This window comes from Brevibacterium litoralis, assembly GCF_040212315.1.
GTDB classification, from domain to species: domain Bacteria; phylum Actinomycetota; class Actinomycetes; order Actinomycetales; family Brevibacteriaceae; genus Brevibacterium; species Brevibacterium litoralis.
On record NZ_JBDIUY010000004.1, the window covers coordinates 1 to 56,990 of the forward strand.

Consider the following 56,990-nt stretch of genomic DNA (forward strand, 5'->3'; position numbering starts at 1 on the left):
ATCGTCTCGCCCCTGTACGGCGAGGTGTGCCGGTACTACCCCAGTTGCTCGAAGTACGCACTCGACGCCTTCGAGGTCACCGGGGCGGTGCGCGGCGCCGCGCTCACCGTCTGGCGGTTGCTGCGCTGCAATCCTTTCTCACCGGGCGGGGTCGACCACGTCCCCGGCTCGGTGATGGCCAGGCGTTCCGAAGCACTGCGGGCCCACCGTGGCGCGTGAGGCCGGGGCCCGCCGGGCTGGCAGAATGGACTCACAACACATCACGACCGATCGGACCCGTGTGCGGGACCGATCGACGAGGAGAAACTGAATGGGCTTCATCGACACGATTCTCATGCCACTGCAGTGGGTGGTGGCATGGATCCTGGCGATCTTCCACAACGTCTTCAGCACGCTCGGCATGGATCCGGCCGGCGGCTGGACCTGGGTGCTCGCGATCGCCGGACTCACCGTCGTGGTCCGTGCCGTGCTCATCCCGCTGACGGTCTACCAGATCAAGTCGCAGCGGAAGATGCAGCTGATCCAGCCGGAGATCCAGCGTCTCCAGGCGAAGTACAAGGGCAAGACCGACCAGTTCTCCCGTCAGGCCATGGCCGAGGAACAGCAGGCCCTGTTCAAGAAGGCGGGCACCAACCCCTTCGCATCCTGCCTGCCCCTGCTCGTGCAGATGCCCATCTTCTTCTCCCTGTACCGGGTGATCTTCCACCTGCCGACGATCGCCGAGGGGACCCAGGCGCCCATCGGTGGCGTCACCCAGCAGTTGGCGCAGCAGGCCGAGGCGGCCTCGATCTTCGGTGTGTCCTTCGCCGACACCTTCCTGTCCTCCGGTGGCTTCACCGAGGGCTGGGACGTCAAGGTGCTCACCGGCATCATGATCATCGCGATGGGCACCATGCAGTTCTTCGCCCAGCGCATGATGATGTCGAAGAACATGTCCGAAGCGGCCATGAACAACCCGTTCATGCAGCAGCAGAAGATGCTGCTGTACGTGATGCCGGTGGTCTTCGCCGTCGGTGGTGTCTACTTCCCCGTCGGCGTGCTCGTCTACTGGGTCGTGTCCAACGCGTGGACCGTCGGTCAGCAGTGGGTCGTCATCCGTAACATGCCGGCCCCCGGGTCCCAGGCCGAGAAGGAGCTCATGGAGCGGCGCGCCCGGAAGGGCAAGGCGCCGCTGCCCGGCGCCAAGCCGATCGAGATGACGGAGCCCGAGGCGGGGACCGGCAGTGGCACGTCCAAGGGCGGACAGCGTCAGCAGCCGGTGGGCAAGAACCGCCAGAAGAAAAAGAAGAAGAAGTAAGAGGACTGTGCGTATGAGCGACAACGGTGTGACAGAGGACGTCGACCCGACGCAGGAGACCTCCGGGACGGAAGCGGACACGCAGGACACGACGGCGCGTCCGTCGCGGGCCGCGCTCCTCGAGGAGGAGGGCGACATCGCGGCGGACTATCTGGAGGAGCTCCTCGACCTGGCGGACATCGACGGCGACATCGACATCGACGTCGTCGACGGCCGGGCACAGGTGGCCGTCGTGTGCGAGGACGAGGACTCCAACCTGGGGACACTCGTGGGCCGCGACGGCGCGGTGCTCAGCTCCCTGCAGGAGCTCACGCGGTTGGCCGTCCAGGCGCGGACGGGCCAGCGGTCGTGGCTGGTCCTCGACGTGGACGGTTTCCGTGACCGCCGGAAGGACGACCTGCGCGAGACCGCCCGGAAGGCGATCGAGAAGGTGCAGGAGACGGGGGAGCGGTACGAGTTCCGTCCCATGAATGCCTTCGAACGCAAGGTCGTGCACGACCAGGTCGCGAAGGCCGGGCTCACCTCGGAATCCGAGGGAGAGGGTGACCACCGCCGCGTGGTCATCGTGCCGTGATGAGCGACGCGGTGGAGGGCTTCGAGGAGCTCGAGGCGGAACCGGCCTACGCGGCCGAGCTCTTCGGCGACCGGATCGAGAAGGCCCGCGCCTACGTGCACCACCTGGCGACGACGGGCGTGGAACGCGGTCTCATCGGACCGCGGGAACTGCCCCGCCTGTGGACCCGTCACGTGCTCAACTGTGGTGTCGTCGGTGCCCTCGTGGAGCCGGGTGACACCGTCGGCGACATCGGATCCGGCGCCGGTCTGCCGGGCATCCCGTTGGCCCTCGCGCAGCCGGATGCCCGCTACGTCCTCGTCGAACCGATGGAACGCCGGGTCGAGTGGCTCACCGAGGTCGTCGACGACCTGGGTCTGCAGAACGTGCGGATCGTGCGGGCCCGGGTGGAGGAACTGGTCGACATCGAGATGTTCACAGTGGCGACGGCCCGCGCGGTCAAGAGCCTGGCGGTCCTCGTCGAGTGGGTCGCACCGGTCCTCGGACCGGAGGGACGGCTGCTCGCGCTCAAGGGCGCCTCGGTCGATCAGGAGATCCTGAAGGCCAAGAAGGTCGTGAAGAAGAACCGGATGACCACGCCGATCGTGCACGCGCTCGGCGAGGGACACCTCGAGGTCCCCACCCGTGTGGCGGAGGTCCGCCGGAAGTGAGGCCGGGGATGGCACAGTCCGTCCCGTAAGTGGTAATTAGGACTAATAAAGACGCGCCGGCACAGGTTCGATGACAGAGTCCAGGTGATGTTCCACGTGGAACATCACCTGGACTCTGTCGATCTCGTGGGTTCCGAAGGATCGCTCCCCTGGGGTCTGTCGGCGTCGAGCGTTTCACGTGGAACGAACCGCGTGGTGTTTCACGTGGAACTGCCTACGGGCGTAGAATTCAGCGAAGGCCGAAATCCCCTCGAGGACGGAGAGTGTTTGATGTCGAGTGTGGACGAATCGACTCCGCTGGGAGCCCAGATCGCCCGGGACAGCGAACGGGCACGGCGTCTGGCGACGGTGGAGTTCGCTCGTCCGGCACGGACACGGATCTTCACCGTGGCCAACCAGAAGGGTGGGGTCGGCAAGACAACCTCCGCGGTGAACATCGCTGCAGCCTTGGCCAAGCAGGACCTCAATGTCCTCGTCATCGACATCGATCCCCAGGGGAACGCGAGTACCGCGCTCGGTGTCGAGCACTCGACGGACGTCAACAGTGTCTACGAGGTCCTCATCGACGAGGTCGAGATGAGTGAGGCCGTCGTCCCCTCCCCGGACTTCGAGACCCTGTGGTGCCTGCCCGCCACGATCAATCTCGCCGGCGCCGAGATCGAGCTCGTCTCGATGGTCGCTCGGGAGCAACGTCTCACGCGTGCCCTCCAGAAATACCTGCAGCAACGGAAGGATGCCGGCTCGCCGATCGACTACGTCGTCATCGACTGCCCGCCAAGCCTGGGTCTGCTCACCGTGAACGCCTTCGTCGCAGCACGCGAGGTCCTCATCCCCATCCAGTGCGAGTACTACGCGCTCGAGGGGCTGAGTCAGTTGTGGAACAGCATCCAGCAGATCAAGAAGCATCTGAATCCGTCCCTCGACATCTCGACGATCCTGCTCACGATGTTCGACGGACGTACGAATCTGAGTGCGCAGGTGGCCGAGGACGTGCGAGCTCACTTCCCACGACAGGTGCTCAGGGCCGCAATCCCGCGGTCCGTCCGGATCTCGGAGGCGCCTTCCTATGGGCAGACCGTGATCTCCTATGAACCCAATTCGTCCGGCGCGCTCTCCTATCGGGAAGCTGCGGAGGAAATCGCACACCGAGGAGCGAACAATGGCTGAGAAGAAGCGAGGTCTTGGAAAAGGTTTGGGTGCATTGATTCCTGATGTGGTGACCGAGGAGCGTCCCGTCGACGTCTTCTTCCCCGCGAAGCCGGGTTCGGTCGATCCCTTCGACGCGGATGACGACGTTTCACGTGAAACGGATCACGCCAAGAAGGTGAATGATCCGGCCGAGGGGTTCCGCCGTGCGCGGACCGGCCGGACGAGCAAAGGCCGGACGCCGAGCGCGCGTACGACGTCCTCGGAAGCCTCCGCGGCAGACGCCCCACAGACAAAGAAGGGGGACGGCACGCCTGCGAAGAAGACGGCTCGCCCCCGGACGGCAGCCGACGTGACCCTCGCAGCCGTGTCCAAGGCCGGTGCCCGCGCGGCGAAGCCTGCCGACGACCCGAACGAGGACTCCACCGATGACCTCATGAAGGTCCCCGGGACGGCCTTCGGTCTCCTGCGTCTGGACGACATCCGCCCGAACCCGCGCCAGCCCCGTACGGTCTTCGAGGAGGAGAAGCTCGACGAGCTCGTCACCTCGATCCAGCAGGTCGGTGTCCTGCAGCCGGTGGTCGTCCGCGTCGTCGATCCCGCCGCACCGCAGTACGAACTCATCATGGGTGAGCGTCGCTTCCGCGCGTCGAAGGAGGCCGGGCTCACGGAGATCCCCGCGATCATCCGCGAGGTCCCGGAGACGGACCTGCTGCGCGACGCGCTCCTGGAGAATCTGCACCGCGCCGATCTCAACCCGCTCGAAGAGGCGGCCGCCTACCAGCAGCTGCTCGACGACTTCCAGTGCACCCAGGAGGAACTCTCCCAGCGGATCGGCCGGTCGCGTCCGCAGATCTCGAACACCCTGCGGCTCATGAAGCTGCCGGCACTCGTGCAGCGCCGTGTGGCAGCCGGTGTCCTCTCACAGGGGCATGCCCGGGCGATCCTCGGTCTCGACGACGCCGCGGAGATGGAGAGCCTGGCGCAACGGGTGGTCGCCGAAGGACTGTCCGTGCGTGCGACCGAGGAAGCGGTGGTCCTCGCGAACCAGGGCCCCAAGCGTCCCCGGACGCGAGCCTCTCGCGCGGTGAGCCCCGTGATGGAGACCTTCGCCAGCCGTATGGGTGATCGCCTCGAGACGAAGGTGGACATCAGCATGGGGAAGAAGAAGGGCAAGATCAGCGTCGAGTTCGCCGGCGAGGACGATCTGGCCCGCATCATGGAGCTTTTCGGTCTCGACGGGGAGTGACACGCTCGGCCGGTTCACGCCCCTGATTCCGGCCTGACCAGGCACGACAGGGGCGGCACCTCCATTCCGGAGGTGCCGCCCCTGTCATGTCCGCACTGGATGGCGTGAGTTTTCACACCTGTGCACAATTCTGTGGAGAACGTCCACATCTGTGGACGAGGACCTGTGGAAAAGTCCTCGGCTGCGCCTCTGTCTCCTCAGCTGCTCCGCTCTGTCGTCAGCTGCTTCGCAGTACTATCAGCTGCTGCGCAGTGCCGCGAGGTCGAGGGTGCCCGTGGGTGGGTCCTGCTCCTCGGTGAAGTACAGCCGCTGGAGGGACACCGCGATCCCGTAGGCGATCCCGTCGCGCACGGCCGGGTCGGACAGCAGTGCGCGGTCGCGGTCGTTCGTCAGGTACCCGGCGAGCACGTGGACCTTGGGCGCACGGAGGACGCGCAGGGAGTGCCAGGTCCGCGAATGCGTGCGGCAGTCCAGGAACCCGGTCCGCGACAGGATCTCCCGCTGGACGAGCTCGGCCAGTTGCTCACCCATCGGCGAGTTGATGCGGCGGTCCCCGGCGAAGCCGAAGTGGTAGGTCGACAGACCGTTGGCCCGCGGCGATTCCGAGGCGTCCTGGTTGATGGTGATGACGGCACTGGCTCCGAGCTCGTCGCCCAGGCGGGGCTGCCCGTGCGAACCCGTGAGCAGGATGGGGGAGGCACCCAGAGCCGCCAGACGCCCTTCCACCCGGCGGGCGATGTCCCCGGAGAAGTCCGCCTCGAGAGCGCGGAGTTCGTCCGTGTACGGGGCGTTGGGGAAGTCCTGGGCGGAGGTGCCGGCCTCGATGACGAACACGCGGCCGACGAGCGAGGGACCGGAGGCCGTCACCCGGGCCTTCTCCTGGAGGGCGAACAGGTTGCCGTCCTCGTTGCCACGGGAGACGGCCTGGAGGCCACGCAGCGTCGTGGGACCGGCGATCCCGTCGGGGTTCACGCCGATGCCCTTCTGGGCCTCACGGACCGCGGCATCGGTGTGGGTACCGAACTCGTAGTCGATCCGGCGGGTGTAGATCCCCAGTCCGCTCAGCAGCTTCTGCAGCTGGGCGACGTCGTCACCGACCATGGCCCGGACCGGGTCGTACCGGAGGACACGGTCACCCAGCCGGTGGCGCGCGAGCTCGATCTGCGCGAAGGTCTCGGGCCCCAGGATGCCGTTGCAGAGCAGACCGCGTTCCTGCTGGAAGTGCCGGATCGCGGCGGTGAACTGCTCGTCGAACTCCTCGGAGCCCGGGTCCCCGACCTGCAGTCCCAGTCGGGCCAGTTGGGCCTTCACCGCCGGGAGGACGTCGCTGGAGTCGCCGCGGGAGAATGTCGGGTACACAGGATTGGGATTCATGGAACTCTCGGATCATGGCGGACGGAGGGGCGACACGCGAGGCGTCCGTCGATCACTCGACAGACGCCTCGCGGGTGGTGCGACTGCCGGTGACTCAGGCGACGAAGTCCGCCAGTTCCTGCAGGAGGGCCGGCTTGGGCCGGGCGCCGATGATGGTCTTGGCGACCTCACCGTCCTTGAAGACGTAGAGCGCGGGGATGGAGGTGATGCCGTACTTCGAGGCGGTCTCCATGTTCTCGTCGGTGTTGATCTTCACGACCTCGAGGCTCTCGGCGTGCTCGGCGCCGATCTCGTCGACGATCGGCGAGACCATGCGGCAGGGACCGCACCAGGGCGCCCAGAAGTCGACGAGGACGGGCTTGTCGGATTCCAGGACGTCCGCGGAGAACGTCGCGTCGGTGACTTCCTTGGTCATGTGTACTCCTCGCTGGGGGTTCGGGGTCCGGGCGATCGCCGCTCAGGCTACGCCAGCAGTCTGAGAGGTCTCGGAGGCCGCGCGGGCGGCCAGGTAGTGCTCGGCGTCGAGGGCGGCCACGCAGCCGGACCCGGCGGCCGTGACGGCCTGGCGGTAGGTCGGGTCGATGACGTCGCCGGCGGCGAACACGCCCTCGACACCGGTCTTCGAGGTCCGGCCCTCGACGGCCAGGTAGCCGTCCTCCCGGAGGGTGAGGGTGTCCTTGACCAGGTCGGTCCGCGGGTCGGATCCGATGGCCACGAACATGCCGGTGACGGGCAGCTGCGAGGTCTCGCCGGTGACGGTGTTGCGGATGGTGAGCCCGGTGAGGGAGTCCTCCCCGTGGATCTCGGCGACCTCGGAGTCGAGCAGGAACTCCAGCTTGGGGTCGGCCTTCGCCCGGTCCTGCATGGCCTGGGAGGCGCGCAGCTCCTGGCGCCGGTGGACGAGTGTGACCTTCGAGGCGAAACGGGTGAGGAAGGTCGCCTCCTCGAGAGCCGAGTCACCGCCACCGATGACCGCGATCTCCTGGTCGCGGAAGAAGAAACCGTCGCAGGTCGCGCACCAGCTCACGCCGTGTCCGGAGAGTTCCTTCTCGTTCGGCAGACCGAGCTCGCGGTAGGCGGAGCCGGTCGAGAGGATGACGGCCTCGGCGGTGTACTCGGCGCCGAGAGCCGTGGTGATGCCGTGGGCGCCCGGCTCCGTGCGCAGCTCGGTGACGTCGTCGTAGACGATCTCGGCACCGAACTTCTCCGCCTGTGCCCGCATGTTCTCCATGAGCTGCGGACCCATGACACCCTCCGGGAAGCCCGGGAAGTTCTCGACGTCGGTGGTGTTCATGAGTTCGCCACCGGCGGTGACGGACCCGGCGATGACGACGGGTTCCAGTCCCGCGCGTGCCGCGTAGACGGCGGCGGTGTAGCCGGCCGGGCCGGATCCGATGATGACGATCTTCTTGTCGGTCATGTGAGAGCTCTGCTTCCCTTGCGCACGTCGTGGGCCCCGTCCCGGCGGGACCTCGGTCTGGTGTCGGTGGTTCGGATGTGGAGAGTGGGTCGGTGGTCGTGGGGCGCGCACCCGGTGACAACCGGGGCGCTCACGGGTTTATTCCTCGTCAGTCGTCCGTGGAGTCGGACCCCGCGGAGATCTCCTCCATCTCGGTCACCCCGATCGGACGGATCTCACTCACGCGGGACACGTAGCCCTGGCCGTCCGGTGGCAACTTGGTGAACCACACGAACAGGTACTCGCCGGTCACGGGTTCGTCGAAGGCGATGGTGCCGCGGTCGTCGGGCAGTTCACCGGTGGCGACCACCTCGGCGTCCTCGACCTCGGGGGAGTCGCTCATGCGGATCTCCAGCTCTCCACCGGGCGTCCCGGACACGAGTTCGACACCCGCGACGGTCGACTCCGGGGACTCGAGGGTGACCCCGATGCCCAGGCCCTTCTTGAGATACCCGAAGACGGAGGAGTTGTAGCGCTCCGACTGCCAGGCGCCCTTGACCCCGGGCATGACCTTGTCGATGTCCTCGGGGTTCTCGGAGCCGTCGCCCTCGGGGTCGAGGTCCTCGGCTGCGACGACGACCGGGTCGACGTAGGTGGGCGTCGGGGTCGGCGTGGGCGTCGGCGTGGCCTCCGCGGTCTCCGGAGCAGGTTCCGCGGAGGTCGGCTCCTCGGCGACCGGGACGGGCTCCTCACCGCGCGGGCGTGCGATCCCCCAGACGACGAGCGCGACGACCAGCACGGCGGCGAGCAGGCCGATGAGGAGGACGAGCGGCTTCCGGGAGCGCTCCCGGTCCTCCCGGGTCCCCGCGGGCGCGGACGTCGCCGTCCCGTCGGCAGCAGCGGCCGACACCGGCGTGGGCCGGTCGTCCCCGGTCCCCGCGTTCGAGGCGCCCGCCGCTGAAGCCGCCAGTGCCGCGCGTTCGGCGGCCCGGCGCTGGAGTTCGCGTTCGCGTTCGAACTCGGCCTGCTGGGCGGCCAGTCGTTCCTCGTCGGTGGTGAACATCCCGCCCATGAACCAGGAGTCGTCGCCCTGGCCGGTGGACGGTCGGGTGCCGGGGACCGTGCCGCCGGCCGCGGCGGAACCGGGTGCAGGACCTGCAGCCGGGAGGACACCGGGAGCGGGCTCGCTCGGCGGCGTGGGACGGTCGGGGGACCCCGCGTCGAGGTCGTCGGAGGAGTCGAGGTCCTCGGCGGTGACGACGGGTAGGGCCACGGTGTCGACGGCCGCGGTGTCCTCCACCCGCTCGTCGTCGAGCTCCTCGTCCGCCGGGTCCTCGATCTCGGACCGGTCCATGATCGGCGCGGTGAGGTTGGGGTCCGTCTCCTGCCGGGAGTACCGGGCGTACTCGGCCCGGGCGGTCTCCGGGTCCCATTCCTCGGCGTCCTCGGCCGCGGCGTCGAGCCGGTCGGCGGGGATGGGGAAGGCGGAGGCGGCCCGCATGCGCATGAGGTCGTCGAACTGTTCGGGCGCCTCGTCGGCGCGGCCCGCGGCCTGTCCGTGGGTGCCGGGGCGGACGAAGCCGATCCGGCGCAGGGCGCGCTGCAACTGGTCCTGCGTGGCCCGGTCACCGGCGGTGTCGGTGTCGGCGGCGGGGGTGCCGGGCAGGACGGTCCGGGTGGGGCTCACGGGGTCCGAGGGGGCGGCTCCGGTGAGGACGGGCCCGGTGTCGCCGGGGAACAACCGGTCGTCGCTCGGGGCGTCCTCCCGGACGAGGCCCACGAGGGTCGCGGTGTCCCAGTCCCCCAGGTACCGCACGATCTCCGAGGCGCCGCGGGGTCCGGACTCGGTGCCGGTGACGACACCGGAGACGAACTCCTCGAGGCGGCGGGGCACACCGGTGGTGATCGCGGAGACGGGTTCGAACCGGGCGTTGTGCTTGGGGGCCAGCGGTAGGCCGGCGCGGGAGGAATCCCCGGGCCAGTGGGCGGTGAGGGCGGCGTAGAGGACGTCGACGACGGCCAGCGCGTCGGCGTGCTCGGCGTCCTTCGTGCTCATGGAGTCGAGGTCGAGGCCGTAGGGACCGGCGGCGACGGCGGCGTCGATACCGAGACCGTGGACGACCACCTCGCCCTCGGAGGTGAGCCCGATCGACTCCGGTCCGAGGCACAAATGGTGGAGACCGCGGCGCGAGGCGTGGGTGAGGGCGGTGGCGACCTCACCGGCCAGGGCCCGCGCCGACTCGGCGGGCAGCGGTCCCTCGCGGAGCAGTTCGGTGAGCGAGGTGGTGCCCGTGCGGGCGCACACGACGAAGTCGAGGTCCGCGGTCGACCCGACGTCCCGGATGGCCGGGATGCGGGGGTCCGTGAGGAGGGCGCTGCGACGGCCGACGTCGAGGAGGTCGCCCGAGGCGTCCGTGTGCGCGGCGTAGAGGACGACGGGGGCGTCGAGGATGGCGTCGATCGCGAGGATGACGACGCCGACGTCGGGATGGTCCGCCAGCCAGGGGCGCAGCACTCCGGAGACGACGTACCGATCGGCGACGACCGTGCCGGCTTCGACTTCGATCAGGGGGACCACCTCCAGCTGTCGTACACAACGCACTCCTACCGGGGCCGAGTCTACCCGCGAAGAGGAAGGCGGATCAGCGACCGACCTTCGTGCGGACGGCGTCGACGATCATCCGGATCTCGCGCACCCGCATGAGCCAGCACATGCCGAGGTAGACGGCGAGCATGACGGGTCCGATCCACGCGACCATGAGGAAGGCACTCCCCTTGTCGTCCCAGGCGCCGGGGCCCACGAGGATGCGCAGGACCACTCCGACGAGCAGGGCGAGGACGCCGGCGACCAGGTACTTCACGTGGGCCCGGACGGCCTGGCCGAGCCCGAAGTTCCCGATCCGCCGGAGCACGAACACGCAGCTGAGCAGCATCGCGAGCAGGTATCCGGCGCTCATGGCCAGACCGATGTACGCGACGACGACGCGGTCGGGCATGGTTCCGGCCCACAGGACACCGAGCGTGGTGAGCACCACCTGGGGCAGCTGGATCCAGAAGGGCGTGCGGGCGTCCTCGTAGGCGTAGAACACCCGCTGCAACAGGTAGTTGGCACTGAAGGGGACGAGTCCGAGGACCATGAAGGTGAGGACGTTCGACATCACCTCGGCCTCGTTCTGGTGCCGGGTGGTGATGACCATGGCCAGGGGTCCGTCGAGCGCCATGATCGTGACGGTCGCGAAGACCGTGCACATGCCGACGGTGCGCAGACCGAGCGAGGTCGAGGCACGGACCGCCGCGAGGTCACCGTTCGCCGCGTCCTGGCTCAGCGAGGTGAAGAGGGCCGTGACGAGGGAGACCGCGACGATCGAGTGCGGCAGCATGAAGACGAGGTAGGCGAAGGTGTAGGCGGCGTTCGAGGGCAGGGGGTCCACCTCGGTGCCGGCGGGCACGGAGGCCGCCACCCGCGAGATCACGACGAAGCCCGCCTGCCCGACGAGGAGTGCGGCGAAGGTCCAGGACGCGACCTTCCCGGCGGTCCCCAGACCGACCCCGCGGAAACCGAAGGCGGGGCGGTAGCGGAATCCCCCGGCCCGCAGGGGCCACAGCAGGACGAGCGCCTGGCACACGACGCCGAGCGTCGCGGAGCCGGCGAGGATCCCGATCTTCGTGGGGTCCCAGGTGCCGACGGCGTGCTGGCCGGAGTCACCGGGACCGAAGATCCAGATGAAGGCGAGCAGCCCGAGGATCGCGACGACGTTGTTGAGGACGGGGGCCCACATGTAGGGGCCGAAGGACCGGCGGGCGTTGAGCACCTGCCCGAGGAGCGTGTAGAGGCCGTAGAAGAAGATCTGCGGCAGGCAGATGTAGGCGAAGGCGACGGCCAGCGCCACCTGTTCGTCGCTCCACGACCCGCTGGAGTACAGCCGCACGATGTACGGCGCCAGGAGCGTCGCGAGGACGGTGAACAGGGCGATGAGAGCCATCGCGAGCGTGAGCAGCCGGTTGACGAACCGGTGGCCGCCGTCGTCGTGCTTCATGGCTCGGACGATCTGGGGCACGAGCACCGCGTTGAGCACACCGCCGGCGAGCAGCATGTAGAGGTTGTTCGGCACCTTGTTCGCGATGTCGAAGGCGTTCGCCGCCCCACCCACGGACACACCGATCGCGATCGCCAGGAGCATCGCCTTGGCGAAGCCGAGCACCCGCGAGACGAGGGTGCCGGCCGACATGAGCGCCGAGGACCGGGCCAGGGACGACAGGGTGGGGGCCATTCAGTTCTCCTCCGCGCGGGCGACGGCCGCGTCGAGCTGGTTCTGCGGGATGGTGCGCCGACCCTTGCGGATCGAGACGACGACACCGGCGACGAAGACGATGACGAGGAGGGAACCGACGACGGCGGTCCCGATGTTCTCCCACTCCGCGCGGACGCGCACGAGCAGGTCCGTCGACTCCGGCAGTGCGGTGTCGGCGTCCGTGAGCAGTTCGACCCGCGTCGCGACGTTGCCGTTGGCCACGCCGCTCACGGGCACCTCGAACCGGTACGAGGACCCGGCGGGGACGACGGCCGCGGGGGACACAGTGGTCTGCAGACCGGGGGTCTCGGCCGCGATCCGCACCCGCAGGCGGGCGTCGGCCCCGGTCGTGTTCTGCACGATCACGGGGATGGTGATCTCCTCACCGGTGACGAGCAGGACGTCGGACCCCTGCTCCGGGGCGATCCCGGACCGGGTCGCGTCGACGACGGCGGCCGCCTCGTCGGTGCAGTCGGTGACGAGTCCCGGCCGGGTCGCATCGAGCGCGGTGTCGAGGATCGCCACCGAGGTGCACGTCAGGAGCATGTGGTCGGTGACGGTGAGGAACGACTCCGGGTCGACGTAGGCCGCGGAGAACTCCGCGGCCCGGGACCGCACGGCGTCCGTACCGGCCAGCAGGTCGGTCACGGCCGTCCCCCGGGTCGGGTCGACGACGAGCGGGGACCGGGCGACCGGCTGACCCTCGGTGAGTCCCGCGAGGTCGAGGCCCTCGACCCACGGGGTGTCCTCGAACGCACCGGCGACGGCGGCCGCGGTCCGGGCCGTGTCCGCGGTGGTCGCCCGCGGATGGGTGACGAGGAGTTCGCGGGAGTCGTAGGGCCTCTCGAGGGTGATGGCCGCGGTCTCCGCGAGGAACTCCCCGGCCACGACGGCCGGGTCCGTGTCCGTCCGGGCGAGCGTGTCGGTGAGCCCCTGGTCCGCGACGAGCGCCGTGGCGGTCGTCGTCTCCGGACGTTCCTCGAAGGCCTCGGTCGTGCCCCCGGACACGAAGGACAGGGAGGACAGGGCGTTCGTCGTGTAGCCGGTGAGGCTGGGTTTCTGGGCGTCGGTGAGGAGGAAGGTGTCGGCTCCGGTGGCGGTCCGGTCCTCCATGCTCTCGATCGTCGCGGTGCCGTCGGCCGGCCACGCCACGTCGGTCCGGGCCTCCGGGAAGACCTGTGCGACGAGGTCCGTCCCGTCCTCGGCCCGCTCGGCCGTGGGCCCGAGTCCCGCGGCCCGCAGGAGGGAGGGGTCCGTGTCGGCCCAGGGCAGGGCGAGGACGGTCCGGTCCTGTCCGACCGCGACGAAGTCCTGGTACCAGGCCCGCAGTCGTGGGTGGGGGTCCTCCGCGGCCGTGGGGGTGGGCAGGTCGGTCGCCTGCTCGGGGTCCCCGGTCACCGACGGTCCGGGGAGGGGTTCCGCGGTCCCGCCCGCCGTGGCGCCCTCGCCGTCCTCCTCGTCCTCCGGCGTCGTGCGGTCCGCGGGCTCGGTCTCCCCGGTGTCCCCGTCCGCGGGGTCGTCGGGTCCCGTGGTCTCCGCGTCCGCGGGGTCCTCGGCGGACGGAGCCCCGTCCTCCTCGAGCACGCGGGTGACGGAGGCGAGCAGTCGTGGGTCGACGGCCAGGGCGGTGTCGGGGTCGGACTCGGCCACCTCGAACAGGTGGGTGAGTTCCCCCTCGGGGCCCGTGGCCTCCTCGAGGCGGTCGGCGGGGACGAGACCGGTGGGGTCCCCACCGGCGAGCACGACGGGCAGCACGAAGGTCAGACGTGTGGGATCGACCGTCGGCTCGGGCCACCACGTGGTGTAGGCGATCCGGTGGGTGGCGACCTGGGTGTCACCCTGCATGCCGGAGAACCGGACGTCGAGTCCGCGGGCCCCCCAGGTCGAGAAGGCGGAACCCCCGGTGAGTCCCAGATCGGCGGCGGGGACGGTGAACTCGACGTCGACCGTCTGCCCGGGGCCGAGGACCTCCGGCAGGTCCGGCACCTCGATGATCGCGTCCGGTCCGTCCGTGGCGGCCACGCCCGCGTCCTCCGGGCCCTCGCCCTCGGTGTCCCCGGATCCCCGGGGGTCGGGCGGATCGGCGGTGTCGGCCAGGCGGACGGCCGCGGTGGTGTCCGCCTTCCAGTCCTCGATCGCGCGGCGATCGGTGAGCCGGTCGGCGGACAGGGTGAGGGCCATCCGGGGATCGGTGACGTCCGTGTCGGACGGGTTGGTGAGAGTCCCGGAGACGGTGAGGGTGTCCTCGGGGCCGACCCAGGGACTCACCGTGTCGAGGGTGAGGACAGGGGAGTCGGGAGTGGCGGGCGCCTCGGCGGAGGAGGTGACCTCGGTGCCCGCGGCGGGTGTGACGGGGGAGGCGGTGAGGCAACCGAACGTGAGCGCGGCGAGCACGGCGGGGCCGGCCACGAGACGGGACAGGCGGGTGGACGGGGAGCGGGACTCACGCACGTCAGGTCATCCCCGGTGACGTTCGAGGGCCGGCCGCGCGGCGGCGACGATCCGACGCTCGTTCGCGAAGGACAGACGGGTGCCCAGCTCCTCGAAGGGGACCCAGGCGGCGTCGACCGCCTCGTGGTCGGGGTCGTTCTCGACGGTGAGCTCCCCGCCGACGGCCCGCAGGAGGAAGTGGTGCACGACCTTGTGCACCCGGCGGCCGGACACGGAGAACCAGTAGTCGACGCTGCCGAGCGGATCGAGGACCTCGCCGAGAACACCGGTCTCCTCGGCGACCTCCCGGCGGGCGGCCTGCGCGGCGGTCTCGGTGCCCTCGAGGTGCCCCTTGGGCAAGCACCACTCGAGGCGGCCGGCGCGGTTGACGCGGGCGATGACGGCGGTGTCCAGGGCCGGTGACGCGAGGTCGACCACGATGCCACCGGCGGAGGTCTCCTCCACGACACGGTGGCGCACCGGGGACGGGCCCGGTTTCGGGAGCGGTCTGGACATGGCGACAACTCTATCGGTCGGCCTTGCACGAATTCTGGACGTGGGCGGCGGCACGGGTGGGTACCGGCACGGGCGGAAGCTTGCGTCGGTGGTCCCCATCGGACACGCGTACCCTTGTGGGGTCCGGTCCGACGTGCCCACTCGGACATGCTCACCACTCGGACATGATCACAAGGAGAAGCGTGTTCCTCGCCGCAGCCCATGCCCGCCTGGCCGACGTCCTCGCCCGGCTCGACGACGTCCTCGGACCCCTGGGTCGGCGGTTCGCCGCCGCCGGGTTCGAACTGGCCCTCGTGGGAGGGTCCGTCCGGGACGCTCTGCTGGGCCGGGACATGCCGGACCTCGACTTCACGACCGACGCCCGTCCCGACGACATCGAGCGACTGGTGGCCGACTGGGCCGACACCCACTGGGACATCGGCCGGGAGTTCGGCACGATCGGGATGCTCAAGCGCGGGTACCAGATCGAGATCACGACCTATCGCGCCGAGGCCTACGACCCGGACTCGCGCAAGCCCGTGGTCGCCTTCGGGGACGACCTGGACGAGGACCTGGTCCGCCGCGACTTCACCATCGGGGCGATGGCCGTCCGACTGCCGTCCGGCACCTTCGTCGATCCCTTCGGGGGTCTGCGCGATCTCGAGGCCGGACTCATCCGGACGCCCGGGTCCGCGGTCTCCAGCTTCTCCGACGACCCACTGCGCATGATGCGGGCCGCCCGGTTCGCCTCCCAGCTGGGATTCACCATCGACGACGAGGCACGGCAGGCCATGACGGACATGGCCGACCGGATCGGGATCATCTCCGCCGAACGGGTGCGCGACGAGATGGTGAAGTTGATCTGCGGGAGGGCCCCGCGGGCCGGCGTCGAGGCGCTCGTCGACACCGGACTGGCCGACCACGTGCTCCCGGAGGTCTCCGCGCTGCGCCTGGAACGCGACGAACACCACCGGCACAAGGACATCTACCAGCACTCCCTCACCGTGCTCGACCAGGCGGTGGAGCTGGAGGCGGTCTACGCCGAACGGACCGCCGCGGCTGCTGCCGCGGGGGACGCGGAGGACGCGTCCGAGGACCCGCAGGTGATCGCGGTGCCCGACTTCGTCGTGCGGTTCGCCGCGCTCATGCACGACGTGGGCAAGCCCGCCACGCGCCGGTTCGAGGACAACGGGGCGGTGACCTTCCACCAGCACGACCTGGTCGGCGCGCGGCAGACCTCCAAACGGATGCGCGCGCTGCGGTTCGACAAGGAGACGACGAAGAAGGTGGCGCGCCTGGTCGAGCTGCACCTGCGGTTCTACGGCTACGGCGACGCCGGGTGGACGGACTCCGCGGTCCGCCGGTACATCACGGACGCCGGTCCCCTGCTCAGCCGCCTCCACGTGCTCACCCGGTCCGACGTGACGACCCGCAACAAGCGGAAGGCCGGCCGGCTGGCGCGCAACTACGACGATCTCGAGGCGCGGATCACCGCCCTGCAGGAGAAGGAGGAGCTCGACGCGATCCGCCCCGACCTCGACGGGCGGCGGATCATGGAGATCCTCGACATCCGCCCCGGACCGGTGGTCGGCCGGGCGTACAAGCACATGCTGGAGATCCGGCTCGACCGCGGAGCACTGCCCGAGGACCAGGCGATCGCCGAGCTCATGGCCTGGTGGGAGCAGCAGCCGGAGGCGTCCTCCGAGGCTGAGTAGAACGCCGCCCGAACCCCGGCACCCCACCACTGCTCAGGGCTGAAACAGCGGTCGCATGAAGGTGCATGTGACTTTTCGTAACGGTAAACCCTTGATTCCCTCCGTGATCGTGACTATGTTCCATGGGAACGGACACGAGCCCCATCCCCCGACGACGTGGGATGTGAGAGGAGCGAGCGATGGTCAACGTCACCTTCGTGGCGCATGACGGAACCGAGTACCCGGCCGAGGCCGAGGTCGGCTGGCCGCTCATGGAGGTCGCGGTGAACGAGGCGGTCCCCGGGATCTACGGGGACTGCGGCGGACAGGCGCAGTGCGCCACCTGCCACGTCCACGTGCCACCCGAGTGGAAGGCCCGGACCGGCGAGCGGACCGCGGCCGAGGACGCCATGCTCGCCAACGCCTACGAGGTCACCGAGAACAGCCGGTTGGCCTGTCAGATCGAGGTGCGCGAGGACCTGGAGGGCCTGCGGGTCGACGTCGTCGACGAATGACGCACCCCGAGCACCCCACCCCCACTGTGCTCCACACCGCCCGCACCCCACCACAACCGAACACCGAACGCCATGCGAAGGACAACGACGTCATGACCATCACCGTTCCCACCCCGAGCACCGGGCTCACCGCCGAGCAGGCGGCCGCCCGGGAATCCGTCTACTCCACCCCTCTCGACCGGCTGGACCCCGGTGACCCCGCCGGGTTCTCCCGGCAGGAGATGTGGTGGAAGTTCGAACGCCTGCGTGCCGAGTCCCCCGTCCACTACACGGCGGAGGAACACACCGAACAGGGCCCCTACTGGTCGCTCACCAAGTGGGACGACATCATGGCCGCGGACACCGACCACGAGACCTTCTCCGCCCAGGCGGGCATCGTCCTGCGCAAGCCGCCGGAGGGGGAGATCGAGACCGACATCGACTACAAGGCCTCGGCACTCACCGGTGAACTCGGGGCAGGCCCCGGGCAGGGCGCCTCGACCGCGGGGACGGCGGAGGCCGCAGAAGCAGCCGAGGCCGCCCGGGTCCGTGAACGGAACACCATCCGGTCCTTGCTGAGCATGGACCCGCCCGAGCACGAGGTGCACCGCAGCGCCGTCGTCGACGGGGTGTCCCCGGCGAACCTGCGGTCGATGGAGCCGCTCATCCGGGAGCGCGCCGGAGCGATCCTCGACGCCCTGCCGATCGGCGAGGAGTTCGACTTCGTCGAGCACGTCTCCCGGGACCTCACCGCCATGACGCTCGCCACCCTCTTCGACTTCCCGCAGGAGGAGCGGAAGAAGCTCACGCACTGGTCCGACGTCATGACCTCGGTGCCGGGCCCCGACTCGATCGTGAAGACGCAGGAGGAGTTCGACGCGCAGGTCCAGGAGTTCTTCCAGGTCTTCGCCGGCATGTTCCAGCAGCGGGCGCAGGAGGAGAAGCGGGTGGACTTCGTGTCCCTGCTCGCCCACAGCCCGCACGCCAAGGACTTCACCTTCGCCGAGCTGCAGGGCGACGGGATCGTCCTCCTCGTCGGCGGCAACGACACGACCCGGAACACGATCTCCGGGTCCGTCTACGCGCTCAACAAGTTCCCCGCCGAGTACGACAAGCTCCGGGCGAATCCCAAGCTCATCCCGTCCATGGTCTCCGAGACGATCCGCTGGCAGACCCCGCTCACCCACATGATGCGGGTGGCGACGCGGGACGTGGAGATCGGTGGCAGGACCATCCGTGCCGGTGACCGCGTGGCGCTCTGGTACGTCTCGGGCAACCGCGACGAGGACAAGATCGAGAACCCCTACGACTACGTCATCGACCGGAAGAACCCGCGTCAGCACCTGTCCTTCGGCTTCGGCATCCACCGCTGCCTGGGCAACCGGCTGGCCGAGCTCCAGCTGCGGATCATCTGGGAAGAGATGCTCGCCCGCTTCCCGCGGATCGAGGTCGTCGGTGAGCCCGCCTTCAGTCACAACAACTTCGTCAAGGGCTACGACTCCATGACGGTCGTCATCCCCGAGAAGAACTGAGTCGGCTCCCATGTCCACCGGTTCCTCTGCACACCGCCCGCCGGGGTCCGTCGTCATCGTCGGGGCCGGCCAGGCCGGCTGGCAGACCGCGGAGTCCCTCCGCCGGGCCAAGTACCAGGGTTCCGTCACGCTGCTCACCGAGGAACCCGGTCTGCCCTATCAACGGCCACCGCTGTCGAAGGGGTACCTGCTCGGTGACGTCGACGCCCGCCGACTGCTGTACCGACAGGAGAAGTGGTACGACACCCAGCGGGTGGACCTCGTCCACTCCCGGGCCGTGTCCGTCGACCGTGCCGCACACACCGTCCGCACGGAGGACGGGACGGTCGTGCCCTACGAACACCTGGTGCTCGCCACCGGTGCCCGCGGCAGGACCCTGCCCGTCGAGGGCGCGGACCTGTCCGGGGTCCACGGCATGCGGACCCGGGAGGACGCGGACGCCCTGGCAGGTCTCCTACGACCCGGTGCCCGCGCCGTCGTCGTGGGTGCCGGGTTCATCGGCCTGGAGTTCGCCGCGGTCGCCGCGGCCCGCGGTGTCGACGTCCACGTCCTGGAGTTCGCCGAGCGCCCCATGTCCCGTGCGCTCACCGCCGCGACCGCCGCACTGTTCCGGCAGGCCCACGAGGAGCGCGGCGTCCGGTTCGACTTCGGGTGTGCCCTCGCCTCGATCGAGGGGGACACGGCGGTGGACGCGGTGACGACCTCGGACGGGCGGAGCCTTCCCGCGGACCTCGTGGTGTACGGGATCGGTGTCGTGCCGAACACGGAACTCGCCCAGAGTTGTGGCCTGGCCGTCGACGACGGGATCCTCGTCGACTCCACCCTCCTCACCGAGGACCCGGACGTGTCGGCCCTCGGGGACGCGGTGCGGTTCCCCTGTGCGGCGGCCCAGGGTGCCCCGACCCGCCTGGAGTCCGTGCAGAACGCGGCGGACCAGGCCCGGCACGTGGCCGCTCGGTTGACGGGAGGGGAGGGTGCTTCGGCGTACACGGCACTCCCCTATACGGCACTGCCGTGGTTCTGGTCCGACCAGGGAGACCTCCACCTGCAGATCGCGGGACTGTCCACCGGGTGTGACCGCGTGGTCGATGTCCCCGGGGTGGGGGAGGACGAGAAGGTCGTCCTGTGCTTCACCGGGGAGCGCCTGGTGGCCGTCGAGACGGTCAACCGGCCGGCCGACCACATGGCGGCCCGGCGTCTGTTGGCCGTCGACGGGGCGCCTCGGACGGCGCTCACCCCGGAGGTCGCGGAGGAACCCGGTTTCGACCTGGTCGCCTGGGAGGCGGCCGTGACCCGGGAGCACCCACAGGCGGAGGCTCCCCGGACGACAGGAGTCCACGCATGACGCTCACGTGTCCGTGCGGAGTGCAGATCGCGGCACCGGACGAGGACGCCCTCGTCGAGGCGACCCGCGCACACCTCGCCGAGGCCCATCCCGGGAGGACCTACACCCGGGACCAGATCCTGTTCTTCGCGGACGAGTAGGGACCGGTCGTGCCATGTCCGCCTCGCCACGGGCGGGGCCCCTGCCCCGGTCCGTCCACATCGGGTACGCCCTCGGGTCGGTGACGCTCGGGGCCTTCGGGACCGTCCCGGGGCTGCTGCTCCTGCCCTATCTCACCGATTCGCTCGGGGTCGCCGCGGGTCTCGCCGGTCTCGTCGTGCTGATCCCCAAGCTCATCGACGTCCTGCTGAGCCCCGTGGCCGGTCGGATCAGTGACCGGACGGTCACCCGGATCGGTCCGCGCAGGCCCTTCGTCCTCGGCGGTGGTTTCGCCTCCGGGATCGCCTTCATGCTCATCTTCGCCGGGGTGTTCCGCACGTCTCCCGCGGCTCCGGCCTGGGTCTTCGTCATGTTCCTGTTCAGCGGGACGGCCTACCTCTTCTACACCGTCGCCTACCTGGCGATGCCCGCGGAGATGACCGACGACGACCGGGACCGGTCCAAGCTTCTGTCCCTCCGGGTCGTCGTCGACGCCGTGGCCATCCTCATCTGCGGGGCGGTGGCACCGCTCATCGCCTATGGACACGCGGACCCGATCGTGGGGTTCCGACTCATGGGGATCGCCATCGGTTCGCTGTTCTTCGTCGGGGCGGTCATCGCCTTCGTCGGGACGGCGAAGGCACCGATCGGTCGGGTGGAGGAGAAGGAACCGACGATCCTCGCGCAGTTGCGGGTGGCGGTGGCCAACCGGCCGTTCATGGTCCTGCTCGCCTGCTTCATCGTCCAGGGTGCCGGGGTCGCGACCCTGCTCGCCTCGGTGAGCTACTTCTCCGGGGAGATCATGCGCTCCCAGATCGCCCCGACCTTCCTCTTCGTCGCCTTCGTCGGCCCGGCCATCGTCTGCATGCCCCTGTGGCGGTGGGTGGGCGAGCGGACGGACGTGAAGCGCGGCTTCGTCATCGTCTCGCTCACCTTCGCCCTCGGGGGATTCCTCATCACGACGGCGGCGCTCCTCGACGCCGCCCACGCCTTCGTCTACGCCGCAGTGGCGATCTGCGGGTGCGGATACGCCGGCCAGCAGGTGTTCACCCTCGCGATGCTCGGCAACTGCATCGCGGTGTCGACCCACCGGACGGGCCGGGCGCAGGGCGGGGTGTTCTCCGGCATGTTCGGGGCGGCGACCATGCTCGGCTCGGCCGTCGGACCCAGCATCTTCGGCCTGTTCCTGGAGGTCTCCGGGTACGTGTCCTCGACGGCCGGCCAGACGGTCGTGCAACCGGGTTCCGCCGCGATCGGGATCGCTCTGGGTGCCGGGGTCGCTCCGGCGGTGCTCATGCTCCTGGGGTCCCTGCTCGTGAAGTGGTACCGGTACGAGAACGCCGGGGTCGTGGAGGAGGAACGCGACGAGGACGTGCGGCGTGACGGGACCACGGACGGCGACGAGGACGAGGAGCGGGACGGAGCCGTGCTGTTGTGAGAATCGTCCGGATATCGGTACACATGGTGGGATGATTCATCCTCCGGTCACGCAGCGCTGATAGCGTTCCCCCACGTCGCCGCCGCGGACCCGGTGGGACACAGGCGTCACCGCCGCGCGGGTCCGCGAAGTGAAGGAGCCCAAGTGAGCACAGCCGCCGAACAGTTCCGCGCAGTCCGTGACCGACTCATCGCGCACCGGACCGATCTGGAGACCGCCCGGGCCGACTTCGAGTGGCCGCGGTTCGAGCACTTCAACTTCGCGCTCGACTGGTTCGACGTGATCGCCGCCGACAACGAAGCGCCGGCCCTGTGGATCGTCGAGGAGGACGGGACCGAGGGGAAGTGGAGCTACCGCGAGCTGTCCGAACGGTCGGACCGGGTGGCGAACATGCTCCGGGCCGCGGGTGTGACACGGGGATCCCGGGTCATGGTGATGCTCGGCAACCAGGTGGAGTTGTGGGAGACCATGCTCGCCGGCATCAAGCTCGGTGCCGTCCTCCTGCCCACGACCACGCAGCTGGGTCCCGTCGACCTGCAGGACCGTGCGGCACGGGGCGAGGCGACCTTCGTCGTCGCCGGGGCCACCGACGCCGCGAAGTTCGACGACGTGACGGTCGACCTGAAACGGATCGTCGTGGGCGGGGAGCCCACGCGCGACGGTGACCTCGCGTACGCCTCGGCGGCGGAGTACGCACCGGGGTTCGAACCCGACGGGCCCACGCCGGCCGACGACCTGCTGCTGCTCTACTTCACCTCGGGGACGACCTCGAAGGCGAAGATGGTGGCGCACACGCACACCAGCTACCCGGTGGGGCACCTCTCCACGATGTACTGGATGGGCATGGAACCCGGCGACGTGCACCTCAACGTCGCCTCGCCTGGCTGGGCCAAGCATGCCTGGTCGAACATCTTCACACCGTGGATCGCAGAGTCCTGCGTCTTCATCTTCAACTACGGCCGGTTCGACGCCGCGGAACTCATGGCGACCATGGACCGCGTGGGCGTCACGAGCTTCTGCGCCCCGCCGACCGTGTGGCGCATGCTCATCCAGGCCGATCTCGACCTCCTGCAGACCCCGCCGCGCAAGGCGCTCGGGGCGGGTGAGCCCCTCAACCCCGAGGTCATCGAACAGGTGGAGAAGCACTGGGGCGTGTCGATCCGTGACGGGTTCGGCCAGACGGAGACCACCCTCCAGGTGGGCAACCCGCCGGGCCTGCCGGTCAAGGCCGGGTCGATGGGCAAGCCGCTGCCCGGCTACTCCGTCGTCCTCCGCGACCCCGCCACCGGCCAGATCGGTGACGAGGGCGAGATCTGCCTCGAGCTCGACCCCCGCCCGGTGGGCCTCACCACCGGCTATTGGGGCGACGAGAAGAAGACCGCCGAGGTGTTCCGCGACGGCGTCTACCACACCGGTGACGTGGCCGGACGGGACGAGGACGGGTACTTCTTCTACATCGGCCGGGCCGACGACGTGTTCAAGGCCAGCGACTACCGGCTCTCGCCCTTCGAACTGGAGAGCGTCCTCATCGAGCACGAGGCGGTCGCCGAGGCCGCCGTCGTCCCCTCCCCGGACCCGGTGCGTCTGGCGGTCCCGAAGGCCTACGTGGTCCTCGGTGCCGGCTGGGAGCCGAGCGCGGAGACCGCCAAGGAGATCCTCGCCTTCTGCCGGGCGAACCTGGCACCCTACAAGCGGATCCGCCGCCTCGAGTTCACCGAGCTGCCGAAGACGATCAGCGGCAAGATCCGCCGCGTGGAACTGCGCAGCCGCGAGGAACTGCTCCACGGCGAGGTGCCCGAGCGGTCGGTCACGGAATCGGCCCACGAGTGGTCGGACTCCGACTTCCCCGAGCTGAAGGAAGCCGCCGGCCTTCCCGACTGAGGGATCCGGCGCTCCACATGAGTTCTCGTCTCCTCGTGGTCGACACCACCGACAACCCCGAGACGTACATGTGCCTGACGGGGTCCGCCGGGCCACGCGCGGGCCGCCCGCGCGATGTTCTCCAACAACCTCGTGGTGAGGTAGTGATAGGTCGCTGAACCGTCGGACCGGAGTGCTGCGAGGTCCCGCTTCCAACCGTACCTGTCGCCTCGGACACGGAAATGTCCCCCGGGTGGACGCGTGCGGGGCGCGGTGGGGCGCCTCGGGAGCGGGTGGAGGAAGGTTTCCGTGGTGGTGTGGCGGGTGACCTTGGTCTCCGAACGTGCCCGGTTCCATTGACTTCCCAATGTTCGGTGCCATCGTAGAACGATGGGCGCCCGTGTGGGTGTCCTGATCCGCTCCCGTCCCCCAGTGCACCGGAGGCTCCGTGTCCGACAAGTCCTCGAAGAGGCCCACGCCCCGCCGGGCCAAGAATCCCGGCTCCGCCCGTGGTGGCTCCCGTGGTTCCGGCAAGCGCGCCGCCGCAGCCGGTACCGGGGCACGGAAGGCGAACTGGATCAACTATCCGCGGGCCAAGGGCAACGCCCTGACCCGCTGGTTCCCGTCCTTCCGGCTCATCGGACTGGCGGTCCTCGTGATCGCCGCCCTCGGCATCGGTGGGTTCGCCTACGGGTACTCGACGACGGAGGTCCCCGAGCCCAACATCGAGGCGACCGGGCAGACCTCGACCGTGTACTGGAACGACGGGGAGACGCGTCTGGGCGAGTTCGCCATCGAGGACCGGCAGTCGGTCGAGGCCGACGAGATCTCGCCGTACATGCTCCAGGCGGCGATCGCCGCCGAGGACCGGAGTTTCTACGAGAACCGCGGGATCTCGATCAAGGGACTCAGCCGCGCCGTGATCGGTGTCGTGACGAACGACTACGCCGGTGGCGGCTCGACGATCACCCAGCAGTACGTGAAGAACATGTACCTCACGAACGAGCGGTCGATCGAGCGCAAGGTGAAGGAGATGTTCATCGCGCTCAAGATCGACCAGGAGATGCAGAAGGACGAGATCCTCTCCGGATATCTCAACACGATCTTCCTGGGCCGACAGAGCTACGGCATCGAGGTCGCCGCACAGAACTACTTCGACAAGGACGCAGCGGACCTCGACCTGGACGAGAGTGTGCTGCTCGCCGCGATCATCCAGCGGCCCGGTGCCGCGGACGCGGCGGCCGAGCCGGAGGCCTACCAGGCGCGCTTCGACTACATCCTCGAGGGCATGGTCGAGATGGGGTACATCACCCAGGAGGAGGCCGACTCCACCGAGATGCCCACCGAGTTCGCCGACGCCGGGGACAACCAGTACGCCGGACAGAACGGCTACCTGCTGGAGACCGTGCGCCAGGAGCTCTCCGCCGAGGGGATCACCGAGGACGAGCTGTACCGCGGTGGTCTGGACATCGTGACGACCTTCGACCAGGAGGACATGGACGCCGCCGTCGAGGCCGTGGAGAACCTGCCGGAGCTCGAGGACGGCATGCACGTGGGCCTCGTGTCGATCGACCCCTCCACGGGCGCGATCAACGCCATGTACGGCGGCAGTGACTACCTGGAGCGGCAGCGGAACAACGCGACCCAGGACACCATGCAGGCCGGGTCGACCTTCAAGCCCTTCACCCTCGTCGCCGGCCTGGAGAACGGCTATCGGCTCACCGACTACTTCACCGGGACAAACGGTACGACCTTTGACAACGACGGGACGCCCTGGCCGGTGCACAACTTCGGCGGGTCGAGCTATGGGTCGGTGTCACTGCTCAAGGCCACACAGAGCTCGATCAACACAGCCTATGCCCAGCTCAACATCGAGGTCGGGCCGGACAAGACCGTCGACGTCGCCACCCGGGCGGGGCTGCCCGAGAACACCAGTGGCCTAGACTCGAATGCTGCGAACACCCTCGGCTCCGCGAGCCCGCGGATCATCGACATGGCCGAGGCGTACTCGACCTTCGCCGCCGAGGGGGTCCACCGCGACCCGCACTCCGTGCAGGAGGTGACCGACGCCGAGGGCACCGTCGTCCACGAGCCGGACACCGAGGGCCAGGAGGTCTTCGACCCGGCGGTCATGGCCGAGACGAGCTATGCACTCAACCATGTGGTGACGAGCGGTTCCGGGTCCTACGCGCTCAACCTCGGCCGCCCGGCCGCCGGCAAGACCGGTACGTCCCAGGACAACAAATCCGCGTGGTTCACCGGCTACACCCCGAACATGGCGGCCGCGGTGTCGATCTACCGTGAGGACGAGGAGGGCAACCCGGTCCCGATCGGCTCCTACGGTGGGCGCTACGAGGTGACCGGTGGCTCCTTCCCGGTCCAGGCGTGGACCGAGTACATGTCCGGAGCCCTGGAGGGCGAGCCGGTCGAGGAGTTCCCCGAGCGTGGCGAACTGCCGGAGGCCGAGAAGCCGGACAACGATTCCGGTATCCCGCAGCAGGCCCCGCCACCCCCGGAGCCGGAGCCGGAGCCCGAGCCCGAGCCCGAGCCCGAGCCCGAGATCACCGAGGAGGAGACGGCCGAACCCGAGGAGACCGAGGCACCGGCCGAGGACGAGACCGCGGAGCCCGAGGTCACCGGCGAGCCCGAGGGCCCGGCCACCGAGGGGCCCGGACAGGGCGAACCCACCCAGGGGACCGGCAACGGCGGGAACGACGGTTCCTCCGACGGCTCCGGCGACGGTTCGGGTGGTGGGACCGGTGACGGTTCCGGCGACGGATCGGGCAGCGGTACCGGCGACGGGGGCGGAGGCTCCGGTGACGGGTCCGGCGGAGGCACCGGTGACGGTGGACCGCAGCCCGACCAGGACCGCACCACCGTCCGCCCGCCGCAGGGTCTGGCCGTGAACTCCTGAACGTCATGACCTGGTGAAACACTCACGCCCGCCCCGGACACCGAGAATCGCGTCCGAGGCGGGCGTTAGTGTGTCGACCATGACCAGGACGCCGCCGCCCGTCTCACCGCTCGACCTCGCGGAGCCCCTCCTCGGAGGGCCCGCCGGGATGTACCGCGGCGCCCCGGACCCACGGTTCCGCAGGCGCGCCACGATGGCGGTGTTCGGCCTGTTGGGACTGTCGGTCCTCGGCGGGATCCTGCTCCAGGCGCCCTGTTTCTCCTCCGGCTGGGACCTCCCGTACGCCTCGTACCACCAGTGCGCCTCGCCGATGGCGAACGCGCTCGGGGGCGGTGCCTTCCCCGTGTCCGGTGGGCGGGCCGCCGGCGACCTCGGCGGGTTCTCCCTCGTCACCTCGTGGCTCGTGGCGCTCGCGGGCCTCGTGTCCGGGTCCGCCACCGCCGCGGGCACCGACGTCGCGGCGGCCATGGGCCTCCTGCTCCTGTTCTCGGTGCTCGGCGCCGTGCTCTCCGGCATCGCCCTCGTCCTGCTCGCGGGGGCCCGCAGTTGGCTGCCGGTCGCGTTCCTGTCCCCGGTGGTGGCGCTGTCCCTGGGGCAGAACGTGGATTCCCTCGGGGTGGCGGCCCTCCTCTGGGCTCTCGTCCTGCTCGCACCGGAGGTCCTGGGCCGGCGGGTCCTGCCCGGGCGACCGGAGCCCGTGGACCCGGGCCGACCCCGAGACGTCGGACGCCTGTCGCTCGCCGCGGTCCTCCTCGTCCTCGCCTGCTTCTCCCATCCCGTGGCGCTCGTCGTGCTCGGGGTCGTCGCGGTGATGTTCGTGCAGGCGGGGCAGGCCGGACGCCTCCCGGTGCTCGCGGGGGTCGCGGCGATCGCGACCGGTGTCCTCGTACTGGCGGACGGTCGGACGATCATCCGCCTGCGGACCTGGTGGGCCGATCTCGTCGACCGCGGTTCGATCGCCTCGGTGCTCTCCATGCGGGAAGGCGCCGATCCGGGACCGTGGGGGCCGGTGCTCCTGGCCGTCGGAGTCGTGCTCGTCCTCCTGTGCCTGCTCGGTCTCCTGGTCCGCGCCCGGCCGGGACGGGTGCGGGGTCGACCACTCGGACCGGTGGGTGACGATCACCGCACCCGCGGTCCGATCGATCCGTGGACCGCCTGCACCGTGCTCATGGGCATCATCCTGCTGTTCCTGCCCGCGCTCCCGGTGACCGCCGCGCTGTGGCTCCTGCCCTTCGCGACCCTGGCGGTCCACCGTCTGTGGGTGCACGTGCCGTGGATGCTCGCGGAGACGGCCCTCGTCATCGCGGTGAACCTCTCCGACGTCATGGCCTTCGACGAGGCGAAGGGGCTGTCCGACAAGTGGCTCGTGTTCCTCACGCTGCTGCGCTGGATCGTGCTCTGTGGCGTGGTCGTCGCAGCGTTGTTCTCCCGCCCCGACCGGCGGTCGGTGGTCGAGGTGGGGTCCGTGGCGGAGCCGGCGGCCACGGACTCCGCGGACGTGGCGGGCGCCTCAGCGGCGGGTCTGGCGAACGGGGGAGCGGGGGACTATGATGGTGCAGTCTGTGCCGAACCCTCGGAATCGCCGGGGGCCGGTCGGACGGATGCATAACCCTCCTGCTACGGAGAGACCGTAGCCGCTGAGACCACAGGAGGTGGGTCACCAATGCGTCATTACGAGCTCATGCTCATCCTGGACCCGGAACTCGACGAGCGTTCGCTGGGTACCACTGTCGATAATCTGCTGAAGGTCGTCCCGGCCGACAAGGGCACCGTGGACAACGTGGACATCTGGGGTCGTCGCCGCTTCGCGTACGAGATCCAGAAGAACGCCGAGGGCTACTACGTCGTCGTCGACTTCCACGCCACGCCGGCGACCACCAAGGAACTCGAGCGTCAGCTGGGCATCAACGAGTCCGTGCTGCGCACCAAGATCCTTCGCCCGGACGCGAAGTGATCCACTGACCGTACTGCGTACGAAGAGGAGTCACCATGGCAGGCGAGACCATCATCACCGTCGTCGGCAACATCACCGCCGACCCGGAACTGCGGTTCACCCCGAACGGTGCCGCCGTCGCCAACTTCACGGTGGCGTCGACCCCACGGCAGTTCGACCGTCAGACCCAGGAGTTCAAGGACGGGGAGACCCTGTTCCTGCGCTGCAACGCCTGGCGTGAGATGGCCGAGAACGTCGCGGAGTCCCTCCAGCGCGGTATGCGAGTGATCGTCCAGGGACGTCTGAAGTCCCGCACCTTCGACACCAAGGAGGGCGAACGCCGCACGGTGTTCGAACTCGACGTCGACGACATCGGGCCCAGCCTGCGTCGCGCGACCGCCAACGTCACCAAGAACCAGCGCGGTGACTTCGGCGGCCAGGGCGGCCAGCAGGGCGGCGGGTACAACCGTGGAGGCGGCCAGCAGGGCGGCTTCGGCGGCGGTGCTCCGGCCGGTGCCCCGGCGGGTGGTCAGCAGGGCGGCAACCCCGGCGGCGGATGGGGACAGAACCCCAATGCCGGCGGTGGCAACTTCGGAGGCGGACAGCCCCAGCAGGGTGGCGGCGGCTTCGGCCAGCAGCCCCCGCAGCAGGAGTCCGATCCCTGGGCAGCGTCCTCCCCGCAGGGCGGTGGCGGCGGTTGGGGCAACCCGACCGACGACGAGCCCCCGTTCTGACGGAACCCCAGCACTTTTTCTGACAGGAGAATCCCATGGCAAAGCCGGAGATCCGGAAGCCCATCAAGAAGAAGGCGAACCCGCTCAAGCCGGGCGACATCGCCAAGATCAACTACAAGGACACCGCTTCGCTGCGGAAGTTCATCTCGGACCGTGGCAAGATCCGTGCTCGCCGCGTCACCGGTGTGACCGTCCAGGAACAGCGCCGCATCGCCAAGGCCGTCAAGAACGCCCGCGAGATGGCACTGCTCCCCTACTCGAGCTCGTCTCGCTGATCGGAAGGGGACCACTACACCATGGCTACCAAGAAGATCATCCTCAACCAGGAAGTCGACGGACTCGGTGCTGCCGGTGACGTCGTCGAGGTGAAGGCCGGTTACGCCCGTAACCTCCTCCTCCCCCGCGGCTGGGCCTCGGCCTGGACCAAGGGTGCGGAGAAGCAGATCGCCGAGATCAAGAAGGCCCGCCAGGCCAAGCAGATCGCCGATCACGACCAGGCCGTCGCGCTCAAGGAGAAGCTCGAGTCGACGACCGCGCGCATCGAGATGAAGGCCGGCAAGAACGGCCGTCTGTTCGGCGCCGTGACCCCGGCCCTCGTGGCCGAGGCCCTCACGACCTCCGTCGAGCAGGACTTCGACCGCCGTCAGGTGGCGCTGTCCACCCACGTGAAGGCCCCCGGCACCTACACCGCCACGGTCCGCGTGCACGACGAGATCACCGCGAACGCCAAGTTCCAGGTCATCGGCAAGGCCTGATCCCTCCCGGATCACCGGCCGCGCCCGGATCTCACCGACCCCCGACACCGCCCGCCGGTGTCGGGGGCCGCGTGCATTCACCGGTGAAACCCCCGGGGCTCTGCACATGAACCCTTGGCAGAATGGCGACCATGAGTGATTCCGTGGTGCCGCAGACGGCCGGTCCCGCCACCCCACCCGCGTCCCCCGCCCCGGCGGCACCCGCTGCCCCCACCCGGCCCGCGGCGGCACCCGGACCAGGGGACGCGGAACGCGCCCGGGGACTGCGCCGCATGCGCCTGGTCGCCACCGGCCTGCTCGGTCTGGCGGCGCTCGTCTTCTTCACCCTCCACGTCCTCACGGACATGACGGGCGTCTGGGGGTTCCTCGGCGCGGCGGCCGAGGCGGCGATGATCGGCGCGATGGCCGACTGGTTCGCCGTCACCGCACTGTTCCGTCACCCCCTGGGGATCCCGATCCCACACACCGCGATCATCCCGCGCAAGAAGGACGCCTTGGGCGCCAGCCTGTCCGGGTTCGTCGCCGCCAACTTCCTCAAGGCACACACCGTGGCCCCCAAGATCCTGCGGGCCGGCATCACCCGGCGGGGTGGGCTGTGGCTGGCCCGGGAGAAGAACCAGGACGCCCTCGTCGCGCGGGCCGGACAGGGCTTGGAGTACGTGCTCGCCCGGGTCGACTCCGATACGGTCGAAGGCCTGGCCCGCAACGTCCTCGTGCCCAAGCTCGTGGACACCCGCAAGTCGCCCGTACTCGGCAGGCTGCTGCACGAGATCGTCGACGAGGGTGCACACCACCGCCTCGTCGACCTGATCCTCGGCGAGGCGTACACGTGGTTGGCCCAGAACCCGCAGGTCATCGAGGACCTCGTCCGGTCGAAGAAGCCCGACTGGATGCCCAGCTTCCTCGGGGCGCCCGTCGCCGGTCGCCTGCAGCGGGAGGTCCTCACCTGGGTCGCCGAGGTGCACAACCGCCGCGACCACCCCGCCCGGGTCGCCCTCGACACCTGGCTCGTCGAACTCTCCGCGGACCTGCGCGACGAGTCGACCGACATCCACGCTCGGGCCGAGCAGGTGCTCGACGAACTCCTCCAGCAGGAAGGGGTCGTCCACGCGGTCCTCGACCTGTGGGCCTCCCTCGAGCGCCTGCTGCGCTCGGCGGTGCTCGACACCGAGGGCGAGGTGCACGCCCGGATCCGGTCGATGCTCGACGAACTCGCCCGGCGGGCCACCGAGGACACCGAGTTCCAAGCGATGCTCGATGCGAAGGTCGCGACCGTGGCCGGGGACCTGGTCGAGTCGTTCGGCCACGAGTTCGCCGGGGTCATCTCCGACACGATCGCCGGCTGGGACGCCGAGGAGGCGAGTGAGCGGATCGAACTCTACGTCGGCCGCGACCTCCAGTACATCCGCATCAACGGCACCGTCGTCGGGGCCCTCGTCGGCATGGTCATCCACGCGATCACGCTCGTCATCCCGGGAGGCTGAGCCCGCCGATGCATGCCGTCGCCCGACGCCGCCCTGAGTTCTACTCCGCCCGATCCCCGGCACCCCACCGCTGAGCCGGGAGGGCAGGGTCGTCCGGAGGGCAGGGTCGTCCGGACGGCAGGGCGCCTCGGCGGCGGGAGGGGTGAGAACCCTGTGCACGTCGCCGGGCCCCTTGTCGGGGTGCCGGTGGGCGGTTATCGTCGGAGGACCCGATTCGCACGTCGCTACAAGGGAGTGGAGACCGTGACGAACACACTCGACGAATCAGTCATGCCCGCGTCGGTCCTCGACGCTCGGCCGGAGATCCCCGGGGAGACCTACCCCCGGGTGTCGATGACCGCGCCCGCCCTCGAGCTGCTCACCGGCCTGCGGCGGTTCCACGGACCGCTCATGTTCCACCAGTCCGGTGGGTGCTGTGACGGGTCCTCGCCCATGTGCTACCCGGCCGGGGAGTTCCGGACCGGGGACTCCGACGTCCTGCTCGGCACCTTCGAGTTGCCGGAGGACCCCGAAGGCACCGCCGGGGAGACCGCCGCGGACCGCGAGATCGCCTTCTGGATGAGCCGCGAACAGTTCGAGTACTGGAAGCACACCCACCTCACGCTCGACGTCGTCGACGGCCGCGGGTCCGGCTTCTCGGTCGAGGCGCCGGAGGGCAAACGGTTCCTCATCCGGTCCCGCCTCGTGGAGTCCTGATGCCGCACGCGTCCCCGTGGCCGGTCCCCAGCGCGGACGAGTACCAGCGCGCCGTCCTCCGTGCCCGCTCGGACCTGCACACCCACGTGCACATCGCCGCCGAGACGCCCCGCCCCACGGACACCCGTACCCTCACCGTCCGCCCCGACGTGTGGGCCTCCTGGCGGCGGAGCCTGGAGAGTCTGCGCACGGACCCGGCCGGGCCCCGGGCCCCCGAGGACGTCCTCGACGAGGACTCCCTGCGCGACGCCCGGCTCTCGCACGCCTTCCACCAGGTTCTGCCCCTGCTGCGCACCCGCCTGGTCGAACCGGCCTCCGACGCGGGTCTGCTCGTCGCACTCGGTGACGCCCGCGGCCGCCTGCTGTGGGTCGAGGGGACCGTCCCCGTCCGCTCCCGGGCGGAGTCCATGGGGTTCCTGCCCGGCGCCGACTGGTCGGAGGCCTCGATGGGCACCTCCGCGCCGGCGCTCGCGCTCGCCACCAGGCGTTCCACCCAGGTCGTCGGGGCCGAACACTTCGCCGAGGCGGTCCACCCCTGGAGCTGCAGCGCCGTCCCCGTGACGGACCCCTTCACGGGGAGCACCCTCGGGGTCATCGACATCACCGGTGGCACCGACGCCGTGGCACCCCTCGTCCTCCCGCTGCTGGAGTCGACGGCCCGGGAGGTCCACGACGAACTCCGTCGCCTGGCCGGTGACCGGGTCCCGGGACCGGGGCCCCGTGCCGTCCACGTCGGTGGGATCGGTGACCGGACGGGGGAGGACGGGCGGCACCCGGCCCAGGGCGCCTCGGCGGCGGACGACCGGGCACCCACGGACCGGTTGCGTCGGGGATCCAATCAGGGCGCCTCGGCGGCGTGGTTGGCGGTGACGGGGCGCAGGCACCCGGCGCTCGTGCACGGCGGGGGTCGGTCGGAGCTCAGCGGCCGGCACGCGGAGTTGCTGGTGCTCCTGCAGGAGCACCCGAGCGGGGTGAGCGCCGCGGAACTCGCCGAGGACCTGCACGGCACGGCCGGTGCCGACGGGACGGTGCGCGCGGAGCTCGTGCGGCTGCGGAAGGCGCTCGTCGGTGCGGGCGGCCAGGACGGGGCGTCCGTCGCCCTCGCGTCCCGGCCCTACCGCCTGGAGGGGCACCTGGACGGAGACGTCCACGCGGTGCGCCGGGCGCTCGCGGCCGGGGACGTCGCGGCGGTCCTCGACGTGTACGTCGGTCACGTGTTGCCCGACTCCGAGGCGCCCGGGATCGTCCGTCTGCGGGACCGGCTCCACGCGCACGTGCGGGAGGTCGTGCTCGACCACGGCACCTGGGAGCAGATGTGGGCCTTCGCGCAGTTGCCGGAGGCCGGCGAGGACGAGCGGATGCTCCACGAGGTGCTCCGAGCGGCCCCCTGCGACTCCCCGGTCCGTGCCGAGGTGGTCCTGCGCCTCGAGGCACTGGAGGAGAACGCGGCCTGAGGGGCGGGGCCGTGGTGACCGACGTCGCCCGCGCCCCGGCATCCCACCGGCTGCAAAGCGACTGCAACGGTGGGCGGGCCAGGTTCCTGAGCACGCACCGTCGACAAGGGTGTCGACGGGGAGGAACCATGCCTGTATTCGCACAGCCGGGGACCGAGGGGTCGCTCCACACCTATGCCGACCGGTACGACAACTTCATCGGTGGCGAGTGGACCAAGCCGGTCAAGGGCCAGTACTTCGCCAATCCCACGCCGGTGACGGGCCAGACCTTCACGGAGGTGGCCCGCGGGACCGGGGAGGACATCGAACTCGCACTCGACGCGGCGCACGCGGCCGCACCGGCCTGGGGGAAGACCTCGCCGGCGGAGCGCGCGGGGATCCTCAATGCGATCGCCGACCGGATGCAGCAGAATCTCGAGAAGCTCGCCGTCGTGGAGAGCTGGGAGAACGGCAAGCCGATCCGGGAGTGCCTGGCCGCGGACATCCCGCTGGCCATCGACCACTTCCGGTACTACGCCGGGGCCATCCGGGCGCAGGAGGGCCGTCTCTCGCAGATCGACGAGGACACCGTCGCGTACCACTACCACGAGCCGCTCGGCGTGGTCGGACAGATCATCCCGTGGAACTTCCCCATCCTCATGGCCGTCTGGAAGCTCGCCCCGGCGCTCGCTGCCGGCAACGCCGTCGTGCTCAAGCCCGCCGAGCAGACGCCCTCGTCGATCCTCGTGCTCGTCGAGCTCATCGGCGACCTGCTGCCGCCCGGTGTCCTCAACATCGTCAACGGGTTCGGGTTGGAGGCGGGCAAGCCGCTGGCCTCGAACAAGCGGATCCGGAAGATCGCGTTCACCGGTGAGACGACGACGGGGCGCCTGATCATGCAGTACGCCTCGGAGAACCTCATCCCGATCACGCTCGAGCTCGGCGGCAAGAGCCCCAACATCTTCTTCGAGGACGTGATGGCCGCGGACGACGCCTTCCGGGACAAGGCGGAGGAGGGCTTCACGCTCTTCGCGCTCAACAAGGGTGAGGTCTGCACCTGCCCGTCGCGTGCACTCGTGCAGGAGTCGATCGCCGACGAGTTCCTGGAGCGCGTGGTCGCCCGGACGAACGCGATCGTCCAGGGCAATCCGCTCGACACCGACACCCAGGTGGGCGCGCAGGCCTCGAACGACCAGTTCGAGAAGATCATGTCCTACCTGGACATCGGCAAGCAGGAGGGGGCCCAGGTCCTCACCGGCGGTGCCGCGGCCGAGATGTCCGGTGACCTGGCCGGCGGCTACTACGTGCAGCCGACGATCTTCAAGGGCGACAACTCGATGCGGATCTTCCAGGAGGAGATCTTCGGCCCCGTCGTCGCGGTCACGACCTTCAGCGACTACGCCGACGCGATGACGACCGCCAACGACACCCTCTACGGCCTCGGCGCCGGTGTGTGGAGCCGCAACGGCAACGTCGCCTACCGGGCGGGCCGCGACATCCAGGCCGGCCGCGTGTGGGTGAACAACTACCACGCCTACCCGGCGCACGCGGCCTTCGGTGGCTACAAGTCCTCGGGCATCGGGCGCGAGACCCACCTCATGATGCTCGACCACTACCAGCAGACCAAGAACCTGCTCGTCTCCTACGCGGAGGACAAGCTGGGCTTCTTCTGGGCCTCTGGTCCGATCGCCGCCGAGGCGCCCTGGTCCGAACCCCGACGCAGAGGGTTCGTCGGTGCCCGGCGTGCGCACGCGAGGCGCCCTCCCGCGGGTTTTCGTACCCGCGGGAGGGCACCTCGGCGGTTTGCTGTCGGGAGGTCGGAGGTCCCGGAGAGACCCGACCAGATGTCAAGCAGAAGTCCGACCAGATGTTAAGTAGGCGGTGTTTCCCCTGGTGAGAGTGGATTCCATCGAGTCATGGCGAGGCGTACCGTGGAAGGTCCCAGGAACGCTTTCGACGTGTGAGGAGGCGAGCCATCATGATGGACAGACCACGCGGCAAGGACTCGTTCTCGATCCCCTACCGGATCGCCCACGGGATCAAGTACGCACTGCTGACGGTGACGGGTCCGTCCAACTATCCCGCGGCGGTCGACCCGCGCAAGCAGAGCAAGCGCGAGTACGAACGCCGCAAGTCTCTGTACGAACGCTGGCACGCACAGCGCAGCCCGGCCTGACAACGCAGCCCGGCCCGAGGTCGGGCATACTGGGGGCATGAAGAAACCCCGCGGCAAGGACTCGTTCTCGATGCTCTACCGAATCGGTCACAAGGTCGAACTCGTCCTGTTGAGCGTCATGGGCCCGTCCACGTACCCGGCGGCCACCGATCCCCGGGAACGCAGCAAGCGGGAGTACGCACGTCGCAAGGAACTCCACGAGGCCTGGAAGGCGCAGCAGGAGTAGGTCCGGAAGTAGCGGGCTTCAGCTCGCGGCTTCGCTCGGGGCGCTGTCGAGGTGGAGGCCGCACTCGGTCTTGCCGAACCCGGCCCAGCGGCCCGCGCGGGGGTCCTCACCCGGTTTCACCTTCCGGGTGCACGGTGCACAGCCGATGGACGGGTATCCCTGGTCGAGCAGCGGGTTGAGGACGACGTCGTGCTCCTCGATGTACGCGTCGACCTCGGCCTGTGTCCAGTTGGCCAGGGGGTTCACCTTCACCATGCCCCGGTTCTCGTCCCATTCGACGACCCGGGTGTGGGCGCGTGCCGCACTCTCGTCGCGCCGGATGCCGGACATCCATGCGTCGTAGGGCTCCAGGCCCTTCTGCAGGGGTTCGACCTTGCGCTTCCAGCAGCAGAAGTCCGGATCGCGGTCGTGCAGCTTGGCTCCGAATTCCGCGTCCTGCTCCCGGACGGACTGTTCGGGCTGCAGGACCGTGAGGTCGATCCGATAGCGGTCCTCGACCTCCTGACGCGTGGCCAGGGTCTCGGGGAAGTGGTACCCGGTGTCGAGGAAGACGACGTCGATACCCGGCTTCACCCGGCTGGCCACGTCGATGAGCACCGCATCGGCCATCGAGGAGGTGAGGCACAGGCGGTCCCCGAAGGTCTCGACGGCCCAGGAGAGGACCTCGTCGGGACCGGACCCGTCGAGCATGTCCCCGGCCCTCTCGGCGAGGTCGGAGAACTTCTTCCAGTGGCGGATGTCGACGGTCATCACTCCACGGTAACCCGGGACACCCGGGCCCGGACCGCCCGGAACGCCACGGGAAGCCGACGAACAGGTGAACTGTCGGTGGGCAACCGGGTGCGGGGGGCGCCTCGGGAGCGCCCAGTCGACGGTTCGGGGTGGCTGTCCATCGAAAGTAGACTTGTCGGGTGAGTGAATCGAACGACTGGGAGCGTGCAGAAGGCGGCCTGCGGACACCCCCGCAGAACATCGACGCGGAGATCAGCGTGCTGGGAAGCATGCTCATGTCCAAGGACGCGATCGCCGACGTCGTCGAGAACCTCAAGGGCGAGGACTTCTACAAGCCCGCCCACGAGACCGTCTACGACGCGATCCTCGACCTCTACGCCCGCGGTGAACCCGTCGACGCGGTCACTCTCGCGGACGACCTGAAGAAGAAGGGCGACCTGTCGCGAGTGGGCGGCGCGCCCTACCTGTACACGCTCATCACGTCCGTGCCGACGGCGGCGAACGCGCCCTACTACGCGAACATCGTGCGCGAGTCGGCGGTCCTGCGGAAGCTCGTCGAGGCGGGCACCCGGATCGTCCAGATGGGCTTCGACGGCGACGGTGACACCGACGAGGTCGTCAACCGCGCGCAGGCGGAGATCTACTCGGTCACCGAGCGGCGCTCGGCCGAGGACTACGTGCACATCGGCGAGATCCTCGAGGAGGTCGCCGAGGAGATCGAACGGTTCGGCGAGGTCGGCGACGACACCGCCGGCGTGCCCACCGGGTTCTCCGAGTTCGACGAGCTCACCAACGGCCTGCACGGCGGCCAGATGATCGTCATCGCGGCCCGTCCCGGTATGGGCAAGTCGACCCTCGCGCTCGACTTCGCCCGTTCCGCGGCGATCGGCCACAAGCAGACCTCCGCGGTGTTCTCGCTGGAGATGAGCAAGAACGAGCTCGTCATGCGTCTGCTCTCCGCGGAGTCCTCGATCCCGCTGCAGAACCTGCGCCGCGGTGACCTGAGCCCGCAGGACTGGACGACGCTCGCCTCGACGATGGCCCGGATCAACGAGGCACCGATGTTCATCGACGACTCGCCGAACATGGCGCTCACCGAGATCCGTGCGAAGGCCCGTCGCCTCAAGCAGCAGCACGATCTCAAGCTCATCGTCGTCGACTACCTGCAGCTCATGACCTCCGGCAAGCGTGTCGAGTCGCGGCAGCAGGAGGTCTCGGAGTTCTCCCGCTCGCTCAAGCTGTTGGCCAAGGAACTCGACGTGCCCGTCATCGCGCTCTCGCAGCTCAACCGGTCGTCCGAGCAGCGCACCGACAAGCGCCCCATGGTCTCCGACCTCCGTGAGTCCGGCTCGATCGAGCAGGACGCCGACATGGTCCTCCTCATCCACCGCGACGACATGTACGACAAGGAGTCGCCGAACGCCGGTGAGGCGGACATCATCATCGCCAAGCACCGTGCCGGCCCCACCGGGGACATCACCGTGGCCTTCCAGGGCGCCCGGTCGCGGTTCGTCGACATGCCGCAGTGACGGACGTGTGCGCGGTCCCACGCCACCGAGGCGCCCGCTAGGCTCGGGTCACGTGCACCGGTGACGACGGGGTCACCGGGCCATCGAGGACCAGGAGATCCCCATGACCACCGAATCCACCGGCGCCGAGTCCACCACTGCCGACCTGCAGGCCCGGGCGGCCATCGAGAACCTCGTGGCCGAGTACGCCCACGGGGTCGACACCCGCGACGCGGACCGCTTCGCCGCGGTCTGGCACACCGACGCCACCTGGCACTTCAACGGGAAGACGCTGCAGGGCACCGAGGCGTTCCTGGCCAGCGCGGCGGCGCTGTGGGAGACGTTCCCCCAGATGTCCCACCTGTTCGGCAGTGTGTCGATCACCGTGGACGGGGACACCGCCACCGGGGAGAGCCTGGCCTATGCGAATCTCGTCGACGGCGAGGGGACGACCCGGATGGCCGTCGCCCGGTACGTCGACCGGTACACCCGGGTCGACGGGCAGTGGCGGATCGCCGAGCGCACGACGACGACCTCGAAGCCCGTCACCCTGGGCTGAACCACGCCGAATTCCGCCCCACCCCCGGCACCCCACCGGCTGAGTGGCACCCCGGCCCACTCCGCCCCGATATCGTTCACGACCCCCGATACGTCGGCACATATCGGGGGTCGTCGAACATATCGGGGCGGTGGGTGCCGGGGCTGGTCTCAGCCGGCGAGGACGAGCACGAGCCCACCGGCACCGAGGAACAGGGCCGCACCGGCGAGGGTGAACACGCTCGTGGGGTCCGCGCTCGTCCGCTCGCCCAGGATGCCCGAGACCGAGCGGGAGTGCCGCCGCGACTGCGAGACGAGGATGAACGCGGAGGCGAGCAGGCACACCTCGAACAACAGGAGCGTCTTGGCGCCGTGCAGGTGCATCCATCGGACCGCGAGTGCCGCGGTCACGAGGAGCGCGAGCTCGGTCCGGACCCACGACAGCGTGGTGCGCTCCGGTTGCAGCCCGGTGTCGCCGTGCACCGTGGGCCGCGGCGTCCGTCTGCTGCGGCCGCGCCTGCCACGCGGGGTCATAGCAGCGTCCTCACCACGGAGCCCTCACCGCAGTCCGATGACGACGACGAGTGCGCCGGCCGCCACCGCTGAGATGATGCTGATGAACGGGACGATGAGCGGGAGCGGCAGCGCCTTGCGGTGACGCATGGCCCTCTCGATGCGCAGCCACCGGACGGCGGATCCGGCGGCCAGGGCCATCCCGAGGAGCAGGAGGAGGATCGACAGCCCCTTGCGGATGAGGTCGGTGAAGAGGTCCATGGTGAACGCCTCGACGGCGATGCCCCCGGCCATGAGGGCCAGGGCCGTGCGGATCCAGGCGAGGAAGGTGCGTTCGTTCGCGAGCGTGAAGCGGGGGTCGGGCTCGGCCCCGGTTGGCAGGAGTACCCGGGCCAGGCGGTCGCGGTCGTCCCGGAGCGCCTCGGCGGAGGTCTCCTTCTCCCCGGGCGGGGAGGAAGGGCTGGTGTCGGGCGCCTCCGCGGTCTCCGGTGCGTCCTCGCTGCGCGTCATGTGACCACGGTAGCCCGGGGGCGCCTGTGCCGACGAGTAGTCTGGGCGCACGGTCCGCGTACCGGATCCCCGTCACCCTCGCAGGCTTCCCCTCGACCCAGGAGCACCACCCGTGAACGACTCGTCCTCGCTGTCCCTCGTCGTCGTCGGGGCGGGACCCCGGGGAGTGGTCCTCGTCGACCGGGTGGGTGCGGCGCTGGAGAAATGGGCCGCCGACCACGCGGACGGCGGCGACCACGGCGGCGCGCTCCCCGACCTCACCCTCCACCTCGTCGAACCGACCGAGATCGGCGCCGGCGCCGTGTGGCTCACCGACCAGACCCGCACCCTGTGCATGAACACCCTCGCCGCGGCCGTCACCCTTTTCACCGAGCCGGGTGCCACGATCACCGCACCCCTGCGCGAGGGCCCCGACATGTACGAGTGGATGCAGATGGTCCTGGAATCCGCCGTGGACCCGGCACATCCACCCCGGCCCGAGGCGCTCGCCGCCATCCCCGCCACCCACCGGGAACCCTTCGCCGAGTTCCCGCCGGACCTGTACGACCTGCGCTGCTTCCTCGGCGAGATGGCCGACCAGCTGCCGCAGTCCCACCCGAGCCGTGCGCTCTACGGCCAATACATCCGCTGGGCGCTGCGCGTCCACATGGGCCACCTGCCGGCGAACACCCGGGTCGTCGTCCACACCGGTGCCGTGCGCTCGATCGAGCGCGGCGAGGACGTTCCGGACCGCCGCTCTCGGGACAGGGTGACCCTCACCGACGGTCGGGTCCTCGAAACCGACGCCACCGTCGTCACCGGCGGGTGGGTCGACCCCGCACCGACCCCGGAGGAACAGTGGCTCGCCGACGCCGTCGCCGCCCACCCCGAGCTCACGTGGATCCCCCCGGCTTCCCCGGTCGAGCAGGACTTCGAGCGCGTCCCCTCAGGTGAGGACGTCATCGTCCGGGGTCTGGGCATGGGGTTCTTCGACGCGATGGCGCTCGTGACGATCGACCGTGGGGGCGTCTTCGAGCCGGACCCCACCACGCGTTCGGGTCTGAAGTACATCGCCTCCGGTCGGGAGCCCCGCCTGCTCGTCAGCTCCCGCCGCGGCTACCCGTTCCTGCCCAAGTCGGACTACGGCGGGCTGCCCCCGGCACCGGTCCTGACCCGGACGAAGGCGGTGATCGCCCGCCTCGACGCCGAGGAGCGCTCCGGCAGTGGTGTTGCGGCAGGGGACGAGCCCACCACCGACCTCGGCCACCGGTACGTCGACTTCGACCGCGAGATCTGGCCGCACGTGCTCGCCGACGCGACCGAGGCGTTCCTCCGCACGCTGGCCCGCACTCGCCCCGAGCTCGTGACCGGCGAGGTCGAGGCCGGTGTCGCCGCCATCGATTCCGCGGTCACCCGGCTCGTGGAGGACCGGTCGATCACGGCCGCGGGCCGTGAATGGGCCCTCATGGCCCGGTCCCTCGCGAGTGTCACCGAGGACCGACCGGAGGCGCGCTTCGACCCGACCTTCCTGCTCGATCCCCAGGCCCGGCACGCCGGGGACGAGAGGTCGTTCACCGCGTGGGTGGCCGACCACCTCGTCGACGACCTCCACCACGTCGACCTCGGCGCCGACAGCGCCTGGCGGGCGGGCCTGTGGGAGATCTCCGCGGCCCGTCGGACCTGCTCGCTCGCCGGCCGCGGCGCCCGCTGGCTGCCGGGCACCACCCGTCGTCTGGCCGACATCAGCGGTATCGGCGGCATGGCGGGATCCGGTCCGCCTGCCTTCCGGACCCGGGAGCTCCTGGCGCTCATCGATGCCGGGCTCGTCGAACTCCTCGGCGGGCACCCGGAACTCGACGTCGAGATCGACGAGGAGGCCGCGGACGGCTCGCCGGCGGAAGGCACCTCGGCGGCGTCCTTCGTGGTCCGTACCGGCGAGGCGAGCGAACCCGCCGACCGCCCCGTATGCCGGGCGCGGACGCTCGTCGACGCGTGGATGCACTTCCCGGACGTGCGCCGCCCGGGCGAGAGCCTGTGGCAGGGACTCGTGGCGGACGGCAGGCTGCGGGCCTACACGCGTCCTGTCCCGGGGCACGGGACGATCACCCTGCCCTCGCCGGACGTCGAGCTCGACACCGGACGGGCGATCGACGCGCACGCGCGGGTGGACCACCGCCTGTTCCTCGTGGGGCTGCCGCTCGTCTCCGTCCAGGGCGACGCGGCGATCAGCCCGATGCCGGGCTCCGACCCGACGATGCTCCGGGAGGCCGACCGCGTGGCGCTCGCCCTCGTCGCGGACCTGCTGGGAGGTCCGGGCGCCTCGGGAGCGGGGGAGGTGATCCGGGGATAGGTTGTGCCCATGCACGCACCCACTCCCCGGAATCCCCCGTACCGTGCCATGATCGTCACCCCGCAGCCGGAGGCCACCGATGCCGGCGCCGAGGTGCTCCACGTCGGTGGCAACGCCGTCGACGCGGCGGTGGCCGCCGCTCTCGTCCAGGGTGTCGTCGACCCGCTCATGTGCGGACTCGGCGGCATGGCCGTCATCCAGATCGCCAGGCCCGACGGGCGCCGCCACGTCATCGACGGTCTGGGCTCCGTCCCCCTGAACTCGACCGACGACCAGTGGGAGTCCATCCACCTGGGACAGAGCGAGGACGGGTTCAACCACTACGTCGAGGGCATGATCAACGAGACCGGTCCGACCGCCGTCACGACCCCCGGTGCACTGCGCGCCTGGCAGCGTGCACACGAGGCGTACGGGTCACTGCCATGGGCGGACCTGTTCGAGGCGGCGACCAGGACCGCCCGGGCGTGGATGTGGCGGCCGCACAACGCGACGATGGCGTACCCCACCCCGCCCGGCTCCCTCCGGATGGGCATCGGCGACAAGCTCGGCGTCTGTGCCGACGGTCGGCGGATCTATCTCGACGCGGCCGGCAACCGTCCCGCCGTCGGGCAGGTGATCGAGAACCCGGAGCTCGCCGAGACCCTCGCCCACCTGGCCGCCCACGGCGCCGAGGACTTCTACACCGGTGAGCTCGCGGGTGTCCTCGGCACCGCGGTCCGGGACGCCGGCGGGATCATGGACGCGGCGGACCTCGCGGCCTACGAACTGCTCGAACCCGCCCCGATCACCGGCTCCTATCGCGGACTGGAGGTCTCCGTCCCGCCTCCGAACGCCGGGGGAGTCCAGACGATGGAGACCCTGGCCCTCATGGACCGGTTCGACGTCGCAGGGCTCGACCACAACTCCCCGGAGCACGTGCGGATCCTCGTCGAGGCGCAGAAGCACGCGCTCCACGACAAGGAGCGGCTGTGGTCCACCCCGGACGCGGACCGTGCGGCCTTCGAGGCCCTGCTGGAGCCCGCCCGCCTCGACGCGATCGCCGCGCGGATCCGGGACGGGGAACGCTTCGATCTCGAAGGTTCCCGTGCCGGTCTGGACCTGAGCTTCGAGTCGAAGGACACGACACATCTCAACGTCATGGACGACTCCGGGTTCACGGTCTCGATGAGTCACACCCTGGGGACGCCGTCCGGGTTCATCGCTCCGGGGACCGGGTTCATGCTCAACGGCGCGATGCAGCCCTTCGACCCGCGGCCGGGTCGGACCAATTCGATCGTCCCGGGAGCCCGCCGGAACACGACGATGACGCCGACGATCGTGTTCCACGCGGGTGAACCGGTCGTCTCGATCGGCGCACCGGGCGCCGCCTGGATCACCCCGGCGATCGCACAGGGTCTGTCGAACGTCCTCGACTTCGGGATGACCGCGCAGGAGGCGGTCATGGCGCCGCGCGTCGTGGCGACGAACAACACGATCGACGTGTCGAACGCGGTGCCGGGCCGCACCCGCCGCGCCCTGACGGACCTCGGCTACACCGTCCGGCCCTCACCACTCACCTATGCCTTCGCCGGCGTCCACGCGATCACCCGCTTCGACGGGACCTTCGCCGGGGGCGCCGACCCCCAACGTGACGGCTACGCCGCCGGGGTCCGCTGACGAGGCGCCGAGGCGCCCTGTCGTCAGCGGTGGGGTGCCGGGGGTGGGGCGGCGTTGGGGTCAGCCGTGGATGATGACCTGCTTCTCGTTGCGTGGCGCCTTCTGCTCGTAGCCGGAGAGGAACACGCCCAGGCGGTCGAGGCTCTCGTCGAGCACCTCGACGCTCGGCAGGGTGACGAGGCGGAAGTGGTCGGGGTGGACCCAGTTGAAGGCCGTGCCGTGGGAGACGAGGATCTTCTGCTCGCGCAACAGGTCGAGGGCGAAGAGTTCGTCGTCGACGATGCCGAACCTCTCGACGTCGAGCTTGGGGAACAGGTAGAGCGCGCCCTCGGCCTTCTCGCAGGTGACGCCGGGGATCTCGTTGAGCTTGCGGTGTGACAGGTCCATCTGCGCGCCCAGACGACCCTCCGGGAGGATGAGGTCGTCGATCGACTGGTACCCGCCGAGTGCGGCTTGGATGGCGTGCTGGGCGGGGACGTTGGCGCACATCCGCATGTTGGCCAGCAGTTTGATGCCCTCGATGTAGCTCGACGCCTCGATCGTCGGGCCGGTGATCGCCAACCAGCCCGAGCGGTAGCCGGCGATCCGGTAGGCCTTCGACAGTCCGGAGAAGGTGAGGCACAGGACGTCCTCGCCGGTGACGGTCGCCATGTTCGTCATCTCGGTGCCGTGGTAGGTGATCTTCTCGTAGATCTCGTCGGCGAAAATGATGAGTCCGTGCTCGGCGGCCAGCTCCTTGATCGCCGCGAGCTGGGCAGGGGTGTAGACGGCTCCGGTCGGGTTGTTCGGGTTGATGACGACGATGCCGCGGGTGGACGGGGTGATCTTCGCCCGGATGTCGTCGAGGTCCGGGGCCCAGCCGTCGGCCTCGTCACACATGTAGTGGACGGGGCTGCCGCCGGCCAGCGCGACCGAGGCGGTCCACAGCGGGTAGTCGGGGCTGGGGACCAGGATCTCGTCGCCGGGATTGCACAGGGCCTGGAGCGCGAGCGTGATGAGCTCGGAGACGCCGTTGCCCAGGTAGACGTCGTCGGCGTCGAGGTTCATGATGCCCTGCGTCTCGTAGTACTGGACGACGGCGCGGCGGGCCGACGGGATGCCCCGGGAGTCCGAGTAGCCCTGGGCCTCCGGCAGGTGCTTGATCATGTCGACGAGGATCGAGTCGGGTGCCTCGAATCCGAAGGGTGCCGGGTTGCCGATGTTGAGCTTGAGGATCCGGTGGCCCTCCGCCTCCATGCGCTCCGCCGCCTCGAGCACCGGTCCCCGGATGTCGTAGAGGACGTTCGTGAGCTTGGACGACTGCGAGTACATGTGAGGGCGGACCTTTCCGGTGCGGGGGAAGACGCAGGTGTGGGGTGGTGGTGCGGGGTCGGGGTGCGGGGCCGACCGGTACCACGGTAGTCCCCGGGTCGTGTCGGATCCCACACCACAAAGGTCCGTTCCGTGTCCCTTCCGCTCCGTCGGGCGCGTCGGTGGGGTCCGGAGAGGGTGCGGGTAAAGGTCCGGTCGGGGCGCCTCGGCGGCGATTCCGTAGGCTGGGGGTATGGAGATCCCGGGGAGCAGCCCACTGGCCGACATGGTCATCCTCGTCCTCGACCTGTTCGGCGTGTTCGTGTTCGCGCTGTCGGGCAACATCCTGGCGATCCGCAAGGGTTACGACCTCACGGGGTCCGTGCTCCTCGGGTTCCTGGCGGGCCTGGGCGGCGGCATGGTGCGCGACGTCCTCACAGGCCGGGTGCCCGTCTCGCTCGTGAATCCGATCTACATGGCCGTGCCGGTGCTCGCGGCGATCGCCGTGTACTTCATCGGCACGCGGGTCGCCCAGGTGCGGCGTACGCTCGTCACCTGCGACGCGATCGGCCTCGCGCTGTTCTGCATGACCGGCACCGTCATCGCCCTCGAGGCGGACCTGCCGGTGCCGGCGGCCCTCCTCATGGGGGTCCTCACCGCGGCCGGCGGCGGGATCCTGCGGGACGTCGTCGCGAACGAGGCGCCCAGCGTCTTCAACGCCGCCGACCTCTACCTCGTGCCGGCCCTCACCGGTGCCGGGCTCACGGCGCTCGCCGTCCGACTCGATCTGTGGAACATCTGGTCGGCCCTCGTCATCGGTGTGTTCGTCGTCGGCTTCCGGCTGTTGTCCCTGCGCCTGCGGTGGCGGGTGCCCTCCCCGGTCCGCAGCTGGACGCTGCGCCGGCCCCGGAGGTGAGATCCGCGACTCTGCGAGGGATATGTCGTTCCGCAGGACATGAGTCTCGTAGTCCTGCACGATGACGAGACAAGAGCCCAGTCGAACGACATCAACCTCGTAGTCCCGCCGGATCAATCGTCCGATTCGGCCTCGAGCCACGCGGCGTGGACGGCGGCAGCGTCGTCGGTGTTGATCCGGGCCGTCCACCACGCGGTCGCTTATCGCGTCCAACTCGGCGGAGACGGCGGCGAAGGCGTCCGCACCCCCGGCCGTGACGTGGTCGACCGTGTTCAGGTCCCACTCGCCGGGCGTCCACCGGTAGTACTCGGCGTTCTCCGGGTCCTCCTCCGTGAGGCTCTCGAGGTTCGCGCGGGTGTGCGCGGCCGCGATCACGGACACCGCGTCGGCGTCGGTGTACACGCCGATATTGACGATGTCCTCACTGGTCCGATCACCGGTCAGATCGAGGATCGCGGCGTGGATCACCGGCTTCATCGTCTCGACCAATTGCTCGGCCCACGCGTCCAGATCCAGCACCATGTCGCGAACAGGACAGGGGAGGACCGACCACAGGGTGGATCGGGCAGCTCACGCACACGCCCGTGCCGCGTCCGGTTCGTCCGCCGTCAGCGGCGTCCCGCTCCCGAGGCGCCCCACGAGCGCCGAGACCATCGCCCGGTACTGCCGGTCCCGGTTGGCACCGCCGGTGCACCGGCGCCAGAACTACCGCTGACCCGGATACACCTCCGCCAGCGTGACCGCGAGCGCCTCCTGGAAGCGGGTGTTCTCCGCGCTCCCGAACACGAGCGGGGGCCGGATCTTCAGGACGTTCGCCTCTGCTCCCGAGGCCGACACCAGCACTCGCCTCTCCCGCAGTCCCCGCACGATCGCCGAGGCGCCCGCCGCGTCGGGCACACCCGTACCCTCACCGTCCTCGACGCGGCCGGTCCCCACGACCTCGACACCGACGAACAACCCTGCGTGCCGGACCTGCGCCAGGGCCGGATACCGCCCGGCGAGCTCCCGGATCCCGCCGGCCAGTGCATCACCGCTGCGGGCGGCGTGCGCGGCCAGGCCGTCGTCCTGCACCGTCTCGAGGACTGCGCGGGCCGCGGCGATCGTCACCGGGTTGCCCCCGAAGGTGTTGAAGTAGCGGACACTGCGGCCGAACTCGTCGCCGACCTCCGGGCTCGTCACCACCGCGGAGATCGGCATCCCGTTGCCCATCGGTTTGCCGAGCGCCACGATGTCCGGCACGAACGGCGTGCGCGTACCGGCAGCCTCCCCGTGCCGCTCGAACCCCCACATCCGCCCGGTCCGCCCGAAGCCCGGCTGCACCTCGTCGGCGATCCACAGGCCCCCGAGCTCCCGGGTCACGTCCGCCGCCTCGGCGAGCATGCCGACCGGTCCCGGCTGCACCCCGTCCGAGGACAGGATCGAGTCGACGACGACCGCCGCCAACCCCGCCCCGGACGCCTCCAACCCGGCTGCCGCCTCCCGGATCCGCCCGGCGAACTCCGCGGCGGCCGTCGCCGGGTCGTCCCGGAAGGCATGGGGTGCGGCGACGGTGACGACGTCCGGCCCCAGCACGGCGTTCGGCCCGAGCGAGGGCGACATCCCCGCCGTGAGATCGGTGGTCCCGTGGTAGGCGTTCGACGTGACGACCACACCCCGCCGACCGGTCGCGAACCGCGCGGTACGGACCGCCAGGTCGACCGCCTCGGACCCGGTGCAGGCATAGGTGATCCGTGACAGGGGGGCCGGGAAGGTGGCGAGCAGCCGTTCGGAGTAGTCGACGACCGCCTCGGTGAGGTACCGGGTGTGCGTGTTGAGCAGCCCCACCTGCGCACTCACGTATTCCGTCACCCGCGGGTGCGAGTGCCCGATACCCGGCACGTTGTTGTACATGTCGAGGAAGTCCCGCCCGGCCGCGTCGTACAGCAGGCACCCGGAGGCCCGCACGACGTCGACGGGCCGGTCGTAGAACAGGCGGTAACTGGTCGACATCACCCCCGAGCGCCGCTCCAGCAGCGCGCTCGCGTCGGCATCCAGCTCGGGGGAGGACTCGGGGTCGAAACCATTGGCCATGTGCACCGGCGTCATGCCCGCAGGCTACCCGCTGCCCACCGGGCGCCCCCGGGTCATAGAGTTGCGACATGACACGTCGACTGCACACCCTCACCGACGAGGAGATCCGGGCGATCTGCCGGGACGCCTTCGGCACCGAGGTGACCGTCGGCGGCTTCCTGGCCGGCGAGGTCGCCGTCAACGTCCGCGTCACCGACGCCGCGGGCCGCGCCCTCGTGCTCAAGGCGGAGTACCCCTCGCCCGCGGTCTCGCCCGCCCACTACGACTGGGTCTGCGGCGTCCAGGAGCGCGCCCGCTCCACCGGCCTGCCCGTCGCCGACCAGATCCCCGCCACGACGCCCACCGGGGACACCGGTTTCCTCGCCCTCGTCCCCATCGGGTCCACCCCGGCCCCCGAACTCCCCGCCGGCGAGGCGCCTTCTCTTTCCGACACCACCTCCCCTTCCGGAACCCCGACCGCCATGTGCCGCCTCCAGGGCTTCCTCCCGGGCTCGGTGGTCCGGGACCGGGAGGTCGACGGCGGGCACGAGGCGCTGTTCGGACGGGTGGCCGCCCGGACGGTGTCCGCACTCGCCGACCACCCGTCCGAACCGGAACCCGTCCTCCACCCCTGGGCCTTCGAGCCGACGGGCGCGAACGTCCTCTTTGCCTGCGACCGGATCGCCTCCCTGGAGGCGGCCGGGGCGGTGCCGGCGGAGTTCGGGGCGCGCACCTCGGCGGACCTGGCGCTCGCCCGCCGGATCGCCGAGCGGTTCCAGGCCGAGGTCCGCCCCCGCCTGGCCGACCTTCCGCACCAGGTGGTCCATCAGGACCTCAACGACTTCAACCTTCTCGTCGCCGACGGGCGACTCAGCGGGATCATCGACTTCGGTGACGCCCGGTGGGCACCGCGGGTCGCGGAACTCGGGGTCGCGGCGGCCTACGCGACGCTCGGTACCGATTCCCCGGTCGGCGGTCTGCTCAGCGCGATCGGCGCCTACCGGACGGAAGCGCTGGGAGGACGAGGAGTGCAGGGAGGTCGGGGCGCCTCGGCGGCGGCTCTCACCGTCGACGAGTACGCGCTCGTGCCACTGGCGGCCCTCACCCGCCTGTGCCTCAACGCCTGCCAGTGGACGGCGCGGACGCTCACCACCCCGGCCGACGACCCCCGGCACGCCTACGGGCGGGCGCGGATGGAACGGTCCTGGCCGGTGATCCGGGACCTCGCGGGGCCCGTCCTCGACGGCACCGTCGAGGCGCGGGTGCGGGAGCTGGTCACCGCACACGTGCCCACCGGAGGTGGGCGGGACTCGTGACCTGGGCGGAATACCTGGACCTCGCAGGAGAGGTCCTCGGGATCGAGCTGTGGCGGATCCCGCTCGTCGTCGTCTCCGCGGTCGGGATCTACTTCGCGTTCCTGCTGCTCGTGCGCCTGTTCGGGTCCCGGATCCTCACCGGGCTCGCCGGCTTCGACATCGTCATGGTCATCATGTTCGGTGCCGTCGCCGGGCGTGTGGTCATCGGCCACCCGCCTTCGCTTGCCGCCGGTGTCATCGGGCTCGCGACGCTCATGGCGACCGCCGCGCTCTTCGCCCTCCTGCGCCGTAACGTCGACACCGTGCGGATCATCGACTCCCCACCGACGGTCGTGCTGGCCCACGGCGAGATCCTCGAGGAGTACGTGTGGCCCACCCATGTGACCCGCGAGGACATCGTCGTCGCCCTGCGCAGCGCCGGGTGTGCCTCCTTCGACCAGGCGCAGTGCGTGGTGCTGGAGTCCAACGGCACGCTGTCCGTCATCCGGGCGGGGACCCGGATCGAACCGGCACTCCTGTGGGACGTCCGCGGCGCCGAGGAGGTGCTCGAGAGCGGGCCCGAGGCGGCGGACCGGGACGGGTCCGCGGAGGACAGGTCCAGGGAGGACTGAGGGCGCCTCGGGGGCGACCCCGGGGGGCGGTCTCAGGACGCGGGCGTGACCGTGAGGGTCCCCTCGGACTCCTCGACGGTGGCCGCCGGGAGGGCGGACTCCGCGGCGCCGGCGATGACGCTGCCGTCCGTCGTCGAGAACTGGCTGCCGTGGCAGGGACAGACGATCTGCGTCTCGGTCACCTGATTCACCAGACATCCCTGGTGGGTGCAGACCGCGGAGAAGGCGTGGAACTCGCCCTCGGTCGGCTGGGTGACGACGACCTCCTCGACGATCACGCCGGACCCGACGGGGACGTCGGCGACGGGGACGGTGATGCCCGCCGCGGCCGCACCCCCGGTGCCGCCGCCTTCAGCCGTGGATCCGTCCTCGCGGTGGGCCTCGTCCGAGGCGCACGCCGCCAGCAGACCGGTCACGGCCGCCGTCCCCCCGAGAGCTCCGGCCGTCCGGAAGGTCGAGCGCCGGGTGAGGGGCGTGGACGCGGTGGGTGCGGACGACGTGGTCGTGGGTGGCGTGGCGCGGGTGCAGGAGGCTTCGCAATCACACATGGATCCATCATCGCCCATGGACGCTGATCTAGCATGCAGCCCATGCGCATCCTCCTCAGTTCCTTCGAACCCTTCGGTGGGGATCCCGAGAACGCCTCCGCCGAATCCGTCCGTCTCCTGCTCGACCGGGCCCCGTCCCTGGTGGGCGAGGTGTCCGCTGCGGCCGGACGCGCGCTCGCCGCCGGGGACCTGGAACTCGTGGGGGTCACCCTGCCGGTGTCGCTCGACGCATGGTCCGTGCTGCAGTCGGCCGTCGCGGCCCACGACCCGGACCTCGTCCTCGCGGTCGGCGAGGCGGGCGCCCGGGTGGCGATCACCCCGGAAGTTCGTGGGGTGAACGAGGACGATTTCCGGATCCCCGACAACGCCGGGAACCAGCCGCGCGGGACGGCGATCGAGGACGGTGGCCCGGCCGAACGGCACTCCGACCTCGACGTCGACGGACTGGTCGCGGCGATCCGGGAGGCGGGGCTGCCGGCCGCATCCTCGGCGGACGCGGGACGGTTCCTCTGCAACCACCTCGCCTATCGGGTGCCCTCGCTGCCGGTGCCCGGCGGGTTCGTCCACGTCCCCGCGGTGCGCTCCCGGGGAGTGGCGGGCGTGGGAGCGGAGACGGATCCGGGTGAGGGCGTCTCGGGAACGGGCGGGCCGAGTACGGACCTCACCTTCGAGGACCTGGCCCTGGCGCTCGCCGCCTGTGTCGCCCACCTGTACACGCGGGCGGCGGAGCCCACGGGCTGATCCGGGCGTCATTCCACGACGGTCACGAGCCCGAAGGCCGCCAGCGCGACGAGGACGAAGACGAGCTCGGACACGCCTCCCCGGACCTCCGCACGCCGTCGACCCGCGGTGAACCAGGGAAGTCGGGGTGCCATGCCGACGAACGCCCAGGTGGACCACACGAGCAGGGCCGCGGCGAGGAACCAGACGAGGAGTCCCCACACCGGGAGGGCGAACACGGCGAGGACGAAGAGGAAGCAGGAGAGGCCGGAGAGCAGGGCGATCCCTCCGGACACCCGCGAGACGGGGTGGGCCGGAGCCTCTGCACCACCCACACCGAGATACCGTCGCATCGCCAGCATCCGACGGAAGGTGGGCAGGGTCCCGGCCACGAGGACGAAGATCCCGACGAGCGCACGGAACAGTTCCATCACGATCCCTCACCTGCCCCCACCGACCCGGGCGCGAGCAACTCCAACCCTGCGTCCACCGAATCCTGGGTGTTCGCCAGTACGGCGACGACAGCACCGTCCGGCGTGAATCCGAGGATCGACGAGAAACCACCGGTCCCACCGTTGTGCCAGGTGACCGCCCCGATGCCGGGCATCTCCTGCGTGATCCAGGCCCATCCGATCCTGGACTCGGCGTCGAGGTCGGCCCGCGGCCGTGCGGAGTCGGCTCCCGGGGCGGAACCGTCCTGCACCGCGCGGCCGAGCGTCGCGAGATCCTGCACGCTCGACCGGACCGCACCGGCCGGCGCCTGCGCGTCGAGGGTCCAGGCCGCCGTCGGCAGCCCGTTCGCCCCACGTCCCCGGACATCGCCCTCGCGCACCCCGGACGCATCCGGCGGAACGTAGGTGTCCTGCAGGCCGAGCGGCTCCACGATCCGCTCGGCCACGAGCGTCGGATAGTCGGTCCCCGTCACCTCGACGAGGGCCTGGCCGAGCAGCGCGAAGCCGAAGTTCGAGTAGGTCGGTTCCCGTGCGGTGTCCGGCGTCGTCCGCGCGGCCACGGCGAGCAGTTGCTCCCGGTCGAGCACGTAGGGATCGAGCCGGACGAGGTTGCGAGTGAACGACTCGATCTCCTGGGCCACCGTCCCCCGCGCCAGGCGGGGCAGGCCCGAGGAGTGGGTGGCCAGTTGCTCGAGCGTCACCGCCGCCGACTCCCCCGCTCGCTGTCCGAACACGTCCCCGAGCGTCGTGTCCGCGGTGATCTCACCACGCTCGATCGCGTCCGCGAACAGCATCCCGGTGAAGGCCTTGGAGACGGACCCGACCTCGAACACGGAGCGGGCGTCCGCGCCGAAACCGGCGGAGCGGAGCCCGCCGGCCGGGGAGCCTCCCGGCGGCAGGTACGCGACGGCCAGTCGGTCGCGCCCTTCTGTGCCGAGCGCCTCCCGGGCGGCCACCGCGAGTGCGGGATCCCCGGACGAGTGGTCCCGCAGCGACCGCGGCCAGGGTGCGAGGGCGATGAGTGCCAAGGCGAGCGCCCCGGCGACGAGACCGGAGGAAACGGTGTTCAGTGGGCGTCGGCGGGGGACCATGACCTCACTCCTGGGTGACGAGGACGAGTGTGAGCAGTGGGATGACCCGGTGTTCCGGGACCTCCCAGCGCCCGCGCCGCGGCGAGTGCAGCCACCCGGCGGACGCGAGTGCATTGATGTGGTGGTAGATCTGGCCGGTGGATCCGTACTCGCCGCTCTCGGCGAGTTCCGCGACCGTCGAGACCCCGGCGTAGACCGCTTGGAGGACCGACAGCCGCACCGGGCTCGCGAGTGCCGCGAGCGAGGCGGCCGAGGCCGCGAAGTCCTTCTGCTCGAGGTGGTCGGCCGGCCGGGCGTACTGCCACTCGAGACGGCGCTCGGGCGGCCGGTCGGGCCCGCCGAGCACGCCGGCGTAGAGGACCCCGCCGCCTGCCTCCTGGAGTCCCGGCAGGGCCTTGAGCCCCTCGACGGCGAAGAACGGGGACTCCGCTCCCGAGGCGCCCTGCCCGCCGGTGCCCGTCGTGGCCCCGGTCTCCGCTTCCACCTTCCGGTCTGCAGCGCCGGCATCCGACTGCTCCCGGAGGAGGTCGGCCAGGTCGGCAACGGTGGATTCGAGCCGCGCCACGCGGCGCTCGAGGTCGGTCTTCTTCTTGCCCATATTCCGAAAGTACAGGAATTACGTAATTATGTGAATAGCGGATCGTGCAGACTCTGAACGGTGCGGTCGGAGGCCGGTTCTACACTGTCCGGGTGAGCAGCCAGAGCGATGACGACCGGGACCTCCCCGGCAAGACGGACCTGCACGACGACGACCTGCCGGGCGACACGGCCGGTGCCGAGGGCTCCCGGCGCCTGGGCACGTGGATGTTCGTCCGGGGTGTGTGGGGTGCGGCCTTCGGGCTGGCGACCGTCTTCTGGCCGCGCGTCGAACTCACCGGGATGACGGATCTGTCCGTCACCGTCGGCACCGCGGACATGCTCCTGCTCGCCTACCTGCTCGGCTCCGCCGTGCTCCTCGTGCTCCAGGGGCTGTCCCTGCGGAAGGTCCCGACGGACGACGCCTCCGGCGCGGGCCTGCTCACCACCGCGGTGTGGGGCCAGGCGGTCGTGACGCTTCCGGGGATCGTGTTCCTGTTCCTCGCGGACGTCCCCGGCGAGCTCCGGGCGGCGATCGCCGTGTGGGCCTTCCTCCACGGCCTCGTGGAGCTGTGGGTGTGGGCACAGCAGAAGGGCCGGCGCATGCGTTCGGACTTCCTCATCACCGGAGTGCTCCACGCGGCACTCGGTGTCATCATCTTCGTCTCCACCTCGATGGGGGCGCTCACGGTGCTCGGATCCACGGGTGCCGTGGTGACGATCGGCGCGGTTCTGTATATGTTGGGCGGGTACTCGCGCAGGTCACGCCGCTGACCGGCACCCGCCCCACTCTCACACCCCTTCGGGAGGGCCCATGTCGGTACCCGTCACACCAGAGTCCCATTTCGGTCCCGCCGTGGAGTCCTGGGACCCCGCGGCCCCCACGGCCGGTCCCCTCGGCGACCTCGCGGTGGCGATGCGGACCCTCGACGGGGACCTCTTCGACGCCCTCGTCGCCCTGGCCCGCTCGCCCCGGCTCCTCGTCGCCACCGACTACGACGGCACGATCGCCCCGATCGTCGCCAAGCCCACCCAGGCCTACCCGCTGCCGATCTCCCTGGTGAGCATGCGGGCCCTGTCGGCTCTGCCGGACACGGACGTCGCCGTGATCTCCGGTCGGTCCCTGCGCGACCTCGCCGCGATGTCCCGCCTGCCGCGTGAGGTCACCCTCGTCGGGTCACACGGCAGTGAGACGGACATCGACGCGGTGTCCGCACTCGACGCCGACCAGCAGGCCGCTCTCACCCGGATCCGTCGCATCGCGCTCGAACTCGCCGCCGACCACCCGGAGGTCTTCGTCGAGTCCAAGCCCACCGGCGTGGCCGTCCACCTGCGTGGACTCGACCAGGCGACGCGGATGGCCGCCGAGAAGGCGATCGCCCGGATCGGCCTGGAGGAGCCCGAGGCGCACGTGGTCCGGGGCAAGGAGGTCGCCGACATCACGGTCGTCGTCTCCTCGAAGGGCGACGCGCTCGACGCCCTGCGCGCCGACACCGGGGCCACCGCGGTCCTGTACATCGGTGACGACACCTCCGACGAACTGGCGCTCGCCACCCTGGGCGAGGGTGACGTGGGTGTGAAGGTCGTGAGCGCCGCCGTCCTCGCGAAGGCCGCCGCCGACGGGCTCGGCACGGTCGACACACGGGCCGAGCACCTGGTACCGGACCCCCGGACGGTGGCCCTCGTCCTCACGAGTGTCTTCGAGATGCGGCGCTCCTGGCTGTTCGGGCGGTCCGCCGTGCCGATCGAGCGGCACTCTCTGCTCGCGAACGGACAGTCGACGGCCCTCGTCGACCCGAACGGCCGCATCTGCTGGATGCCACACCCGTTGCCGCACTCGGCCTCGATGTTCTCCGAGGTCCTCGGTTCGGAGGCCGCCGGGTACTTCTCCGTCGCGCCGGCCGGCGACGCCCAGCGGATCACCCAGGCCTACGTCCCGCACACCACCCTCGTCGAGACCCGGTGGCCGGGCCTCACGGTCCGCGACTACCTGGCGCCGGTACCGGAGGACAGCCAGGACACCGTCCTCGTCCGCGTCCTGCGCGGCGACGCCGAGGCGGAGGTCCGGTTCGCCCCGCGGCCGGACTTCGGCGCTTATCCCACGCGCCTGGAGAAGGTGTCGGAGGGTGTGCGTGTCACCGGCACCGCGGAGCCGATCGTGCTCCACACCGAGGGCATCGACTGGGAGATCGTGCGCGAGCACGGTTCCGACACGGCCGTCGCCCACATCCGCCCCTCCGACTTCCCGCACGGCGAGGTCGTCCTCGTCCTCGAGTGCGGCGGGTCCTTCGAGGACACCGACGTGCTGCTGGGCGGCGGCGAACCGGAGGAACAGCGCAAGGCCGCCGGCTACTGGCGGAACTGGGTCGAGACCCTCGACCTGCCGACCTACCGGCAGGAAGAGGTCGTCCGCTCCGCCATCACCCTGCGCTCCCTGTGCCACGTGCCGACCGGTGGTGTGCTCGCCGCCGCGACCACCTCGCTGCCCGAGGGGATCGGTGGCGTGCGCAACTGGGACTACCGGTACACGTGGCTGCGCGACGGGTCCATGACCGTCCGGGAACTGCTGGCCCTCGGGTCGACGGCCGAGGCGGAGGGCTTCCTCGTGTGGCTCGCCGGGATCCTCGACGAGGCGGCCGGACCCGAACAGCTCCATCCGCTCTACGCGGTCGACGGGTCGGCGCTCACCACGGAGGCCGTGCTCGAACACCTGCCCGGCTACGCCGGTTCCCGCCCCGTCCGCGTGGGTAACGCCGCCGAGCACCAGGTGCAGCTCGACGTGTTCGGGCCGGTCACGGAGCTCCTGCACGACCTCGCGACGACCGTCGGTACGCTCTCCGACGCCAACTGGGACCTCACCTGCCAGATGGTCACCGCCGTCGAACGCCGGTGGCAGGAACCGGACCACGGCATCTGGGAGGCCCGCCGGGACCCCAAGCACAACGTCTACACGAAGGTCATGTGCTGGGTGACGGTCGACCGGGCGATCCGCCTGGCCGAGCACTTCGAGCGGGACATGCCCGGTGCCTGGCGGCAGCTGCGGGAGGAGATCGCCGAGGACGTCACCTCACGCGGGTGGAACGAGGAGGTCGGCGCCTACACCGTCGCCTACGGCGAGGACGACCTCGACTCCGCCTGCCTGTTCATCGGACTCTCGGGTCTCCTGGCCCCGGACGACCCGCGGTTCGTCGCGACGGTCGACGCGATCGAGCGTGACCTGCGCGTCGGCCCGACCGTGTGGCGCTACCACTACGAGGACGGCCTGCCGGGCCTCGAGGGTGGATTCCACATCTGCACGACCTGGCTCATCGAGGCGTTCATCCTCGTCGGCCGACACGCCGACGCCCAGGACCTGTTCACCCGCCTCGACGACCTCATGGGTCCCACCGGCCTCTTCCCCGAGGAGTACGACCCCTCGACGGAGACCCACCTGGGAAACCACCCGCAGGCCTACTCCCACCTCGGGTACATCCGCTGTGCCCGCCAGCTCGACGAGCTGCAGAACCGCGGTCGGATCTACGCGATCTGACCCACCTACCGGCGGTTCGATGGTGCCGTGCCTGCAAGGCGGAGGAGCGAAGGAGTACGTGGGTTTGGTACTTCGAGCGCGCCTTCGCCGCAGGGACGGTGCCAGCGGGCCGCCGGTCAGTCGAGGACGGGGAACTGCTGGTCTCGCTGCTTCTCGGTGGACTTCCGGGTCACGAGGTGCAGGAGGGCGGAGATCCCGCTGACGGAGACGAAGGCGACGGCGGCGTAGATCGCCACGTACCCGAGCAGACGCGGGTCGAGCCAGGCCTTCGTGACGAGCAGGGTGATGACGAAGACCACGCCTGCTGCGACGGCCCCGAAGACCAGGGCGTCCTGGAACCCGACCGGCC

General features: G+C 70.2%; 51 protein-coding genes and 2 pseudogenes (1 of these 53 running past the window's edge). 35 read left to right on the forward strand and 18 right to left on the reverse strand.

Going from position 1 to position 56,990, the window contains the following annotated elements; genetic code table 11:
- The 6 genes from yidD to AAD496_RS00505 all read left to right on the forward strand — a co-directional run.
- On the forward strand, positions 1 to 219 hold a 219-nt coding region (gene yidD / locus AAD496_RS00480; protein ID WP_349826660.1), incomplete at its 5' end, for a membrane protein insertion efficiency factor YidD.
- A 91-nt stretch (positions 220 to 310) separates the two neighbouring features.
- Positions 311 to 1,297 carry a membrane protein insertase YidC gene (gene yidC / locus AAD496_RS00485; RefSeq protein ID WP_349826661.1) on the forward strand — a complete coding sequence of 329 codons (987 nt, stop codon included), beginning with the start codon at positions 311 to 313 and terminating at the stop codon, positions 1,295 to 1,297.
- Positions 1,298 to 1,310: 13 nt separating this feature from the next.
- Positions 1,311 to 1,871, forward strand: coding sequence for a Jag family protein (locus tag AAD496_RS00490; protein ID WP_349826662.1), 561 nt, complete (start codon positions 1,311 to 1,313; stop codon positions 1,869 to 1,871).
- Complete coding sequence (gene rsmG / locus AAD496_RS00495) at positions 1,871 to 2,521, forward strand: 16S rRNA (guanine(527)-N(7))-methyltransferase RsmG (RefSeq protein WP_349826663.1); 651 nt, start codon at positions 1,871 to 1,873, stop codon at positions 2,519 to 2,521. The genes AAD496_RS00490 and rsmG overlap by 1 nt, the downstream gene beginning before the upstream one ends.
- Positions 2,522 to 2,791: 270 nt before the next feature.
- Positions 2,792 to 3,688, forward strand: a complete 897-nt coding sequence (locus AAD496_RS00500) for a ParA family protein (protein WP_349826664.1) — start codon at positions 2,792 to 2,794, stop codon at positions 3,686 to 3,688.
- The gene (locus AAD496_RS00505) at positions 3,681 to 4,916 is read left to right on the forward strand and encodes a ParB/RepB/Spo0J family partition protein (protein WP_433913710.1); all 1,236 of its coding nucleotides are present in this window, start codon (positions 3,681 to 3,683) and stop codon (positions 4,914 to 4,916) included. Before AAD496_RS00500 ends, AAD496_RS00505 begins: the two co-directional genes overlap by 8 nt.
- A gap of 237 nt (positions 4,917 to 5,153) precedes the next feature.
- Here AAD496_RS00505 and AAD496_RS00510 read toward each other — a convergent pair whose 3' ends face one another.
- From AAD496_RS00510 to AAD496_RS00540, 7 genes are all read right to left on the reverse strand, one after another.
- A complete protein-coding gene (locus AAD496_RS00510) occupies positions 5,154 to 6,290 on the reverse strand; it encodes an N-acetylmuramoyl-L-alanine amidase (protein ID WP_349826666.1) in 1,137 nt (378 codons plus the stop codon).
- A gap of 94 nt (positions 6,291 to 6,384) precedes the next feature.
- The gene (gene trxA, locus AAD496_RS00515; protein WP_349826667.1) at positions 6,385 to 6,705 is read right to left on the reverse strand and encodes a thioredoxin; all 321 of its coding nucleotides are present in this window, start codon (positions 6,703 to 6,705) and stop codon (positions 6,385 to 6,387) included.
- 42 nt (positions 6,706 to 6,747) lie between these two features.
- On the reverse strand, positions 6,748 to 7,710 hold the full coding sequence (trxB, locus tag AAD496_RS00520; RefSeq protein ID WP_349826668.1) for a thioredoxin-disulfide reductase: 963 nt from the start codon (positions 7,708 to 7,710) through the stop codon (positions 6,748 to 6,750).
- 148 nt (positions 7,711 to 7,858) lie between these two features.
- Positions 7,859 to 10,267, reverse strand: a complete 2,409-nt coding sequence (locus tag AAD496_RS00525; protein ID WP_349826669.1) for a protein kinase family protein — start codon at positions 10,265 to 10,267, stop codon at positions 7,859 to 7,861.
- Positions 10,268 to 10,331: 64 nt separating this feature from the next.
- Complete coding sequence (gene murJ / locus AAD496_RS00530; RefSeq protein ID WP_349826670.1) at positions 10,332 to 11,960, reverse strand: murein biosynthesis integral membrane protein MurJ; 1,629 nt, start codon at positions 11,958 to 11,960, stop codon at positions 10,332 to 10,334.
- Complete coding sequence (locus tag AAD496_RS00535) at positions 11,961 to 14,432, reverse strand: DUF6049 family protein (protein WP_349826671.1); 2,472 nt, start codon at positions 14,430 to 14,432, stop codon at positions 11,961 to 11,963. It abuts the gene before it with no gap.
- A gap of 6 nt (positions 14,433 to 14,438) precedes the next feature.
- Positions 14,439 to 14,927, reverse strand: a complete 489-nt coding sequence (locus AAD496_RS00540; protein ID WP_349826672.1) for an NUDIX hydrolase — start codon at positions 14,925 to 14,927, stop codon at positions 14,439 to 14,441.
- 164 nt (positions 14,928 to 15,091) lie between these two features.
- Here AAD496_RS00540 and AAD496_RS00545 point away from each other — a divergent pair, with 164 nt between their 5' ends.
- The 19 genes and pseudogenes from AAD496_RS00545 to AAD496_RS00635 all read left to right on the forward strand — a co-directional run bounded on the left by AAD496_RS00545 (position 15,092) and on the right by AAD496_RS00635 (position 35,758).
- Entirely contained in the window at positions 15,092 to 16,621 is a 1,530-nt protein-coding gene (locus tag AAD496_RS00545) for a CCA tRNA nucleotidyltransferase (RefSeq protein WP_433913711.1), read from the forward strand.
- Positions 16,622 to 16,800: 179 nt separating this feature from the next.
- Positions 16,801 to 17,115 carry a 2Fe-2S iron-sulfur cluster-binding protein gene (locus AAD496_RS00550; RefSeq protein ID WP_349826674.1) on the forward strand — a complete coding sequence of 105 codons (315 nt, stop codon included), beginning with the start codon at positions 16,801 to 16,803 and terminating at the stop codon, positions 17,113 to 17,115.
- Positions 17,116 to 17,207: 92 nt separating this feature from the next.
- A complete protein-coding gene (locus AAD496_RS00555; protein ID WP_349826675.1) occupies positions 17,208 to 18,626 on the forward strand; it encodes a cytochrome P450 in 1,419 nt (472 codons plus the stop codon).
- 10 nt (positions 18,627 to 18,636) lie between these two features.
- Positions 18,637 to 19,971, forward strand: a complete 1,335-nt coding sequence (locus tag AAD496_RS00560) for an NAD(P)/FAD-dependent oxidoreductase (protein ID WP_349826676.1) — start codon at positions 18,637 to 18,639, stop codon at positions 19,969 to 19,971.
- Entirely contained in the window at positions 19,968 to 20,111 is a 144-nt protein-coding gene (locus tag AAD496_RS00565; RefSeq protein ID WP_349826677.1) for a DUF1059 domain-containing protein, read from the forward strand. The genes AAD496_RS00560 and AAD496_RS00565 overlap by 4 nt, the downstream gene beginning before the upstream one ends.
- A 14-nt stretch (positions 20,112 to 20,125) precedes the next feature.
- On the forward strand, positions 20,126 to 21,547 hold the full coding sequence (locus AAD496_RS00570) for an MFS transporter (RefSeq protein WP_349826678.1): 1,422 nt from the start codon (positions 20,126 to 20,128) through the stop codon (positions 21,545 to 21,547).
- A gap of 144 nt (positions 21,548 to 21,691) precedes the next feature.
- Complete coding sequence (locus AAD496_RS00575) at positions 21,692 to 23,428, forward strand: AMP-binding protein (protein WP_349826679.1); 1,737 nt, start codon at positions 21,692 to 21,694, stop codon at positions 23,426 to 23,428.
- Positions 23,429 to 23,855: 427 nt separating this feature from the next.
- On the forward strand, positions 23,856 to 26,321 hold the full coding sequence (locus tag AAD496_RS00580; RefSeq protein WP_349826680.1) for a transglycosylase domain-containing protein: 2,466 nt from the start codon (positions 23,856 to 23,858) through the stop codon (positions 26,319 to 26,321).
- Positions 26,322 to 26,400: 79 nt separating this feature from the next.
- Positions 26,401 to 27,930 (forward strand): hypothetical protein, encoded by a 1,530-nt coding sequence (locus tag AAD496_RS00585; RefSeq protein WP_349826681.1) that lies wholly within the window; start codon positions 26,401 to 26,403, stop codon positions 27,928 to 27,930.
- 54 nt (positions 27,931 to 27,984) lie between these two features.
- The gene (gene rpsF, locus AAD496_RS00590; protein ID WP_349826682.1) at positions 27,985 to 28,275 is read left to right on the forward strand and encodes a 30S ribosomal protein S6; all 291 of its coding nucleotides are present in this window, start codon (positions 27,985 to 27,987) and stop codon (positions 28,273 to 28,275) included.
- A 35-nt stretch (positions 28,276 to 28,310) separates the two neighbouring features.
- A complete protein-coding gene (locus AAD496_RS00595) occupies positions 28,311 to 28,988 on the forward strand; it encodes a single-stranded DNA-binding protein (RefSeq protein WP_349826683.1) in 678 nt (225 codons plus the stop codon).
- 35 nt (positions 28,989 to 29,023) lie between these two features.
- On the forward strand, positions 29,024 to 29,263 hold the full coding sequence (gene rpsR / locus AAD496_RS00600) for a 30S ribosomal protein S18 (RefSeq protein ID WP_349826684.1): 240 nt from the start codon (positions 29,024 to 29,026) through the stop codon (positions 29,261 to 29,263).
- A gap of 21 nt (positions 29,264 to 29,284) precedes the next feature.
- Positions 29,285 to 29,743: a 50S ribosomal protein L9 gene (gene rplI, locus AAD496_RS00605; protein ID WP_349826685.1), complete on the forward strand. Its 459-nt coding sequence runs from the start codon at positions 29,285 to 29,287 to the stop codon at positions 29,741 to 29,743.
- A gap of 131 nt (positions 29,744 to 29,874) precedes the next feature.
- Positions 29,875 to 31,227, forward strand: coding sequence for a DUF445 domain-containing protein (locus AAD496_RS00610; protein ID WP_349826686.1), 1,353 nt, complete (start codon positions 29,875 to 29,877; stop codon positions 31,225 to 31,227).
- Positions 31,228 to 31,497: 270 nt separating this feature from the next.
- Positions 31,498 to 31,923 (forward strand): DUF779 domain-containing protein, encoded by a 426-nt coding sequence (locus AAD496_RS00615; protein ID WP_349826822.1) that lies wholly within the window; start codon positions 31,498 to 31,500, stop codon positions 31,921 to 31,923.
- Positions 31,923 to 33,377 (forward strand): transcriptional regulator, encoded by a 1,455-nt coding sequence (locus tag AAD496_RS00620; RefSeq protein ID WP_349826687.1) that lies wholly within the window; start codon positions 31,923 to 31,925, stop codon positions 33,375 to 33,377. Before AAD496_RS00615 ends, AAD496_RS00620 begins: the two co-directional genes overlap by 1 nt.
- A 128-nt stretch (positions 33,378 to 33,505) precedes the next feature.
- Positions 33,506 to 35,026, forward strand: a pseudogene (gene adh, locus AAD496_RS00625) (aldehyde dehydrogenase); the annotation flags it as partial.
- Between the two features lie 308 nt (positions 35,027 to 35,334).
- Positions 35,335 to 35,532, forward strand: a complete 198-nt coding sequence (locus AAD496_RS00630; protein ID WP_349826688.1) for a hypothetical protein — start codon at positions 35,335 to 35,337, stop codon at positions 35,530 to 35,532.
- A gap of 37 nt (positions 35,533 to 35,569) precedes the next feature.
- Positions 35,570 to 35,758, forward strand: a complete 189-nt coding sequence (locus tag AAD496_RS00635; protein ID WP_349826689.1) for a hypothetical protein — start codon at positions 35,570 to 35,572, stop codon at positions 35,756 to 35,758.
- 18 nt (positions 35,759 to 35,776) lie between these two features.
- Here AAD496_RS00635 and AAD496_RS00640 read toward each other — a convergent pair whose 3' ends face one another.
- Positions 35,777 to 36,508, reverse strand: coding sequence for a phosphoadenylyl-sulfate reductase (locus AAD496_RS00640; RefSeq protein ID WP_349826690.1), 732 nt, complete (start codon positions 36,506 to 36,508; stop codon positions 35,777 to 35,779).
- Positions 36,509 to 36,669: 161 nt separating this feature from the next.
- On the opposite strand from AAD496_RS00640, the gene dnaB reads away from it, so the two are divergent.
- Together dnaB and AAD496_RS00650 are read left to right on the forward strand one after the other, a co-directional pair.
- Positions 36,670 to 38,019, forward strand: coding sequence for a replicative DNA helicase (gene dnaB / locus AAD496_RS00645; protein WP_349826691.1), 1,350 nt, complete (start codon positions 36,670 to 36,672; stop codon positions 38,017 to 38,019).
- 103 nt (positions 38,020 to 38,122) lie between these two features.
- Positions 38,123 to 38,557 (forward strand): nuclear transport factor 2 family protein, encoded by a 435-nt coding sequence (locus AAD496_RS00650; protein ID WP_349826692.1) that lies wholly within the window; start codon positions 38,123 to 38,125, stop codon positions 38,555 to 38,557.
- Positions 38,558 to 38,706: 149 nt separating this feature from the next.
- Here the strand turns inward: AAD496_RS00650 and AAD496_RS00655 are convergent, their stop codons facing one another.
- Both AAD496_RS00655 and AAD496_RS00660 read right to left on the reverse strand, forming a co-directional pair.
- Positions 38,707 to 39,069 (reverse strand): DUF202 domain-containing protein, encoded by a 363-nt coding sequence (locus AAD496_RS00655; protein ID WP_349826693.1) that lies wholly within the window; start codon positions 39,067 to 39,069, stop codon positions 38,707 to 38,709.
- Between the two features lie 24 nt (positions 39,070 to 39,093).
- A complete protein-coding gene (locus AAD496_RS00660; RefSeq protein ID WP_349826694.1) occupies positions 39,094 to 39,558 on the reverse strand; it encodes a YidH family protein in 465 nt (154 codons plus the stop codon).
- Between the two features lie 112 nt (positions 39,559 to 39,670).
- Between AAD496_RS00660 and AAD496_RS00665 the strand changes: the two genes are divergently transcribed.
- Both AAD496_RS00665 and AAD496_RS00670 read left to right on the forward strand, forming a co-directional pair.
- On the forward strand, positions 39,671 to 41,887 hold the full coding sequence (locus tag AAD496_RS00665) for an FAD/NAD(P)-binding protein (protein ID WP_349826695.1): 2,217 nt from the start codon (positions 39,671 to 39,673) through the stop codon (positions 41,885 to 41,887).
- Positions 41,888 to 41,896: 9 nt separating this feature from the next.
- Positions 41,897 to 43,543 (forward strand): gamma-glutamyltransferase family protein, encoded by a 1,647-nt coding sequence (locus tag AAD496_RS00670; protein WP_349826696.1) that lies wholly within the window; start codon positions 41,897 to 41,899, stop codon positions 43,541 to 43,543.
- A 60-nt stretch (positions 43,544 to 43,603) separates the two neighbouring features.
- Here AAD496_RS00670 and AAD496_RS00675 read toward each other — a convergent pair whose 3' ends face one another.
- Positions 43,604 to 44,854 (reverse strand): pyridoxal phosphate-dependent aminotransferase, encoded by a 1,251-nt coding sequence (locus AAD496_RS00675; RefSeq protein WP_349826697.1) that lies wholly within the window; start codon positions 44,852 to 44,854, stop codon positions 43,604 to 43,606.
- Between the two features lie 232 nt (positions 44,855 to 45,086).
- Between AAD496_RS00675 and AAD496_RS00680 the strand changes: the two genes are divergently transcribed.
- On the forward strand, positions 45,087 to 45,749 hold the full coding sequence (locus AAD496_RS00680) for a trimeric intracellular cation channel family protein (protein ID WP_349826698.1): 663 nt from the start codon (positions 45,087 to 45,089) through the stop codon (positions 45,747 to 45,749).
- 267 nt (positions 45,750 to 46,016) lie between these two features.
- On the opposite strand, the pseudogene AAD496_RS00685 reads toward AAD496_RS00680, so the two are convergent.
- Both AAD496_RS00685 and AAD496_RS00690 read right to left on the reverse strand, forming a co-directional pair.
- Positions 46,017 to 46,271: pseudogene (locus AAD496_RS00685) on the reverse strand (DUF4303 domain-containing protein); the annotation flags it as partial.
- A gap of 183 nt (positions 46,272 to 46,454) precedes the next feature.
- Positions 46,455 to 47,834, reverse strand: a complete 1,380-nt coding sequence (locus AAD496_RS00690; RefSeq protein ID WP_349826699.1) for an aspartate aminotransferase family protein — start codon at positions 47,832 to 47,834, stop codon at positions 46,455 to 46,457.
- Between the two features lie 53 nt (positions 47,835 to 47,887).
- Here AAD496_RS00690 and AAD496_RS00695 point away from each other — a divergent pair, with 53 nt between their 5' ends.
- Entirely contained in the window at positions 47,888 to 49,114 is a 1,227-nt protein-coding gene (locus tag AAD496_RS00695; RefSeq protein WP_349826700.1) for a phosphotransferase, read from the forward strand.
- Entirely contained in the window at positions 49,111 to 49,725 is a 615-nt protein-coding gene (locus tag AAD496_RS00700) for a DUF421 domain-containing protein (RefSeq protein ID WP_349826701.1), read from the forward strand. Before AAD496_RS00695 ends, AAD496_RS00700 begins: the two co-directional genes overlap by 4 nt.
- Positions 49,726 to 49,757: 32 nt before the next feature.
- Here AAD496_RS00700 and AAD496_RS00705 read toward each other — a convergent pair whose 3' ends face one another.
- A complete protein-coding gene (locus tag AAD496_RS00705; RefSeq protein WP_349826702.1) occupies positions 49,758 to 50,141 on the reverse strand; it encodes a QcrA and Rieske domain-containing protein in 384 nt (127 codons plus the stop codon).
- A gap of 174 nt (positions 50,142 to 50,315) precedes the next feature.
- On the opposite strand from AAD496_RS00705, the gene AAD496_RS00710 reads away from it, so the two are divergent.
- The gene (locus tag AAD496_RS00710) at positions 50,316 to 51,014 is read left to right on the forward strand and encodes a pyroglutamyl-peptidase I (RefSeq protein ID WP_349826703.1); all 699 of its coding nucleotides are present in this window, start codon (positions 50,316 to 50,318) and stop codon (positions 51,012 to 51,014) included.
- An 8-nt stretch (positions 51,015 to 51,022) separates the two neighbouring features.
- Here AAD496_RS00710 and AAD496_RS00715 read toward each other — a convergent pair whose 3' ends face one another.
- Genes AAD496_RS00715 through AAD496_RS00725 form a run of 3 tightly spaced genes read right to left on the reverse strand, consistent with a single transcriptional unit; the run spans position 51,023 to position 53,134 of the window.
- Positions 51,023 to 51,424 carry a hypothetical protein gene (locus AAD496_RS00715; protein ID WP_349826704.1) on the reverse strand — a complete coding sequence of 134 codons (402 nt, stop codon included), beginning with the start codon at positions 51,422 to 51,424 and terminating at the stop codon, positions 51,023 to 51,025.
- Positions 51,424 to 52,536: a serine hydrolase domain-containing protein gene (locus AAD496_RS00720; protein ID WP_349826705.1), complete on the reverse strand. Its 1,113-nt coding sequence runs from the start codon at positions 52,534 to 52,536 to the stop codon at positions 51,424 to 51,426. Before AAD496_RS00720 ends, AAD496_RS00715 begins: the two co-directional genes overlap by 1 nt.
- A 4-nt stretch (positions 52,537 to 52,540) precedes the next feature.
- Positions 52,541 to 53,134, reverse strand: a complete 594-nt coding sequence (locus tag AAD496_RS00725; RefSeq protein ID WP_349826706.1) for a helix-turn-helix domain-containing protein — start codon at positions 53,132 to 53,134, stop codon at positions 52,541 to 52,543.
- Positions 53,135 to 53,226: 92 nt separating this feature from the next.
- Between AAD496_RS00725 and AAD496_RS00730 the strand changes: the two genes are divergently transcribed.
- Positions 53,227 to 53,886 (forward strand): hypothetical protein, encoded by a 660-nt coding sequence (locus tag AAD496_RS00730; protein WP_349826707.1) that lies wholly within the window; start codon positions 53,227 to 53,229, stop codon positions 53,884 to 53,886.
- Between the two features lie 40 nt (positions 53,887 to 53,926).
- Complete coding sequence (otsB, locus tag AAD496_RS00735) at positions 53,927 to 56,641, forward strand: trehalose-phosphatase (RefSeq protein ID WP_349826708.1); 2,715 nt, start codon at positions 53,927 to 53,929, stop codon at positions 56,639 to 56,641.
- Positions 56,642 to 56,757: 116 nt separating this feature from the next.
- On the opposite strand, the gene AAD496_RS00740 is transcribed toward otsB, so the two are convergent.
- Positions 56,758 to 56,990 carry the 3' portion of a hypothetical protein gene (locus AAD496_RS00740; RefSeq protein WP_349826709.1) on the reverse strand. Its footprint extends 70 nt past the window's final position, so only the last 233 of its 303 coding nucleotides appear in the window; its start codon lies off the right edge, out of view — the gene reads right to left on this strand; it ends in the stop codon at positions 56,758 to 56,760.

Bases quoted from the DNA above. Each gene is read 5' to 3' on its own strand.
- trxB (WP_349826668.1), bottom strand. From the start codon at position 7,710: ATGACCGACAAGAAGATCGTCATCATCGGATCCGGCCCGGCCGGCTAC.
- AAD496_RS00640 (WP_349826690.1), bottom strand. From the start codon at position 36,508: ATGACCGTCGACATCCGCCACTGGAAGAAGTTCTCCGACCTCGCCGAG.
- AAD496_RS00505 (WP_433913710.1), top strand. From the start codon at position 3,681: ATGGCTGAGAAGAAGCGAGGTCTTGGAAAAGGTTTGGGTGCATTGATT.
- AAD496_RS00630 (WP_349826688.1), top strand. From the start codon at position 35,335: ATGATGGACAGACCACGCGGCAAGGACTCGTTCTCGATCCCCTACCGG.
- AAD496_RS00635 (WP_349826689.1), top strand. From the start codon at position 35,570: ATGAAGAAACCCCGCGGCAAGGACTCGTTCTCGATGCTCTACCGAATC.
- AAD496_RS00650 (WP_349826692.1), top strand. From the start codon at position 38,123: ATGACCACCGAATCCACCGGCGCCGAGTCCACCACTGCCGACCTGCAG.
- AAD496_RS00595 (WP_349826683.1), top strand. From the start codon at position 28,311: ATGGCAGGCGAGACCATCATCACCGTCGTCGGCAACATCACCGCCGAC.
- AAD496_RS00490 (WP_349826662.1), top strand. From the start codon at position 1,311: ATGAGCGACAACGGTGTGACAGAGGACGTCGACCCGACGCAGGAGACC.
- AAD496_RS00725 (WP_349826706.1), bottom strand. From the start codon at position 53,134: ATGGGCAAGAAGAAGACCGACCTCGAGCGCCGCGTGGCGCGGCTCGAA.
- AAD496_RS00570 (WP_349826678.1), top strand. From the start codon at position 20,126: ATGTCCGCCTCGCCACGGGCGGGGCCCCTGCCCCGGTCCGTCCACATC.
- AAD496_RS00615 (WP_349826822.1), top strand. From the start codon at position 31,498: ATGCCCGCGTCGGTCCTCGACGCTCGGCCGGAGATCCCCGGGGAGACC.
- AAD496_RS00555 (WP_349826675.1), top strand. From the start codon at position 17,208: ATGACCATCACCGTTCCCACCCCGAGCACCGGGCTCACCGCCGAGCAG.
- AAD496_RS00545 (WP_433913711.1), top strand. From the start codon at position 15,092: ATGATCACAAGGAGAAGCGTGTTCCTCGCCGCAGCCCATGCCCGCCTG.
- AAD496_RS00565 (WP_349826677.1), top strand. From the start codon at position 19,968: ATGACGCTCACGTGTCCGTGCGGAGTGCAGATCGCGGCACCGGACGAG.
- AAD496_RS00655 (WP_349826693.1), bottom strand. From the start codon at position 39,069: ATGACCCCGCGTGGCAGGCGCGGCCGCAGCAGACGGACGCCGCGGCCC.
- AAD496_RS00660 (WP_349826694.1), bottom strand. From the start codon at position 39,558: ATGACGCGCAGCGAGGACGCACCGGAGACCGCGGAGGCGCCCGACACC.
- AAD496_RS00500 (WP_349826664.1), top strand. From the start codon at position 2,792: ATGTCGAGTGTGGACGAATCGACTCCGCTGGGAGCCCAGATCGCCCGG.
- otsB (WP_349826708.1), top strand. From the start codon at position 53,927: ATGTCGGTACCCGTCACACCAGAGTCCCATTTCGGTCCCGCCGTGGAG.
- AAD496_RS00540 (WP_349826672.1), bottom strand. From the start codon at position 14,927: ATGTCCAGACCGCTCCCGAAACCGGGCCCGTCCCCGGTGCGCCACCGT.
- rsmG (WP_349826663.1), top strand. From the start codon at position 1,871: ATGAGCGACGCGGTGGAGGGCTTCGAGGAGCTCGAGGCGGAACCGGCC.
- AAD496_RS00670 (WP_349826696.1), top strand. From the start codon at position 41,897: ATGCACGCACCCACTCCCCGGAATCCCCCGTACCGTGCCATGATCGTC.
- trxA (WP_349826667.1), bottom strand. From the start codon at position 6,705: ATGACCAAGGAAGTCACCGACGCGACGTTCTCCGCGGACGTCCTGGAA.
- AAD496_RS00510 (WP_349826666.1), bottom strand. From the start codon at position 6,290: ATGAATCCCAATCCTGTGTACCCGACATTCTCCCGCGGCGACTCCAGC.
- AAD496_RS00720 (WP_349826705.1), bottom strand. From the start codon at position 52,536: ATGGTCCCCCGCCGACGCCCACTGAACACCGTTTCCTCCGGTCTCGTC.
- AAD496_RS00695 (WP_349826700.1), top strand. From the start codon at position 47,888: ATGACACGTCGACTGCACACCCTCACCGACGAGGAGATCCGGGCGATC.
- AAD496_RS00680 (WP_349826698.1), top strand. From the start codon at position 45,087: ATGGAGATCCCGGGGAGCAGCCCACTGGCCGACATGGTCATCCTCGTC.
- AAD496_RS00715 (WP_349826704.1), bottom strand. From the start codon at position 51,424: ATGGAACTGTTCCGTGCGCTCGTCGGGATCTTCGTCCTCGTGGCCGGG.
- AAD496_RS00560 (WP_349826676.1), top strand. From the start codon at position 18,637: ATGTCCACCGGTTCCTCTGCACACCGCCCGCCGGGGTCCGTCGTCATC.
- AAD496_RS00585 (WP_349826681.1), top strand. From the start codon at position 26,401: ATGACCAGGACGCCGCCGCCCGTCTCACCGCTCGACCTCGCGGAGCCC.
- murJ (WP_349826670.1), bottom strand. From the start codon at position 11,960: ATGGCCCCCACCCTGTCGTCCCTGGCCCGGTCCTCGGCGCTCATGTCG.
- rplI (WP_349826685.1), top strand. From the start codon at position 29,285: ATGGCTACCAAGAAGATCATCCTCAACCAGGAAGTCGACGGACTCGGT.
- AAD496_RS00550 (WP_349826674.1), top strand. From the start codon at position 16,801: ATGGTCAACGTCACCTTCGTGGCGCATGACGGAACCGAGTACCCGGCC.
- rpsR (WP_349826684.1), top strand. From the start codon at position 29,024: ATGGCAAAGCCGGAGATCCGGAAGCCCATCAAGAAGAAGGCGAACCCG.
- yidC (WP_349826661.1), top strand. From the start codon at position 311: ATGGGCTTCATCGACACGATTCTCATGCCACTGCAGTGGGTGGTGGCA.
- AAD496_RS00690 (WP_349826699.1), bottom strand. From the start codon at position 47,834: ATGACGCCGGTGCACATGGCCAATGGTTTCGACCCCGAGTCCTCCCCC.
- AAD496_RS00675 (WP_349826697.1), bottom strand. From the start codon at position 44,854: ATGTACTCGCAGTCGTCCAAGCTCACGAACGTCCTCTACGACATCCGG.
- AAD496_RS00710 (WP_349826703.1), top strand. From the start codon at position 50,316: ATGCGCATCCTCCTCAGTTCCTTCGAACCCTTCGGTGGGGATCCCGAG.
- AAD496_RS00620 (WP_349826687.1), top strand. From the start codon at position 31,923: ATGCCGCACGCGTCCCCGTGGCCGGTCCCCAGCGCGGACGAGTACCAG.
- rpsF (WP_349826682.1), top strand. From the start codon at position 27,985: ATGCGTCATTACGAGCTCATGCTCATCCTGGACCCGGAACTCGACGAG.
- AAD496_RS00610 (WP_349826686.1), top strand. From the start codon at position 29,875: ATGAGTGATTCCGTGGTGCCGCAGACGGCCGGTCCCGCCACCCCACCC.